At 64.2% G+C, this 52,688-nt stretch carries 61 protein-coding genes (1 of these 61 cut by a window edge); 25 read left to right on the top strand and 36 right to left on the bottom strand.

All coding sequences use genetic code 11. The features are described from left to right. The coding region (locus KM135_RS16140) for an adenosylhomocysteinase (protein ID WP_221713821.1) at positions 1–158 on the top strand (158 nt) is incomplete at its 5' end. 214 nt (positions 159–372) lie between these two features. Further along, complete coding sequence (locus tag KM135_RS16135) at positions 373–1,350, top strand: adenosine kinase (protein ID WP_221715065.1); 978 nt, start codon at positions 373–375, stop codon at positions 1,348–1,350. 57 nt (positions 1,351–1,407) lie between these two features. Here the strand turns inward: KM135_RS16135 and KM135_RS16130 are convergent, their stop codons facing one another. Further along, positions 1,408–1,782 carry a VOC family protein gene (locus KM135_RS16130; RefSeq protein WP_221715064.1) on the bottom strand — a complete coding sequence of 125 codons (375 nt, stop codon included), beginning with the start codon at positions 1,780–1,782 and terminating at the stop codon, positions 1,408–1,410. Between the two features lie 93 nt (positions 1,783–1,875). Between KM135_RS16130 and soxR the strand changes: the two genes are divergently transcribed. After that, complete coding sequence (soxR, locus tag KM135_RS16125; protein WP_221715063.1) at positions 1,876–2,316, top strand: redox-sensitive transcriptional activator SoxR; 441 nt, start codon at positions 1,876–1,878, stop codon at positions 2,314–2,316. A 90-nt stretch (positions 2,317–2,406) separates the two neighbouring features. Here soxR and KM135_RS16120 read toward each other — a convergent pair whose 3' ends face one another. From KM135_RS16120 to KM135_RS16070, 11 genes are all read right to left on the bottom strand, one after another. After that, a complete protein-coding gene (locus KM135_RS16120) occupies positions 2,407–2,667 on the bottom strand; it encodes a hypothetical protein (protein ID WP_221715062.1) in 261 nt (86 codons plus the stop codon). 15 nt (positions 2,668–2,682) lie between these two features. Continuing rightward, positions 2,683–4,062: a hypothetical protein gene (locus KM135_RS16115; RefSeq protein WP_221715061.1), complete on the bottom strand. Its 1,380-nt coding sequence runs from the start codon at positions 4,060–4,062 to the stop codon at positions 2,683–2,685. Then, the gene (locus KM135_RS16110) at positions 4,059–5,000 is read right to left on the bottom strand and encodes an amidohydrolase family protein (protein ID WP_221715060.1); all 942 of its coding nucleotides are present in this window, start codon (positions 4,998–5,000) and stop codon (positions 4,059–4,061) included. The genes KM135_RS16115 and KM135_RS16110 overlap by 4 nt, the downstream gene beginning before the upstream one ends. Positions 5,001–5,037: 37 nt before the next feature. After that, positions 5,038–6,435 (bottom strand): spinster family MFS transporter, encoded by a 1,398-nt coding sequence (locus tag KM135_RS16105; protein WP_221715059.1) that lies wholly within the window; start codon positions 6,433–6,435, stop codon positions 5,038–5,040. A gap of 280 nt (positions 6,436–6,715) precedes the next feature. Continuing rightward, positions 6,716–7,930, bottom strand: coding sequence for a cobalamin-independent methionine synthase II family protein (locus KM135_RS16100; RefSeq protein ID WP_221715058.1), 1,215 nt, complete (start codon positions 7,928–7,930; stop codon positions 6,716–6,718). 143 nt (positions 7,931–8,073) lie between these two features. Next, positions 8,074–9,024, bottom strand: coding sequence for a helix-turn-helix domain-containing protein (locus KM135_RS16095; protein ID WP_221715057.1), 951 nt, complete (start codon positions 9,022–9,024; stop codon positions 8,074–8,076). Between the two features lie 137 nt (positions 9,025–9,161). Further along, on the bottom strand, positions 9,162–10,805 hold the full coding sequence (locus tag KM135_RS16090; RefSeq protein ID WP_221715056.1) for an ABC transporter ATP-binding protein: 1,644 nt from the start codon (positions 10,803–10,805) through the stop codon (positions 9,162–9,164). Next, positions 10,802–11,875, bottom strand: coding sequence for an ABC transporter permease (locus KM135_RS16085; protein WP_221715055.1), 1,074 nt, complete (start codon positions 11,873–11,875; stop codon positions 10,802–10,804). The genes KM135_RS16090 and KM135_RS16085 overlap by 4 nt, the downstream gene beginning before the upstream one ends. After that, positions 11,872–12,951, bottom strand: a complete 1,080-nt coding sequence (locus KM135_RS16080; RefSeq protein WP_221715054.1) for a microcin C ABC transporter permease YejB — start codon at positions 12,949–12,951, stop codon at positions 11,872–11,874. Before KM135_RS16080 ends, KM135_RS16085 begins: the two co-directional genes overlap by 4 nt. Beyond that, positions 12,948–14,840: an extracellular solute-binding protein gene (locus KM135_RS16075; protein WP_221715053.1), complete on the bottom strand. Its 1,893-nt coding sequence runs from the start codon at positions 14,838–14,840 to the stop codon at positions 12,948–12,950. Before KM135_RS16075 ends, KM135_RS16080 begins: the two co-directional genes overlap by 4 nt. A 362-nt stretch (positions 14,841–15,202) precedes the next feature. Continuing rightward, a complete protein-coding gene (locus KM135_RS16070) occupies positions 15,203–16,441 on the bottom strand; it encodes a uroporphyrinogen decarboxylase/cobalamine-independent methonine synthase family protein (protein WP_221715052.1) in 1,239 nt (412 codons plus the stop codon). A 271-nt stretch (positions 16,442–16,712) separates the two neighbouring features. Between KM135_RS16070 and KM135_RS16065 the strand changes: the two genes are divergently transcribed. From KM135_RS16065 to KM135_RS16035, 8 genes are all read left to right on the top strand, one after another. Next, on the top strand, positions 16,713–17,765 hold the full coding sequence (locus tag KM135_RS16065; protein ID WP_221715051.1) for a mandelate racemase/muconate lactonizing enzyme family protein: 1,053 nt from the start codon (positions 16,713–16,715) through the stop codon (positions 17,763–17,765). 158 nt (positions 17,766–17,923) lie between these two features. Then, complete coding sequence (locus KM135_RS16060) at positions 17,924–18,550, top strand: GNAT family N-acetyltransferase (protein WP_221715050.1); 627 nt, start codon at positions 17,924–17,926, stop codon at positions 18,548–18,550. A 413-nt stretch (positions 18,551–18,963) separates the two neighbouring features. Further along, the gene (locus tag KM135_RS16055; protein WP_221715049.1) at positions 18,964–19,359 is read left to right on the top strand and encodes a DoxX family membrane protein; all 396 of its coding nucleotides are present in this window, start codon (positions 18,964–18,966) and stop codon (positions 19,357–19,359) included. A gap of 183 nt (positions 19,360–19,542) precedes the next feature. Next, positions 19,543–19,767: a hypothetical protein gene (locus KM135_RS16050; RefSeq protein ID WP_221715048.1), complete on the top strand. Its 225-nt coding sequence runs from the start codon at positions 19,543–19,545 to the stop codon at positions 19,765–19,767. 69 nt (positions 19,768–19,836) lie between these two features. Continuing rightward, positions 19,837–19,965: a hypothetical protein gene (locus KM135_RS20060; protein WP_281422190.1), complete on the top strand. Its 129-nt coding sequence runs from the start codon at positions 19,837–19,839 to the stop codon at positions 19,963–19,965. Positions 19,966–19,996: 31 nt separating this feature from the next. Further along, on the top strand, positions 19,997–20,179 hold the full coding sequence (locus tag KM135_RS16045) for a hypothetical protein (RefSeq protein WP_221715047.1): 183 nt from the start codon (positions 19,997–19,999) through the stop codon (positions 20,177–20,179). Position 20,180: 1 nt separating this feature from the next. Further along, entirely contained in the window at positions 20,181–20,432 is a 252-nt protein-coding gene (locus KM135_RS16040) for a hypothetical protein (protein WP_221715046.1), read from the top strand. Next, positions 20,429–20,740, top strand: coding sequence for a hypothetical protein (locus tag KM135_RS16035; RefSeq protein WP_221715045.1), 312 nt, complete (start codon positions 20,429–20,431; stop codon positions 20,738–20,740). Before KM135_RS16040 ends, KM135_RS16035 begins: the two co-directional genes overlap by 4 nt. A gap of 371 nt (positions 20,741–21,111) precedes the next feature. Here KM135_RS16035 and KM135_RS16030 read toward each other — a convergent pair whose 3' ends face one another. From KM135_RS16030 to KM135_RS16010, 5 genes are all read right to left on the bottom strand, one after another. Then, entirely contained in the window at positions 21,112–21,831 is a 720-nt protein-coding gene (locus KM135_RS16030) for a ThuA domain-containing protein (RefSeq protein WP_221715044.1), read from the bottom strand. 98 nt (positions 21,832–21,929) lie between these two features. Then, complete coding sequence (locus tag KM135_RS16025) at positions 21,930–22,958, bottom strand: peptidyl-alpha-hydroxyglycine alpha-amidating lyase family protein (RefSeq protein ID WP_221715043.1); 1,029 nt, start codon at positions 22,956–22,958, stop codon at positions 21,930–21,932. Positions 22,959–23,000: 42 nt separating this feature from the next. Continuing rightward, the gene (locus KM135_RS16020) at positions 23,001–23,300 is read right to left on the bottom strand and encodes a putative quinol monooxygenase (protein WP_221715042.1); all 300 of its coding nucleotides are present in this window, start codon (positions 23,298–23,300) and stop codon (positions 23,001–23,003) included. Between the two features lie 38 nt (positions 23,301–23,338). Next, positions 23,339–24,352 (bottom strand): helix-turn-helix domain-containing protein, encoded by a 1,014-nt coding sequence (locus tag KM135_RS16015; protein WP_221715041.1) that lies wholly within the window; start codon positions 24,350–24,352, stop codon positions 23,339–23,341. A gap of 151 nt (positions 24,353–24,503) precedes the next feature. Then, positions 24,504–25,196, bottom strand: coding sequence for a GntR family transcriptional regulator (locus KM135_RS16010; RefSeq protein WP_221715040.1), 693 nt, complete (start codon positions 25,194–25,196; stop codon positions 24,504–24,506). A 31-nt stretch (positions 25,197–25,227) separates the two neighbouring features. On the opposite strand from KM135_RS16010, the gene KM135_RS16005 reads away from it, so the two are divergent. The 4 genes from KM135_RS16005 (at position 25,228) to KM135_RS15995 (ending at position 28,005) form a co-directional block, all read left to right on the top strand. Beyond that, a complete protein-coding gene (locus KM135_RS16005) occupies positions 25,228–25,404 on the top strand; it encodes a hypothetical protein (RefSeq protein ID WP_221715039.1) in 177 nt (58 codons plus the stop codon). Between the two features lie 173 nt (positions 25,405–25,577). Beyond that, positions 25,578–26,354 (top strand): SDR family oxidoreductase, encoded by a 777-nt coding sequence (locus tag KM135_RS16000; RefSeq protein ID WP_221715038.1) that lies wholly within the window; start codon positions 25,578–25,580, stop codon positions 26,352–26,354. Between the two features lie 69 nt (positions 26,355–26,423). Beyond that, positions 26,424–26,555 carry a hypothetical protein gene (locus KM135_RS20055; RefSeq protein ID WP_281422189.1) on the top strand — a complete coding sequence of 44 codons (132 nt, stop codon included), beginning with the start codon at positions 26,424–26,426 and terminating at the stop codon, positions 26,553–26,555. A 151-nt stretch (positions 26,556–26,706) separates the two neighbouring features. Next, a complete protein-coding gene (locus tag KM135_RS15995; protein WP_221715037.1) occupies positions 26,707–28,005 on the top strand; it encodes a spinster family MFS transporter in 1,299 nt (432 codons plus the stop codon). Between the two features lie 112 nt (positions 28,006–28,117). On the opposite strand, the gene KM135_RS15990 is transcribed toward KM135_RS15995, so the two are convergent. Next, positions 28,118–28,909 carry a CmcJ/NvfI family oxidoreductase gene (locus KM135_RS15990; RefSeq protein WP_221715036.1) on the bottom strand — a complete coding sequence of 264 codons (792 nt, stop codon included), beginning with the start codon at positions 28,907–28,909 and terminating at the stop codon, positions 28,118–28,120. Positions 28,910–29,079: 170 nt separating this feature from the next. On the opposite strand from KM135_RS15990, the gene KM135_RS15985 reads away from it, so the two are divergent. The 6 genes from KM135_RS15985 to hglS all read left to right on the top strand — a co-directional run bounded on the left by KM135_RS15985 (position 29,080) and on the right by hglS (position 36,891). Then, the gene (locus KM135_RS15985; RefSeq protein ID WP_221715035.1) at positions 29,080–30,384 is read left to right on the top strand and encodes an MFS transporter; all 1,305 of its coding nucleotides are present in this window, start codon (positions 29,080–29,082) and stop codon (positions 30,382–30,384) included. A 43-nt stretch (positions 30,385–30,427) separates the two neighbouring features. Further along, positions 30,428–31,684 (top strand): hydrolase, encoded by a 1,257-nt coding sequence (locus KM135_RS15980; protein WP_221715034.1) that lies wholly within the window; start codon positions 30,428–30,430, stop codon positions 31,682–31,684. Further along, on the top strand, positions 31,677–32,714 hold the full coding sequence (locus KM135_RS15975) for an arginine N-succinyltransferase (RefSeq protein WP_221715033.1): 1,038 nt from the start codon (positions 31,677–31,679) through the stop codon (positions 32,712–32,714). Before KM135_RS15980 ends, KM135_RS15975 begins: the two co-directional genes overlap by 8 nt. 117 nt (positions 32,715–32,831) lie before the next feature. Continuing rightward, positions 32,832–34,250 (top strand): succinylglutamate-semialdehyde dehydrogenase, encoded by a 1,419-nt coding sequence (gene astD / locus KM135_RS15970; protein ID WP_221715032.1) that lies wholly within the window; start codon positions 32,832–32,834, stop codon positions 34,248–34,250. Further along, positions 34,247–35,527, top strand: coding sequence for an N-succinylarginine dihydrolase (locus KM135_RS15965; protein WP_221715031.1), 1,281 nt, complete (start codon positions 34,247–34,249; stop codon positions 35,525–35,527). The genes astD and KM135_RS15965 overlap by 4 nt, the downstream gene beginning before the upstream one ends. Beyond that, complete coding sequence (gene hglS / locus KM135_RS15960; protein ID WP_221715030.1) at positions 35,524–36,891, top strand: 2-oxoadipate dioxygenase/decarboxylase HglS; 1,368 nt, start codon at positions 35,524–35,526, stop codon at positions 36,889–36,891. Before KM135_RS15965 ends, hglS begins: the two co-directional genes overlap by 4 nt. A 173-nt stretch (positions 36,892–37,064) precedes the next feature. On the opposite strand, the gene KM135_RS15955 is transcribed toward hglS, so the two are convergent. Genes KM135_RS15955 through KM135_RS15945 form a run of 3 tightly spaced genes read right to left on the bottom strand, consistent with a single transcriptional unit; the run spans position 37,065 to position 38,952 of the window. Continuing rightward, positions 37,065–37,442 carry a VOC family protein gene (locus KM135_RS15955; RefSeq protein WP_343228210.1) on the bottom strand — a complete coding sequence of 126 codons (378 nt, stop codon included), beginning with the start codon at positions 37,440–37,442 and terminating at the stop codon, positions 37,065–37,067. Next, positions 37,442–38,134: a nuclear transport factor 2 family protein gene (locus KM135_RS15950; protein ID WP_221715028.1), complete on the bottom strand. Its 693-nt coding sequence runs from the start codon at positions 38,132–38,134 to the stop codon at positions 37,442–37,444. Before KM135_RS15950 ends, KM135_RS15955 begins: the two co-directional genes overlap by 1 nt. Then, positions 38,131–38,952, bottom strand: coding sequence for an SDR family NAD(P)-dependent oxidoreductase (locus tag KM135_RS15945; protein WP_221715027.1), 822 nt, complete (start codon positions 38,950–38,952; stop codon positions 38,131–38,133). The genes KM135_RS15950 and KM135_RS15945 overlap by 4 nt, the downstream gene beginning before the upstream one ends. A 133-nt stretch (positions 38,953–39,085) precedes the next feature. On the opposite strand from KM135_RS15945, the gene KM135_RS15940 reads away from it, so the two are divergent. Next, the gene (locus tag KM135_RS15940; protein ID WP_221715026.1) at positions 39,086–40,327 is read left to right on the top strand and encodes an MFS transporter; all 1,242 of its coding nucleotides are present in this window, start codon (positions 39,086–39,088) and stop codon (positions 40,325–40,327) included. On the opposite strand, the gene KM135_RS15935 is transcribed toward KM135_RS15940, so the two are convergent. Then, entirely contained in the window at positions 40,328–41,122 is a 795-nt protein-coding gene (locus KM135_RS15935) for a hypothetical protein (protein WP_221715025.1), read from the bottom strand. 235 nt (positions 41,123–41,357) lie between these two features. Here KM135_RS15935 and KM135_RS15930 point away from each other — a divergent pair, with 235 nt between their 5' ends. Beyond that, the gene (locus KM135_RS15930; RefSeq protein ID WP_221715024.1) at positions 41,358–41,783 is read left to right on the top strand and encodes a DUF6152 family protein; all 426 of its coding nucleotides are present in this window, start codon (positions 41,358–41,360) and stop codon (positions 41,781–41,783) included. 44 nt (positions 41,784–41,827) lie between these two features. On the opposite strand, the gene KM135_RS15925 is transcribed toward KM135_RS15930, so the two are convergent. The 4 genes from KM135_RS15925 to KM135_RS15910 form a co-directional block, all read right to left on the bottom strand. After that, positions 41,828–42,820, bottom strand: coding sequence for a MarR family winged helix-turn-helix transcriptional regulator (locus KM135_RS15925; RefSeq protein WP_221715023.1), 993 nt, complete (start codon positions 42,818–42,820; stop codon positions 41,828–41,830). 14 nt (positions 42,821–42,834) lie between these two features. After that, positions 42,835–43,329 (bottom strand): DUF6644 family protein, encoded by a 495-nt coding sequence (locus KM135_RS15920; RefSeq protein ID WP_221715022.1) that lies wholly within the window; start codon positions 43,327–43,329, stop codon positions 42,835–42,837. A gap of 13 nt (positions 43,330–43,342) precedes the next feature. Beyond that, positions 43,343–43,819: a DUF6644 family protein gene (locus KM135_RS15915; RefSeq protein ID WP_343228212.1), complete on the bottom strand. Its 477-nt coding sequence runs from the start codon at positions 43,817–43,819 to the stop codon at positions 43,343–43,345. A gap of 206 nt (positions 43,820–44,025) precedes the next feature. Continuing rightward, positions 44,026–44,187: a hypothetical protein gene (locus KM135_RS15910; RefSeq protein WP_221715020.1), complete on the bottom strand. Its 162-nt coding sequence runs from the start codon at positions 44,185–44,187 to the stop codon at positions 44,026–44,028. 111 nt (positions 44,188–44,298) lie between these two features. Between KM135_RS15910 and KM135_RS15905 the strand changes: the two genes are divergently transcribed. Then, on the top strand, positions 44,299–45,225 hold the full coding sequence (locus KM135_RS15905) for a LysR substrate-binding domain-containing protein (RefSeq protein WP_221715019.1): 927 nt from the start codon (positions 44,299–44,301) through the stop codon (positions 45,223–45,225). A gap of 37 nt (positions 45,226–45,262) precedes the next feature. Here KM135_RS15905 and fghA read toward each other — a convergent pair whose 3' ends face one another. Genes fghA through KM135_RS15880 form a run of 5 tightly spaced genes read right to left on the bottom strand, consistent with a single transcriptional unit; the run spans position 45,263 to position 48,450 of the window. Then, a complete protein-coding gene (gene fghA / locus KM135_RS15900) occupies positions 45,263–46,105 on the bottom strand; it encodes an S-formylglutathione hydrolase (RefSeq protein ID WP_221715018.1) in 843 nt (280 codons plus the stop codon). An 11-nt stretch (positions 46,106–46,116) separates the two neighbouring features. Further along, positions 46,117–46,503, bottom strand: coding sequence for a VOC family protein (locus KM135_RS15895; RefSeq protein ID WP_221715017.1), 387 nt, complete (start codon positions 46,501–46,503; stop codon positions 46,117–46,119). 30 nt (positions 46,504–46,533) lie between these two features. Then, entirely contained in the window at positions 46,534–46,917 is a 384-nt protein-coding gene (locus tag KM135_RS15890) for a VOC family protein (protein ID WP_221715016.1), read from the bottom strand. 31 nt (positions 46,918–46,948) lie between these two features. After that, positions 46,949–47,332, bottom strand: coding sequence for a VOC family protein (locus KM135_RS15885; protein ID WP_221715015.1), 384 nt, complete (start codon positions 47,330–47,332; stop codon positions 46,949–46,951). A gap of 5 nt (positions 47,333–47,337) precedes the next feature. After that, positions 47,338–48,450, bottom strand: a complete 1,113-nt coding sequence (locus KM135_RS15880; protein WP_221715014.1) for an S-(hydroxymethyl)glutathione dehydrogenase/class III alcohol dehydrogenase — start codon at positions 48,448–48,450, stop codon at positions 47,338–47,340. A 166-nt stretch (positions 48,451–48,616) separates the two neighbouring features. Here KM135_RS15880 and KM135_RS15875 point away from each other — a divergent pair, with 166 nt between their 5' ends. Beyond that, the gene (locus KM135_RS15875; protein ID WP_221715013.1) at positions 48,617–49,120 is read left to right on the top strand and encodes a nuclear transport factor 2 family protein; all 504 of its coding nucleotides are present in this window, start codon (positions 48,617–48,619) and stop codon (positions 49,118–49,120) included. 49 nt (positions 49,121–49,169) lie between these two features. Here KM135_RS15875 and KM135_RS15870 read toward each other — a convergent pair whose 3' ends face one another. The 5 genes from KM135_RS15870 to KM135_RS15850 form a co-directional block, all read right to left on the bottom strand. Next, on the bottom strand, positions 49,170–49,781 hold the full coding sequence (locus tag KM135_RS15870) for an NAD(P)-dependent oxidoreductase (RefSeq protein WP_221715012.1): 612 nt from the start codon (positions 49,779–49,781) through the stop codon (positions 49,170–49,172). Between the two features lie 214 nt (positions 49,782–49,995). Further along, positions 49,996–51,051 (bottom strand): glycosyltransferase family protein, encoded by a 1,056-nt coding sequence (locus tag KM135_RS15865; protein WP_221715011.1) that lies wholly within the window; start codon positions 51,049–51,051, stop codon positions 49,996–49,998. Positions 51,052–51,114: 63 nt separating this feature from the next. Beyond that, positions 51,115–51,420, bottom strand: coding sequence for a 1-deoxy-D-xylulose-5-phosphate synthase (locus KM135_RS15860; RefSeq protein WP_221715010.1), 306 nt, complete (start codon positions 51,418–51,420; stop codon positions 51,115–51,117). Beyond that, positions 51,420–52,343, bottom strand: coding sequence for a phosphotransferase (locus tag KM135_RS15855; protein WP_221715009.1), 924 nt, complete (start codon positions 52,341–52,343; stop codon positions 51,420–51,422). The genes KM135_RS15860 and KM135_RS15855 overlap by 1 nt, the downstream gene beginning before the upstream one ends. Positions 52,344–52,345: 2 nt before the next feature. Then, a protein-coding gene (locus tag KM135_RS15850) for an HAD family hydrolase (RefSeq protein WP_221715008.1) crosses the window boundary here: on the bottom strand, positions 52,346–52,688 show its 3' portion. It continues 317 nt past the right edge of the window; 343 of the gene's 660 nt are visible here — the last part of the coding sequence; its start codon lies beyond the right edge, outside the window — the gene reads right to left on this strand; the stop codon is at positions 52,346–52,348.

Below are 52,688 nucleotides of genomic sequence, written 5' to 3'. Positions count from 1 at the left end.
ACCAGGTCTACGTCCTGCCCAAGCATCTCGACGAGAAGGTCGCAGCCCTCCACCTCGACAAGCTCGGGGTCAAGCTCTCCACCCTCACCGAAAAGCAGGCCGCTTACATCGGCGTCTCCACAAAGGGACCGTTCAAGCCCGATCACTACAGGTACTGACATTGCGAGCGGGAGGCGCATGATGCGCCTCCTCTCCTCAGCGTCTCGTCGCCCTGGGCTTTTTGGAAGGGTCGTTCTTATCCTCTCTCCAAAGGACGGCCCTTCTAAAAAGCTCAGGGCGATATGTTTTTCGAGGACGGGTGGTTCCCTCCATGCGAACGAACGCCTATCAGCCACTCCTCCATCGCCCGAATTTCAACAGGAAAGAGCCAAGATGAGCGACGCGACCTATGATGTGCTCGGTGTCGGCAACGCGATTGTCGATATCATCGCCCAGGCCGACGAGGCCTTCCTCGCCAAGCACAACATGCCCAAGGGCGGCATGGCGCTCATCGACGAAGCGCAGGCCCATGCCCTTTATGCCGACATGGGCTCTGCCATCGAGGCCTCGGGGGGCTCCGCAGCCAATACGATCGCGGGCATCGCTTCCTTCGGCGGCAAGGCCGCGTTCATCGGCAAGGTGAAGCAGGACACGTTCGGCGAGATCTTCTCGCACGATCTCAAGTCGATCGGCGTGAACTTCTCGACGCCCGCCGCGACCGACGGCCCGGCCACCGCGCGCTGCCTCGTGCTCGTCACCGACGACGCCCAGCGCACCATGGGCACGCATCTTGGCGCCTGCGTCAATCTGACCAGCGACGACATCGATGCCGATCTCGTGGCCGCCAGCGCCATCACTTATCTCGAAGGCTATCTGTTCGATCCGCCGGCCGCCAAGGAAGCCTTCCGCAAGGCATCGGCCATCGCGCGCCAGGCCGGCCGCAAGGTCGCCCTGACCCTGTCGGACAGTTTCTGCGTCCATCGCTACAAGGACGAGTTCAAGGCGCTGATCGCCGACCATATCGACATCCTCTTCGCCAATGAGAGCGAGATCGAGGCGCTCTACGGCAGCAAGGACATCTCCGCCGCCGCCAATGACCTCGCCGGCAAGATCGACATTGCTGCGATCACGCTGAGCGCCAAGGGATCGCTCATCGCCAGCGGCAGCGAGCGCGTCGCCATTCCGGCTGCGCCGATTGACGAACTGGTCGATACGACCGGCGCGGGCGATCTTTATGCGGCGGGCGCGCTCTATGGCTTCAGCCGCCATCTGCCTTTCGCGGAATGCGGGCGCCTCGCGAGCCTCGCCGCGGCGGAAGTCATCCAGCACTACGGCGCCCGCCCCCAGCAGCCGCTGGTCGAGCTGGCCTGATAAGAGCTTCATCGCAAACGGAGCGGCCCCGAACGGTGGTTCGGGGCCGCTTTGCGTTCAGCCATAGCTGACCAGCTCGAACTCGATCCCGTCCCAGTCGAGGAAATAGAAGCGTCGGCCGGGCGCATAGTCACCATGGCTGAACGGAACGAGGCCTTCCTCAATCACGATCTGCTCGGCCGCATCGAGATCATCGACCAGCAGGCCGACATGCTGAAGCGGCACGCCCTTGCGGAAGGGCACCGGTTGCGGCTCGCTCGGGCGATAGAGCGCGAGATAATCGACATCGCCGCCCAGATGGATGGTGAAGCCATTGTTCAGCGCCGGCCCGCGCCAGCGCTCCTCCCAGCCACAGAGCCGCGCGAAGAACGCAGCCGAGCGCTCGGGATCGCTCACGGTGATGTTCACATGTTCGAGGCGGGCTGCGCGCATGATCTGTCCTTTCCTGACGTTGATCCGAATCGATGCGCCGTACCATGCAACCTCAAGCTTACTTTAGATCAAGCTTTAAGTTATGCTGTGGACATGGACCGCAACGACCTCATTCCTATCGGCACGCTGGCGCAGCGCACCGGCCTCGCCGTCTCGGCGATCCGCTATTATGAGCAGCGCGGGCTGATCGCGTCGGTCCGGACCAGCGGCAATCAGCGCCGTTTCCTGCGCGCGGACATTCGCCGGCTGAGCTTCATTCTGGTCGCGCAGAATCTGGGCCTCGGCCTCACCGAGATCGAGCGCGAGTTGGCCGCCCTACCCCATGGCCGCACGCCCAATGCACGCGACTGGGCGCGGATCAGCCGATCGCTGCGCGACGCGATCGACCAGCGCATCGCGCAGCTGGAGCGCACGCGCGAGAAGCTCGACCTGTGCATCGGCTGCGGCTGCCTGAGCCTGACACGGTGCAAGCTCTACAATCGGGATGATCGTGCGGCCGCGCTGGGGCCGGGGCCGAGGTTTGTGCTGGGGTAGAAACCGTCATCCCGGCGAACGCTGAGATCTCGGGAGGTGGCAGCGCACGATCGCCTGAGACCCCAGCTTTCGCTGGGGTGACGAGGAAAGTCAGAGCGACCCAGGCGCCCGGAAGATCGCCTTGCCGCAGCTCTCGCAGCACAGGTCCGCCGTCGGGATCGCCCGCTCGACATGGTCGTGATGATCCTCGCCATGCTGGATCACGCCGGCCGAGCCGCAGCAGGCGCAGCCATTGGGATCGACGAGCGCGTCATATTGATCGAGCATCGCCTCGGTCCAGGGCGCATTGCAGAAGGGACAAAGCGGCCCGGCTTCTTCGCGCTCGCCAGCAATCTTCGTTTCAGCGCTCACGGTCAGGGCCTTTCCTCAATGCGCACCCAGTTCGGCACGCCGGGAGATGATATAGGTCTCGTTATTGAACCACAAACCCTTGTGGAGTTGCAGGATCTCGCGCGTCGCATCGACATAGCGGTTGCGGTTGAGGATCGCGGAAAGGCGCGCGTCCTCGATCTGCGCGACATAGCTTGCCGCGTTCCAGGCCGCGAGCACGGTCGACATGCCGAACTCGCCTTCCGGCGCGATCTCGGTCGCCAGCATGCGGATGGGGTAGCGGAAGATCGCTTCCTCATCGGTCAGCTGATGGAAGCGATAGCTGCGCGATTGTCCGCCCAGTTCCTGCTCGACCGCCTCCATGAGGTCGGCGCGGCCGGTGACGAATGGATTTTCGCCCGGCCAGACCGAGCGCACCAGCTCCAGCCCCGGATCATGCCCATATCCATGGATGCCGAGCAGTCGCCCGTTTGGCCGCAGCGCCCGCACCAGCGGCGCCACTACCTTGCCGGCCTTGAACGATATCGGCGCGCGGGCGCGGTAAGGATGCGAGAGCAGTACGAAATCGAAATCGGCGCGCGCGAGGCCCCGGCGTGGAATGATCGAATCCAGCACGAACTGCTGGTCCTTGCGATAGATCACCAGCACCGCCGGCGTCTGCGTCACCGGGTGCCCGCTTTCCTGACTGACCTTCACTTGCCAGTTTTGGTCGATCACCGGCTGAAGCGCGGCAATCGCTTCCTCGAAATCGCCCGCAGTCGAGCCTTCCAGCGCGATCTCGTGCCAGGCCATGGCGCTCGCCGCGACCGGCGAGCTGGGCTTGAGATAAGGCGCATCGGCATAATTGAGGTTGGTAACGACCAGCACGGTCGCGGGATGCTCCTGGAACCGGTCCGGCATCTTCTCCAGCATCAGCCGGACATTCTCGATGCTGATCTCCTTGGCGACCACATAGAAGGGCAACCACGGATAGCGCCGGTGCGCACCGCGCAGCAGCCGCGCGAAGGCCGTGCCGTCGCCCGATCCGCCATCGAACAGGCGAATGGCCGGCGGCTCGGGCTGGGCAAAGGTGAGCTGCTCCAACGCCTTGTCCGCCACCATCTGCTTTTCCGACGTCGTGTTGACGAACATCAGATATTTCTGACGGTTGTCGTAGAAGCGGAAGCCGTGGACCGGATCGACGCTGTGCTCGATCCCCTTGATCGCAGAGCGCAGGTTCGTGGCCGAGGGGCCACCCTTGTCGGCGATGAACCGGTGGACCCGGTTCACCGTCTCCAATGTGACGCGGCCACCCTGCTGAAGACGACTGACCAGCTTGCCGTCATTCACCGCCTGCCGGCCGAAGGTCGTCTGAGCGATCCTCATGCGCCGACAGGCCTCGTCGATCTGGGCCAGCAGGGTCTCCGCGTCGGTCATGGCGCCTTGGGTTGCGGCGGCGGCATCATCGCCCAGCTCATCGGCGGCGGCCCCCATTCCTGGGAAGCCGGCGGCAGGTTGAACAGCTTGATGGCATTTCCGCCCAGCACCATGCGCTTCTGCTCATAAGTCAGAAGATCGGTATGGAGCAGATAATTGAGATTGTCGCCATAGCTGATGCCGCGGCGACGGACGCGATCGCCCTTGGGCAGGTCGGCGCTGCGCAGGCGCGTATAGTCGCTGCCCCACATCACGCGCTCATAGCCAAAGGCATTGAACAGGCGATTGAGGTTCGGCCAGACGTCCTCATAGGGATAGGTTTGCTGCGAAAGCAGAGGCGCGCCGCAGAGCTTCACATAGACATTGGGATGCTTGGCGAGCTCAAGCAGATCCTCGAACGGACCCCAGCTCATCGCCTCGGGCGGCGAGACCGGATGCTGCGCCACGCCGATATGATCGACGATCAAGGTCAGGTCCGGATAGCGCTCGGCGACCGGGCCGATATGCTTGCAGCCGCCATGCGTCGAGTTGAAGATCGGCAGGCCGACTTCCTGCGCGGTCGCATAGATCGGCTCGAAAATGCCCTGCGCGAATTCCGGGCGCATGACGGCGTTGACGAAATCGCCGACCAGCGCGCGTCCGGCGATCACCGCCGGATTGGCCTTCACGCGGCGCACTTCGGAGGCGAGGTCGGGATGCGTGTGGAAGAAGGTGTGTACGCCCGGGAAGCGGCCCGGATAGCGCTCATGACCGAGATTGTAGAAAGCCTCGCTGGTGACGGCGAGCGCACGATCGACGCCGATCGCGTCCATCGCCTCGCGGGCCAGCTCGACCTGCCAGAGCGCGGTCTGGTCCTTCATGCTCTCGTCCAGCGGCTTGCCAGGCCAGGGCTCATGGATCTGGACGTCGACGATCTCCAGGGCTTCGATACTGCTCATGCAATCCTCTTTCAGCTTGGTGTCTGGTGCGATGGGGTCAGTTTGCGAATTCGCGGACGGCCCGCTGGTAGGAGCGGGCGTAAGGCTTCATGCCCTGCACCACGATCAGGATGGCGAACGTGCCCATGATCGCGGCGTTGAGCATCATCGAATATTTGAGCGCGCCCTCGTCGCGGAACAGATAGTCGGTGAAGAGCGCGACGATGACCGGGCTGAGCGCGAAGGCGATGACGTTGTTGCAGAACTGGGTCAGCGCGCCGACCTGCGCGCGCATGCGATTGGGCGTGATCACCTGGAAGGCCGCGATGCTGGGGCCGAAGCCGACCGTGCCGACGAAGCTCGCCGCCGCGTTCATCGCCAGCACCATCCAGGGATTGGGCATCATCGGCGCGGCGATCATGATCGGCACGGAGATCAAGAGCCCATAGAGGACGATACGCAAATTGGCGTCATTCCGGCCGAGCGTCGTCCAATATTCGGACAGCTTGGCGCCGGTCATCAGCGCGATGGGCGAGATGATCAGCGTGATCGTGCCGGTGATCATGCCGACTTCGGAGAGCGGCCAGCCGAACTCGCGGTGGATGAAGGTCGCGCCCCAGGTGGCCGGCACGGCGAGCAGCATCGCCTTCATGCCCATGCCGCCGACGGTCGCGGCATAGGTCCGCCAGTCGTCCTTGAGCCAGCCGGCGACTTCGCGCACGGGCACCTGCGCCGCCTTCTTGCCGCCGAGACCGCGCCGGGGCGGCTCCTTGGTGGTGAGCACGACCAGCGTCCAGATCAAGCCCGGAGCGCCGACGATGATGAAGGTCCATTGCCAGGAGCGGATGAGGCCGATGCCCGGCAGCTCGACCGGCGGCATGCCGGCCACGAAATGCAACACCGCGCCGCCGAGAAACAGCGCCAGGCCGGTGCCGAGCATAGCGCCCATGCCCATGGTCGCGGTCGCGAAGGCGACCTTTTCGCGCGGCCAGTTGTCGGTCGCGATGGACCAGCTGGCCGGGCCGTATCCGGACTCGCCCGCGCCGATGCCCATGCGAGCGATCATCAGGCTCCAATAGCCCTGCGCCGCGCCGCAAGCGACCGTACAGGCGCTCCAGAAGGCGATGGAACAGGCGACCAGATTGCGGCGATTGTGGAAATCCGCGAGCCGCGCGACCCAGATACCGACGATGCCGTAAGGCAATGAAAAAGCCGCGCCGATGAGCAGAGCGGCCTGCGTGTCGGTGATCCCGAAATCCTGTTTGATCGGTTCGATCAGCAGCGACATCACGCTGCGATCGAGCACCGTGAACATGACCACGATCGTCATGACGAAGAGCGAGTAATAAGCGTCCTTGCGCGGCGGCCAGGGCTGGCCCTCGACAGGCGGGGTCGCGGCCGCTGCTGCCTCGCCTGCATGAGGCGCCGAAACGGGGACATTCACTGCATCAGCCATCACGCTCTCCGGAAGTCGATCGGTTCATTATGATTCTACGTCGCCGTCGGCCTCAGCGCGTAATAGTTAATATGATAAGCGATTCCCCTTAGTGGGCAAGGTTGCACGCCTGCCCACTCCCCGCTTGCTCAATTGGGAAGTCGCATATGCTCTCGTCGGCATTGTCCGCGGCCCGTCCCATCCTGCTCCCTCATGCCTGGCGCGGCGGCGCCTTCTTCCAAGGTCTGTCGCTCTGCCGGGGGCATTCGCGGCGCGGCCAGAAGGCCGCGCCGCAATATTATCATGATTTCATGCGCTTGCCGGCGATGCGGCAACCCTCGGCCATCGCGCTGAGCTTCGCCCAGACGATCTCTTCATGACCCACGCGCGAACCGATGCCGCAGTCGGTGCCGGCGTGGACATTCTCCATGCCGACCAGCCTGGCGAAGTTGACCAGCCGCTCGGCAACCAGCTCGGGATGCTCCACGAGATCGGTATAATGGCCGACCACGCCGGGCACGATGATCTTGCCGTCGGGCAGCTTCAGATCCTCGAAGACACGATATTCGTGGGCGTGGCGCGGGTTCGAGGCCTCGAACGAATATGCCTGCGCGTTCACTTGCATCAGCTTGTCCGCGATGTGCTGGAACTCGATGTCATTGGTGTGCGGGCGGTGACCCGAACCCCAGCACATGTGGAAGCGGATCTGGTCTTCCGGCAGGCCGCGCAGCGCATGGTTGATGATCTCGACGCAGAAATCGAGATATTTGCGATATTCGTCGACGGTGTAGTCGGGGTAGAACATCCAGCTCGTCGCGAACTCCGGTTCGTCGATCTGCACGATCAGGCCCGCGTCGGTGATCGCCTTATATTCCTGCCGCATGCAGTCGGCGACGGCGAACATATATTCCTGCTCGTCCTTGTAGTGCAGGTTCGTGGTGCCCGCGCCCGTGCTCAGCGGGCCGAGCGCGGCGATGAAGCCATCCACGTTCGACTTGCCGGCCAATGCCTTCTTGACCGCATCGATGTCCTTCTGGATCTCGGCCTGACCGGTATAGGTGATGTCGCCGGTGCAGACAGCTTCATACTTGCCGAAGTCCGGCATGCCGCCGCTGCCGCCGGGCGTCATGAAGCCGGGGCGGATAGGACCGCCGGAACCCGCGAACCAGAGGCCCGACTCATAAAAGCCGGGGAAATCGCGCCGGTCGCGCTCGGCGACGAAGGCGCGCTTGGGCTTCGAGCCCTCGGGCCGCAGGCGGCGGTCGAAACCGGTCGTGCGGGCACCGATATAGCTGGTGTAGCCGCCGCCGTTCGCGGCCTTCACATATTCGCCGTCATTGACGATATCGACGCCGCATTCGATCTGCTTGTCGACGACCCACTGGACGGCCTGGGGCAGTTCGACCGCAATCTCGTCCTTATAGTCGTCAAATTTGGCGAGCTTCGCATCGAACGCCGCCGGACGCGGCAGGTTACCGCCATGGCTGCTCAGGAAATATTCGGTTGAACGCCGCATGCTGGCACCCTCTCGTCAGTGGTCATTATCTAGATGCCCGTGCCACGACGAAACGCCCGAAGATTGACTGGCCCGGAACGATTTGTTCCGGGCCAGCGGATTTTTTGAAAAGGCCGTGAGAGCTTGGCGCTGCGCGGCGTGCGTCAGGCTGCTTCGACGTGCAGCTGGCGATAGTCGCGCGGCGAATTCTCGAACCGCGCACGGAAGCTGCGGGCGAAATGCGGGGCACTGTTGAACCCCCAGCTGAACGCGATGTCCGTGATCGAATGGCTGCGCCAGCGCGGATCGCGCAGCTGGCGGGCGCATTCTTCCAGACGGCGCCGCAGGATATAGGCCGAGGGCGATTCATCGCTGACGGCGAAGATCATCCGCAGATAGCGATCGGACAGCTGCAGCTTGCGCGCGATCAGCGAAGGGCTGAGCTCGGGATCGCGGAGATTCTCCTCGATGAAGAGCTTCACCTTCCAGAAGCGGCCCGACATGATCGCCGAGGCGGACATGCGGTCGTCCATCATCGCCGCATAGGAACTTGCCAGCACATCCAGGAGATGCCGCCCTGCCCGCTCGCGCGTTTCCGTGCTCAAGGCGAGATCGTCCTTGCGGGCGATATCGATGGCCATGGCGGCCGCCGTCGAGGCAAGCCCATCATGCCGCGCCAGTCGACGCCCGCACAGATGATCCGGCGACGGAATCGTCTCCTTCACCATCGACATGGGCACGCGGAACATGATCAGCTCGTTCGGCCCGTCCAGCCGCAGCTCATATTGCGTGTTGTTGTCGCAGAGCGTGAAGTCGCCCTCGTCGAGCATGATCTGGTTGCCATAATGCTTGAACGCGCCATGGCCGCGAACCTGCAGGATGAACGTCGACATGCGTTTGGAGCGGCCGGTGATCTCATGCGCATTGCGCCGGATCGCGACCGATCCGCAGCGCATCACGATCATCTCCATCGGCCCCATGTCGATCGTGCGAATCTGTGAGTCCGGGACGCGGGTATAGACCTCGATATGGGTCCGTTCGCCATGGATATTGGCTGTATAGATGGTAGGCGCGACGGCGTATCTGCTCTCCGCCAGCTCTGCGGCTTGCCTCATTCCTAAATACCTCTTCCAGGGAGCCCATCGCTGGATTCCCCAAAATCTCTCCGCCGAGCATGATATGCGAATGAGGGCGCGCGTCAATGTCACTATAACGAATGGCGTTGCACTTTGTGACAGTTATGCAACGTGCTTCAACTGGAAACCGTTGTCATGGCCGGATCGCGGGCGCGTAGATCGAAAGCGGCGCTGATCAATTCCTTGGTGTAGGCGCTGGAGGCTGACTCGAAGATGCCGTCGGCCGGACCATGCTCGACGACATGACCGTCCTTCATCACCACGATATCGTGCGCCAGCGCGCGGACGACCTTCAGATCATGGCTGATGAAGAGATAGGTCAGCCCGTGCTTCTCCTGCAGGTCGCGCAGCAGATCGACGATCTGGCCTTGCACGGACATGTCCAACGCGGACGTCGGCTCGTCCAGCACGACGAAATCGGGCTTGAGGATGATCGCGCGCGCGATGGCGATGCGCTGGCGCTGACCACCCGAGAATTCGTGCGGATAGCGATCGAGGATATTGCCGCGCAGGCCGACCTCGTCGAGCATCTGGCGCACGGCGTCGCGCCGCTCCTGCCGCCCCAGCTCCGGCCGGAAGTTGATCAGCCCCTCCTCGATGATCTGCGCGATGGTGAGACGCGGGCTGAGGGACGCGAACGGGTCCTGGAAGACGATCTGCATGCGGTCGCGAAACCGGCGCATTTCCTTCGTGTTGCGCATGTCGATCGGCTCTTCGCAGAAGCGGATGCCGCCCTGGCTCTTGATGAGGCGCAGCAAGGCGAGGCCCATCGTGCTTTTGCCCGATCCCGACTCACCCACCACGCCCAGAGTCTTGCCGCGCCGGATGCGGATCGAGATGCCATCGACAGCCTTCACATGGCCGCGGGGCTTGCCGAACCAGCCCTTGATCGGAAAATGCACCTTGAGGTCGTCCGCCTCCATGACACAGGCCGGCTCCTGCGCCGTCTCCAGCGGCCGCCCGCGCGGCTCGGCATCGAGCAGCTTCTTCGTGTAGGCATGCCGCGGATTGTCGAAGACTTCGGCCGTGTTACCAGCCTCCACGATCACGCCGTCGGTCATGACGCAGACGCGCTCGGCCATCTTGCGCACGATGCCGAGATCGTGCGTGATGAGCAGCATCGCCATGCCAAGCTGCTTCTGGAGCTTCTGCAGCAGGTCGAGCACCTGCGCCTGGACGGTGACGTCGAGCGCCGTCGTCGGCTCGTCGGCGATCAGCAGGTCCGGCTCATTGGCCAGCGCCATGGCGATCATCACGCGCTGGCGCTGCCCGCCGGACAGCTCGTGCGGATAGGATTTCACCCGATTTTCCGCGTCGCGCAGGCCGACCAGCTTCAGCAGCTCGATCGTGCGGGCAAGCGCCGCCTCCTTCGTGATGTCGGGCTGGTGCTGGCGGATCGACTCGATGATCTGCCGGTCGATCGTGTGCAGCGGATTGAGCGAGGTCAGCGGCTCTTGCGGCACCAGCGCGATCCGGTGGCCGCGCACGCGCTGCATCGTGCGCTCGTCCGCGCCGACCAGCTCCTGCCCGTCGAGCCGGATCGATCCGGTCGGGTGCGAGGCGATCGGATAAGGCAACAACTGCATGATCGACATGGCCGCGGTCGACTTGCCCGATCCGGACTCCCCGACCAGCGACAAGGTCTCGCCCCGCCGCAAGGTGAAGGTCGCGCCTTTCACGGCCTCGATGATCCGGCCTTCGGACCGGAAATTGACGCCGAGATTCTCGACCTCAAGCAATGGCGTGCCAGCCTCGCTCATGCAGCCCTCCGCGGATCGAAGGCATCACGGACCGCTTCGCCAATGAAGATCAACAGCGAGAGCATGATCGCCATGACCATGAAGCCCGAAACCCCGAGCCAGGGCGCGTTGAGATTGTTGCGCGCCTGGCTGAGCAGTTCGCCGAGCGAGGGAGAGCCGCGCGGGAGGCCGAAGCCGAGGAAATCGAGCGACGTCAGCGTCGTGATCGACGCATTGAGCACGAACGGCAGGAAAGTGAGCGTCGCGACCATCGCATTGGGCAGGATATGCTTGAACATGATCTTGCCGTTCTTGAGCCCCAGCGCCCGCGCCGCGCGCACATATTCGAGATTGCGCGCGCGCAGGAACTCGGCGCGTACGACGCGGACCAGCGCCATCCAGCTGAACAGCAGCAGCACGCCCAGCAAGGTGAAGAACCCCGGCTGCACCATCGTGCTGACGATGATGAGCAGGTAGAGCAAAGGCAGGCTCTGGAAAATCTCGATCGCGCGCTGGAGCAGCAGGTCGGTCCAGCCGCCAAAGAAGCCCTGCACGGCGCCCGCCGCCACGCCGATCATCGAACTGAACACCGTCAGCAGCAGGCCGAAGCTCACGGAAAGTCGGAAACCGTAAATCAGCCGCGCCAGCACGTCGCGGCCCTGATCGTCCGTGCCGAGCCAGTGCCGCGCGGACGGGCCGTCAGGCAGCTCGGCGCCGATGTCATAGTCGATCGTCTTGTAGCTGTAGGGGATGATCGGCCAGATCGCCCAGCCATTGTCGGCGATCATCTTCTGCACGGCCGGGTCGCTATAGTCCGCCTCGGTCTCGAACTGCCCGCCGAAGGCTGTCTCCGGATAGGCGACCAGCGCCGGCACATAAGCCCCGCCCTTGTGCCAGACGAAAAGCGGCTTGTCGTTCGCCACCAGTTCCGCGCAGAGCGAGACGAGGTAGAGCGCGAGGAATATCCACAGGCTGTAGTAGCCGCGCTTGTGCGCCCTGAATGTGGCCCAGCGCCGCCGTGTGAGCGGCGTGAACCGGAAGCGGCGGACCGGCTCGACTGGCGGCTCGAGCGCTTGCGCCTCGACGTTCATACGTCCCGCCTTTCGAAGTCGATGCGCGGATCGACCAGCACGTAGCAGATGTCGCCCAGCAGATTGGCGATGAGGCCGAGCAGCGAGAACATGAAGAGCGAGCCGAGCATGACCGGATAGTCGCGGTTCATCGCCGCCTCGAAGCTGAGCAGGCCGATGCCGTCCAGCGAGAAGATCACCTCGATCAGCAGCGAGGAGGCGAACAATATGGTGATGAAGGCATGCGGGAAGCCCGCGACCACGATCATCATCGCGTTGCGGAACACATGGCCATAGAGGACGCGGTTCTCGCTCAGGCCCTTGGCCCGCGCCGTCGTCACATATTGCTTGTTGATCTCGTCGAGCGTCGAGTTCTTGCAGAGCATGGTGAGATTGGCGAAGGCGCCGATCGAGATGGCGAGGATCGGCAAGGTGATGTGCCAGAAATAGTCGCCGATCTTGCCGAGCGCGGAGAGCTCTTCCCAATTGTCCGATGTCAGCCCGCGCGAGGGGAAGAGGTTCCAGAAATTGCCGCCCGCGAAGAAGACGATCAGCAGGATCGCGAAAAGGAAGGCCGGGATTGCATAGCCCACAATGATGAGGAAGCTGGTCCAGTTGTCGAACGCCGTGCCGACACGCACAGCCTTGCGGATGCCGAGCGGGATCGAGACCAGATAGGTCAGCAGGATCGTCCAGAAGCCGAGCGAGACCGAGACCGGCATCTTGGACAGGATGAGATCGATGACCTTCTCGTCCTTGTAATAGCTCGTCCCGAGATCGAAGGTCGCGAAGTCCTTCAGCATCTTGAAGTAGCGCTCGTGGACCGGCCGGTCGAAGCCGTAGAGTTGCTCCAGCTCTTTCACGACCTCGGGCGGCAGGCCGCTCGTCGTCGCGCCGCTGTCGACCGGACCCGAGGGCGCCGATCCGTCGAAATTCGCCGTTGCGCTCGTCGCCTCGCCGGACATGCGCGCGGCGATCTGGTCGATCGGCCCGCCGGGCACGAACTGGATGATGACGAAGGCGATCGTCACGATACCGAGCAGGGTGGGCAGCATGAACAGGATGCGGCGCAGGATATAGCCGATGAGACCGCTCATATGGCCTTCCCCAGCCGCTTGCGCAGCGCATCCTGCTTCGCCTTGTCGATCCACCAATGGTCGAGCATGAAGAAGGGGAAGGTATTGACCGGCTCGACCTTCGGCCGGCCAAACTTGTTCCAGTAGGTGAAGGACTGCGTGCCCGTCGGCGCGGGATAAATATGCTGCATCGGCACCGAATAGACGCCCGCCACCAGCACGCGATTCATTGCCCGCCCGGCAGCCACCGCCACATCGCGCTCCGGCGCCGTCACCATGGTATTGAGCAGGCTATCGACCGCAGGATCGGCGACGCCGGACAGGTTGCGCGAGTCGATCCGCGTGCGCCCGTCCGATTGCCATTCATTGCGCATCTCATTGCCCGGCGCGATCAGCGTGGGCAGGTTCGGCACCGAGATGCGCAGATCATAGTCGTAGCGCGCGGTGAACTGGCGAACGGTCGAATTGTCGTAGAGCTTGATGTTCACCGTGATCCCGAGCCGGTCGAGATTGCGGACGAACTGGGTGATATATTTCTCCTGCGAGACGCCATAACCTAGCATCAGGTCGAGCGTGATGGGCTGGCGCGTCTTCGGATCGACCAGCCGCAGATTCTCGATTGGGTAGCCGGCCTCCTTGATGAGCCGGGCCGCCTCCAGCAGGTTCGTCCGCTGGCGATCGCGCGTACCGAGTACCGGCAGGGGCTTGGGCGCCGCGAACACTTCCGGCGGCAATCGGTCGCGCCACGGCTCCAGCAGCTTCAGTTCCGCAGCCGAGGGCGCCGTGCCCTTGATGTCGAAATCGCTGTTCTCGAAATAGTTCGAGACCCGGCCGTGATAGCCGTGAAGGATATGCTTCTGGAACCACTCATAGTCGAAGGCGTGGAGCATCGCTCGTCGCACCCGCACATCCGCGAAGAAGGGGTTGCGCGTGTTGATGGTGAGGCCCTGATACGAGATCGGCGTCCTGTAGGGGATGAAGGAGCGGACGAGATCGCCCCGCTTGAACGTCGCCAATTGCTCCTCGCGCTTCCAGCGCAAGGCAGACTGATCCATGCGGAAATCATAGTCACCGGCGAGAAACGCCTCGGCATAGACCGCGAGATCGCGATACCAGTCGTAGCGTATGTCCATATTGTAGCGGCCGCGCGCCGTGGGCATATCCTTGCCCCAATAGTCGTCGCGCCGCTCCATGTAGACCGATCGGCCGGGCGAGAAGCTCTTGATCCGGTAAGGCCCGCTGCCCACCGGTATCTGCATCGTCGCCTTGGTGAAGTCGGTCTTCTCGTAGAAATGCTTGGGCAGTACGGTCAACTCGTTGGCCGAGGCGACCAGGGTCGGCGTATTCTTCTCGGCCAGGATCAGTCGCACGCTGCGCGGCCCGGTCTTCAAGGCCTCCCTGACCGCCACGCCCGAACGCCGGATCAGCGGCCGACCTGACTTCTGCGCGACCTTGACCGAGAAGATTACGTCCTCCGGCGTCACGGGCTTGCCGTCGCTGAACCGCGCTCTGGGGTTCAGCCGATATTCGACCCAGGAAAGGTCCTTTGGATAAGTGATGCTTTCGGCGAGCCGGCCATATTGCGAGGCCGGCTCGTCCAGGCTGCGCACCATCAGCTTCTCGAACACCAGCGGCTCCAGGCCGAACGGCGGGAAGCCCATCACCGAGATGATGTTGAAGCTGTCGTAATAGCCCTGCGTCGCGGAGCGGAAGACCCCGCCCTTGGGCGCGTCGGGATTGGTGTAATCGAAATGCTTGAAGCCGGCGGGATATTTGAGGGTGCCGAAGGCCGCGAAGCCGTGGCTGGTGACGATGCCCGTGTCGGCGGCGGGACCGGATGTACTCAGCGAGATGAGGACTGCAGCGCCCAAAAGGCCGCGCAAAGCGTTGATGCCGATCACGCGGATCATCGATGCGCCCCGCGCCGCGCCTTGCGGGACAGCTCTTTCTCCGGCGCAATGCGTTTGACGATCATCGGCGACGCGCTTCCCTCCATCCCCGGCTTCTGTTTTTGGCCAGGCTCCTCTCGACTCTTATCAGGTTAACTGTTCCGCGTCGAAAAAATTGCCTCGCCCGGAAAATTTCGCATTATTTCGCGTCCGCCGAGCGGGTCGAGAGAGCACTTTCAAGCAATTGATTACACGCTGGACTTTTGTCGCTCCGGCAGCTCAGCCCTGCAGCCATATCCTGCGCCGCACAGGCACCGGAACGAATGAGGCGCCGGAACCGTCAACCGGTCCCGACGCCTCATCAATGCAATCGTGCCTGTCGGTCAGGCGTAGACCTTCGTCTCGCCCTTCACGCGCTTGCCGGCAATGCGGCAGCCCTCGGCCATCGCGGCGAGCTTGGCCCACACGATCTCCTCATGACCGACGCGCGAGCCAATCCCGCAGTCGGTACCTGCATGGACATTCTCCATGCCGACGCGCTTGGCGAAATTGACCAGACGCTCCGCGACCAGTTCGGGATGCTCGACGAGGTCGGTATAATGACCCACCACGCCCGGGACGATGATCTTGCCGTCGGGCAGCTTCACATCGTCGAACACGACATATTCGTGGGCGTGACGCGGGTTCGATGCCTCGAAGCTGTAGGCCTGCGCATTGATCTGGAACAGCTTGTCCGCAATGTGCTTGAATTCGATGTCATGGACATGCGGGCGATGGCCCGAACCCCAGCACATATGGAAGCGGATCTGCTCTTCCGGCAGGCCGCGCAGCGCGTGGTTGATGACCTCGACCGCGAAGTCGAGATAAGCGCGATACTGCTCCACCGTGTCGTCGGGATAGAACATCCAGCTCGTCGCGAATTCCGGCTCGTCGACCTGCACGATGAGGCCGGCGTCGGTGATCGCCTTATATTCCTCGCGCACCGTGTCGGCGACCGCGAACATATAGTCGCGCTCGTCCTTGTAGTGGACGTTGGTGACGTTCGCGCCGAGGCTGAGCGGGCCGAGCGCGGCGATGAAGCCGTCCACGTCCGACTTGCCCTTGAGCGCGACGTTCAGTGCGTCGATGTCCTTCTTGATCGCGTCATAGCCGGTATATTGCATCGCCTCGGTGCAGAGACGCACCTTGGTCGGCAGTTCGCCGGTCTCGCCGCGCCAGCCGCCGCCGGGCTGCACATAACCGGGACGGACCGGACCGCCCGAGCCCGAGAGCCACAGGCCGGACTTGTAGAAGCCGGGGAAATCGCGGCGGTCGCGCTCGCCGACGCTGGCGCGCTTGGGCTTCCAGTCGGCCGGGCGGTCGACCATGTTATAGCCCTTGATGCGGCCATGGATGTAGCCGCCATAATTGCCGCCGTCGGCCGCCTTCACATATTCGCCGTCGTTGATGATATCGACGCCACATTCCATCTGCTTGTCGACTACCCACTGGACCGCGACGGGCAGCTCGACTGCAATCTCGTCCTTATATTTGTCGAAGTTGGAGAGCTTCGCGTCGAACTCCGCCGGGCGCGGCAGATTGCCGCCATGGCTGCTGAGAAAATAATCGGTTGAACGCCGCATGTGCCATCCCCTTCCGTGTGGCGGTTGTCGTCGCCAGTCCGCCGAAGGGCAAGAAAGGCTGCGGCCCGAGGAGAGAGTCGGACCGCAGCCATGCTGACAACATCGTTGCAGGGAGGAAGCTAGCCCATCGTCCCAGCCGAAAATTGCTCGCAGCGGAACATTGTGTTGAACCCGTCCCCTGCCCTTTCTTGCCTTTTGCCGGGCAGGCAATATCGCCGTCGCACCGGCCCGGAACGACCGGGAACCGGGCTTTCAGAAAGGCAGGAGAGGCATGAAGATCACCGGCTGCGAGACCCATGCCGTCACCGTGAATTTCGAGGGTGTGATGTCCGGCACGCATGTCGTGCTGCGGCTCAAGACGGATCAGGGGATCGAGGGCATCGCCTATGTGAGCCGCGTCGGCCCGCGCAACATCCGTGCCATGGCGCTGGTTATGGAAGCGATGGTCGAGAGCCTCGCCGGACTCGACCCCACCAACACCGAGGAAATCTACCGCAAGATATTCGGCTCGTCGCTCGGCGCGCCGGTCTCCGGCCTGGAGCTGCGCGCCGCGAGCGCGATCGACGTCGCCTGCTGGGACTTGAAGGGCAAGGCCGTCGGCCAGCCGGTCTGGAAGCTCATGGGCGGCTTCCGCGATCGCCTGCCCATCTCGGCCAACTGGGCGCTGATGCCAGGCCCGCCCAAGGACAAGCTGCAGGCGCATCTCGAAAATCTGGTGTCACGCGGCTTCAAGGCGGTCAAATGCCCGCTCGGCTTCGCGACCATGGACGCGGCGATCGACCATGTGAAATTCGTCCGCGCCGTCGTCGGGCCGGACGTGAAGATCATCGTCGATCTCAATTTCCAGCACACGGTCAAGAGCGCGCTGCACTTCGCGCGCGAGACCGAAGAGGTCGATCTCTACTGGATCGAGGACCCGGTCGCCTTCCACGATTATGACGGCATGGCGGAGGTCCGCGCCAACACGAAGCAGACCATCACCTGCGGCGAGGTCTTCCAGTTCCAGCACGAGTTCAAATGGCTGCTGGAAAAGCGCGGCTGCGACAATGTCATGATCGATCAGGATCTCGGCCTCACCGGCTTCCTCAAGGTCGCGCATATGGCGCAGGCCTATGGCTGCCCGGTCGTCAACCACCTCGCGCCCGAAGCGCTCTCGCACCCCATCGCCGCCGTACCCAACGGCCTCATCGTCGGCCTCGTCCCCTGGGGCCAGCCGCTCTTCACCGAACAGATGCAGGTCGAGGACGGCAACCTGGTGATGTCGCATGCGCCGGGCCTCGGCCTCACGCTGGACGAGGATATGCTGAAGAAATGCGCGATCTGACGGGCGCGCACCTTCACCCCCGCGTGAGCGACACACAAATTGCGCATTCCCCATATTTCTCGACATTAACGGTCGAAATTCGACCCGCTCAGCCACCTGGAATAACGCGCGTCCCTTGACGAACGCCTCGCAGACCCTGACATTGACGAACGGTGCCCATGCGGGCCCGTGAGGAGGTCGCGCTGCTCACTTTGGAAACCGAACGGCTGATCCTGCGCCGCTGGCGGAACGAGGATCTGGGACCGGCTGCCGCCATCAACGGCGATCCCGAGGTCATGGCCTGGATCGGCGCGGGTCCGATGTCTGTTCAGGATTCGGGGATTTATCTCACGCGCAACGACGCAGGCTTCGATTCGCACGGCTTCGGTATCTGGGCCGTCGAGCGCAAGGAAGATCGCGGCATGATCGGCTTTTGCGGCTTACGCCGGTTCGAGCGGCCGCATCATCCGCTCGGCTCCTGCATCGAGGCCGCCTGGCGCTTCGCGCGCGACAGCTGGGGCAGCGGCTATGCGACCGAGGCCGCCCGCGCCGCCTTCCTCGACGGGTTCAACCGCTGCGGCATTGCCACGATCACCAGCTGGGCGCCCGCCGGAAACGTGCGCTCGCAAGGCGTGATGCAACGCATCGGCATGCGGCGTCGGCCCGAGCGTGATTTCAATGCCCCAGCCCTCCCCGCCGGCCATCCGCTCCGCCCCCATATCGTCTTCACCGCCGATCGGGCGACCTGGCCCGAAGTGCCGGTTGAGGCCACGAGCGAATTGGATCGCCAGGAAGCGGCGGGATAATTCGTACCCAAGTCGAGCACTTGCGCGGCAGCTACAAGCGTGCATTGGACGGCGGCTGGGCCACCCGGCTGTCGGACGAGCTGAGGCGCGATCGAACCACCACTGATCCCTCTCCCCTTGCGGGAGAGGGCTGCGGAGACTTGGCAGCGTGCTGTCTAGTCGGAGCTGGGTGAGGGGTAGGCGATCCACAGGATCGCGCGGATCGTCGATCCGCTCCCCCTCATCCAACTGCGCCTAACCGCTTGGCAGCGGCAAGGCTTCGTATCCTTCTCCCACAAGGGGAGAAGGTGTGACGGCTTGCACCGTCGAACATTTCCCGTCTCACCCGGCCATTGAACGTTGCCCCCTCCCCATGCTCTAAGGACACCGGATCGCGCCCGAGAAGCCCGACCGGCCATGAAGGAGAGGGGCAGATGACAATAGCCTATATGATCGTGCGCGTGATCTTCGGCCTGTGGTTCACTTATGCGGGCATCGAATATTTCATCCCCGGCCTCCAGCCGTTCGGCACGACCGCCATCGCCCAGCAATTCACCCATGCGCTCGTCGACAGCGGCCTCATGCTGATCGTGAAGATCATGGAATTGATCGGCGGCGTGCTGATCCTGCTCAATCGCGCCGTCCTGCCCTCCGCCCTCGCCATGCTGCCGCTCTCGGTCGTCATCGCCTTCTGGAACATCGTCCTCGATCCGGTCCCACCGGTCGGCTACGCCTTCGGGGTGGTCACGCCGCTCTTCAACCTTATCCTGATTTGGCCGTACCGCGAGCGCTTGATGCCGCTGATGGTGTGGAAGCCGGCGAGCGCCTGAGACCGCCTGTCGCGGCGGCGCGGCCGACGGGTTCGCGCGACCCGTTCGCACTATTTGCGCCGCGCCCCTTATAAGTGACCGCGCCGATCCCCATATGGCGACTATCGCGCACCACTGACTCCCCGTAGGCGTTCGCGACTGAGAGACGATCTGGCGCTCCCGCTTACGCAGTGGAGCAGAGCCGTGGACCTCAACCAGCTTTATCATGATCATCAGATGTCGCTCATGCGGGCCATTGCCACGCGCTGCGATCGGGGCCGTGCGCTGCATCGCGGCAACGCATCGCGGATCGCCCGCACGATAGAGCGCATCCACCGCGCTTCGGGCGCGACTGCGCTCCGCAACTGGGAGGCGCCCTATACCAGCCAGGATGATCCGCCCGGCAACCATCGTGCAACAACGCATTGAACCTTCGCTCGGCCCCTGCCCGGGCCCTCGCCGGTTCTCGAACCCACCACCGGAATACAGGGACCAGTCATGGCGAAGAGTCAGAAAAAATCGAACCGCGAGATTCGCAAACCTAAGGCTGAAAAACCCAAGAAGCAAAACGCTTCCGCGCCATCGCAGAAGCTCGCGCCGGGGCAACTTCTCGCGCCCAAGCAGTGAGCATCAGCGTCCTCATTGAGCAGGAGCAGGCATGACAGACCTCGCATCGAAATCCGAGCACGACCTCTCCGATGAAGAGGTAATGCAGAAATATGGCATTACCTGCGTCCCCACGGACAGGTTTCATTACAAGTCCTTCCGCTATTCCCGCTTATCCGATGCGCTCGCGCAAGCGGAGCGGGATCACGCCAAAACGCTGAAAAAGGGGAACTAGATTGGCTCAGAGCGCAGCTTTCTGCCGCATCCAGCAGGCCCTCCAGCGCGATCGGGCCGTTACAGCCGAACTGGCAAACACCAGGATCGTCGCCACGCGGGCCGCGGACGCATGGGGGCGCGAAGCGCTGCTGGCCGAGCGGCTCGAAACGAAGCGTGCGGTTCACCTCACGCTGCTTCAGGCGAATGCATCCCGCCAGGAAGAGCGCGACCGCCAATTCAGCGAAAACCCTGATCGCGGCTACACGACATGACCGGCTCACGCACGACCAGATCATCCGTCAGCTTCAAGGCGCCGTTCCGTATCCCGCCGCTGGATCGCAGTCTTCCAGCCGGCATCTATGCCGTCGATACCGAGGAAGAGATCGTCGAAGGCAACGAGCGCAACGTCTATATCCGCGTAGCAACTTTGCTGCGTGTCCAGACCGCGAGCGCGATCGAAATCTGGCCCGTCGATCCGGCGGCACTACAAGCTGCGCTATCCCGGGATCATGTTTCGAACGATGATCCCCGACCCCGACCCTCCTCCTCGTTGGACCATCACGCGACCAGCGCGGATTGAGGTAGACGGTCTCGGCGATGTGGGATTGCCGAGGCCGTCTTGGCGGCGGCTCAGCCCTGTCAGGCGCGTATCGTCAGTGCAGAAGAGCCTGTCCTACAGACGCGACCCTATGTCATAACTTTCCCCACAGGCGCCCACCGCCCGCCGCTCTTTGACCCCGTGAAAATCCCGGAAAATCGCCGCCTCCGCTCGATCCGAGCCGGACTTTGCGTGTCCACCATGCGTCACACGAGGGAAGTTTGCGAAGTCAGGCCAGAAAATCCGCGGAAATCTGGGTTCTATGCGGCCTCATCGGCGAACGAAGGCGTGCAATCAGCAGCCATTCCTTGAATTTTGCGGTCTCGGCCCATCTTCAGACCGCCCAATCCCGCTCAATATGGCCGCCGATGCGCCGCCCATTCGATGCCGCGATTCACCAGCGTCTTGAACAGATCCATGTCCCACGGGCCGCGATAGTCGGGCTGGTCGGGTAGATGCGGGAAAGGCTTGTCGAACGGCCGGTTGGCATGGCCGAGCGCGAGATAGAGGATGCCGCCGCCCTGATCGCCGACCTTGCGCTTGTAGAGCATCGGGTGGTCCTGCTCCTCGAAGCTGATGCCGCCGAACCCCTCGCCGCCCCAGCGCGTGTGGAGCAGCACCTCATAGTCGTTGGTGACGTTCTCGATGCAGTAGAGCTCGTCCGGCACGTCAAAATCGCCGATGCCTTCCAGCAGCGGATCCTGCGGCGCGGTCACCTGCACGCGGAACGTGGCATATTTAGGGTGCGTGATGAAGCGCGAACCAAGGATACGCGACATCGCGACATTGCCCGCAACCGAGTTGGAGGCGTGCAGTGCGAACCAGCGGCCGCCCTTCTCCAGCCAGCGGCGCAAATTGGTGCTCGCGCGGTCGGTGACCGGCACTTGCGAGGTATAGCTCACCAGCAGGTCGCCATTGGCGATGCCGCCGCTGTCCTCATAATCCTGGTGGCAATCCACGCGGATGCCGTCGAGATCGTAGATCGCCTGCCCCAGCCGCAGCCGGGCGAAGTCGAAGTCGTGATTGCGCCACGGGCTTCCGCAGACGAGATTGGCGACGAGCGGTTGCGGCATTGGTTCTCTCCCCCTCTATGACAACCGTGCTCCTGCGAAGGCAGGAGCCCACGAGCAACGTTGCAATGGGCTCCTGCCTTCGCAGGAGCACGGCCCTCTCACCTCACGCGCCGGAACTTCTGGATCTGATGGTCCAGCGTATCCTCCATCGGCATGCGCTTGAAGCCGCCACCGAAGGAGCAGCAGACCTCGGCCACGTAGAGATTGCCCTTGCTGTCCACGGCGAGGCCATGCGGCGCGATGAAGTTGCCGGGCTTGGCGCGCTCCTCGCTGCTGTCGCCCCAGCGCGCCGCGATCGTCCCATCCGGATAGAAGACGGTCATGCGCCCCGGCAGGTCATGATCGGCATAGCCATGCACGAAGCTCCCCTGGCCCGCCTCCAGCGGCCGCCACAGCTCGGAGACATAGATCAGGCCGTCCTTGTCGACAGTCACGTCGGTCGGGCGGCGAATGTCCGTCCAGATGTGCAGCAACTCGCCCTCGCGGGTGAAGATCTGGATGCGGTCATTCTCGCGGTCGCAGACGATGACATTCTCGTCATTGTCGAGCGCGATGCCGTGCGGCAGGTGGAACTGGCCCGGCCCGGTGCCGATATCGCCCCAGCTGTTGAGCAGCGTCCCCTCGGCATCGAAATGGTGGATGCGGGCATTGCCATACCCGTCCGCCACGAAGATGTCCCCGTTTCTGGCGACCGCGACGTTGCAGCATGTGTTGAACGGCCCCGCGATCCGCTCGATGAACTCGTTGTGATGGATCTCCGGCTTGCCGCGAAAGCCATAGCCGGTGTCGCTCTTTACGCCTGGCTCGCCCAGCATCCACTGGAAATTGCCGTCCAGATCGAACACGCGGATGCAACTGTCCCGGTCGTCCGTGCAATAGACGATGTCCTCGTGGATCGCGATGCCATGCGCGCGGCCGAATACGCCGTCGCCCCATTTCTTGATGAAGGTGCCGTCTTCCTCATAGACCATCACCCGGTCGCCGTTGCGGGTGTGGAGATAGACGCGGTCCTGGCTGTCGCAGGCGACATCGGCCACATCGCGATGCTGATATTCCTCGCCGTCCGGGCACTTCTCCCAGTTCGGGACGAGCTCGAACGCCACTTTCACCTTGTCCGTCGTCGCCATCCCGCTGCTTCCCTTATTCTCTGCTACCTGGATGCCGGAGCGTCAGAAAAACCGCCCGACGGTCTCGGTGTGTTCGACCACCGGCGGCGCAGCGAAATAGGGTCCGGCGAGTGCGCGCCACTGCTTGAACCCCTCGGACTCGCGGAAGGTGACCATGTGATGATCGACGCTATCCCACTGGACCATCAGCCGATATTGCGCCGGGTCCTCGATCACGCGCTCCAGCGCCATGTGATGGCAGCCCTCGGCCGCGCGCAACACGGCGGACGCTTCCTTCACGGCCGCCTCGAAGATATCGGCATTGGCCGGGTCGATCGTCAGTTTTGCAATCTCGGTGATCATTTGCAGGTCCGCTGTGGTGAGAGGTTTAGCCGCGCGGCTCAGGCTGCGGCGGGCACCAGCACCTTGTCCTGCGCCCTCCGATTGGCAAGCTGCGCACCGGAAGAATTCGTTGATCGCCGTGCCCGGTAGTCGCGCGGGCTCAATTGGAACTGCTCGCGGAAGCTGCGCGTGAAATGCGGCGCGCTGTTGAAGCCCCAGGAGAAGGCGATCTCGGTGATGCTGTGGCCGGACCAGCGCGCGTCGATCAGGCGGGCGGCGCATTCCTCCAGCCGCCGGCGCAGCACATAGGCCGAGATGGACTCGTTGTTGGCCGCGAAGATCATCCGCAGATAACGCGAGGAAAGCTTGAGATGCGTGGCGATCATCGCCGGGCTGAGTTCGGGATCGCGCAGATTCTGCTCGATGAAGAGGCGCACCCGCCAGTGCCGCCCGGTCATGACGGAGGAGCGCCCGCCGAGCCGATCGAACGAGGCCACATAGCAGCTCGAGATCATCGAGAGCAGATGCTGCGCCCCGCGCCGCCGGCATTCCTCGCTGAGGCCAGCGCCGAGCTGCTCCATCAGGCTGCGCGCCATGGCGCCCGCGGTCGAGACCAGATCCTGCCCATGGCCCAGCCGACGGCCGCAGCATTCATGCGGGCTCGGCAGATTCTCGCGCAGCACATTCACCGGCACGCGCAGCATGATGACCTTGCTCGCCTCGTCGCTGCCATAGCTGTAGGGAGCGCAATTGTCGCACAGCGTCAGGTCGCCCGCGCGCAGCTGGGTCTGGTTGCCATATTGCTGGAAATTGGCCGACCCCTCGATCTGGATGATGAAGGTGAAGCAGCGCTCGTCAGTGCGCTCGATGTCGGTTTCGGTGCGGCGGATCGTGATAGGCCCGCTGGTCAGTTGCAGGACGCGGATCGGGCCCAGCGTCTCGGCAACGATCTCGGGTTCGGCGGCACGGCAACCCGTCGGACTCACGTCCGCGCGTTCGATTTTCAGCGAATAGAGATTGCTCCAGCTTCCGCCGCGATCCCTGAACGCCGCCAGCCCGCTCTCCCTCGACATAAGTCTCCTCCCGACCGACATGTCAGTCATGTCGTATTTCCTATATGATATTTGACATAGGAAGCGGGTCAATGCGGCTGCCGAATTGGCAGGGTTATTCTTCCGCGAGAGGCACATGCTGGGGAGAGACGCACGACCGGCGCCCGCAAAGTCAGTCCTGCGCGAAGGGCAGGAGCCGGTCGTATGACTTCTGGATATGGGCGCGCATTGCCTCTTCGGCACCATCGGCATCGCCATTGGCCAGCGCCCGCACGAGCGTCTCGTGCTCCAGATAGGCTTCCTTGGTCACTTCGCTGTGGAAGCGAAGTCGGAAGATGTGGAAGTGCGAATGGAGTCGCGAGAGCGAATCCTGGATGATCTCGTTACCGCTGCCGTTGGCGATCGAATCGTGCAGCCCGGCATCGAGCTGCGCGAACTGATCGTAGGATTCGATCGGGTTGCTCGGACCCATCGCATCCGAGATCTGACGCAAATGGGCCGCGAGCTCCGGCGTCATGCGCTGGGCCGCGCGACGGGCGGCATAGGGTTCGAGCAGCAGCCGCATCTCGTAGAGTTCGTCGAGCTGCTTGCGCGTCCGCTGTGGCGCGCTGCAATAGCCCACATAGTGCCGCTTGGTGACGAGGCCCATCGCTTCCAGCTGCGAGAGCGCCTCGCGGATCGGTGTCTGAGAGACGCCCAGTTCCCGCGCGAGCTGATCGATGGAGATGCGCGTGTCGGGCGGAATGCGCAGAGACATGATGTCCGACCGGATGACCTTCAGGACTTCCTCGACAAAGCCTTGCGAGCGCTGCAGCCGCCGGCTGCCCGCATCATCACCATCCCCCCCCAAGACCCGGCTTGCCATAATCGTCCGTTCACTAGCCCCTTGGGGCAAAATGATGGTCCCCCGCCGCCGCGCGCGCAAGACCTATGCTTCGGTGCAGGAGTCCGAAACGGCAATTAAAATTGCCATAGCGACAACATCCCCTCACGGCGAGCGGATCGACCGCTCTTCCGTTCATGGGGATGATGCGCGCGGATCGGGAAAACCGCCCGTCATCTCGAAAAGGTGACAATCCGGCGTGATGATGATGCCGTGCCGGGAGCGGCGTCGCTTGATCCAGACGGCATCGCAATTTGCACGAAGCGGGATATTTTCAGGCGGAGCCAATCCGGCTTGCAAAGCCCGGATTTCCGCCACAAGAGCCCGCCATAGAGCGACCGAGGCGCACCGGGAGACAAGGCCATGGCTGACCAATTGTTCGACGTTTCAGGCAAGACCGCGCTGGTGACGGGCGGCACGACGGGCATCGGCGCGATGATTGCGAAGGGCCTCGTCGAGCGAGGCGTGAAGACCTACATCAGCGGCCGCAACCAGGCCCGGACCGACGCTGCGGCAGTCGAACTGGCGGCAGCGGGGGGCACCTGCATCGGCCTCGCCGCCGATTTCGCCGATCCGGCGTCGCCCGCCGCGCTCGCGGCAGCCCTGGCCGAGCGCGAGAGCAAGCTGCACATTCTCGTCAACAATGCCGGGGCGATGGCGCCCGGCGCGCTCACGACCTCGACGCTCGACGACTGGGACACGGTGCTGAACGTCAATCTGCGCTCGGTCTTCTTCCTGACGCGCGAGCTGCTGCCGCTGCTGCGCGCCGGCGCCAGCGCGGAAGACCCGGCCCGCATCGTCAACACCGGCTCGATCGGCGGGCTGCACGTGCCGAACTGGGAAGCGCACAGCTATGGCGCGTCCAAGGCCGCGATCCATCATCTCACCCGCTCGCTCGCCAAGGCGCTGGGCAAGGACCACATCACCGCCAATGCCATCGCGCCCGGCCCCTTCCCGTCCAACATGCACGACGTGACCTCGGAAGGGACGCAGAAGGCGATCGACACCTATATTCCGCTCAAGCGATCCGGCACGGCCGAGGATGCGCAAGGCGCCGTCCTCTTCCTCTGCTCGCGCGCGGGTTCCTATGTGAACGGCCACACCGTCCCGCTTGACGGCGGCTATATCGCTGCATTGTGAAGACGCTCGGGGTCGCCTCACGGCGTTCCGCATTGCCTCTCGGCGCCCTTGTCCCTTATCCCCGTATGGATGAGTGAGGATCGGGACGAAAAACCGGGCATTGTTGGCTGGCTACGCGAGCGGATGCATATCGCCATCGGCATCGCCGGCCTGTTCGCCTGGTTCGCGATGCTCTGGCTGATGTTCGGCGACGTGCTGTAGGGCCTCAGCGCCGCTCCGTTCGACACGGGCACGCGCTCTCGCACGGAATTCCTATGCTGATCGGCATCGTGCGTGGACGGACGCGATCATCCTGATATGACGGGCTGAATCGGGCGCCCCAAATGCCCGGCGCACGAGAGAGGTATCGACCTTGGCCCAGGCCGCCCCGACTGACGAACCCGCAGCTTCCCCGACACAGAGCGACAGCTGGACCCCGCGCCTCGGCTGGATGGTCGGCTTCCTGACCTTGATCTCGACGTTCAATTATCTCGACCGCTCGCTCCTCGGCCTGCTGCTGCCGCTGGTGAAGGCCGACCTGCAATTGAGCGACACCGCGCTCGGCCTCATCTCCGGCCTCGCCTTCGCCCTGTTCTATTCGACCCTCGCCATCCCCATCGCCGGCCTCGCCGACCGCTACAGCCGCCGCAATATCATCGCGATCGGATTCAGCTTCTGGAGCCTGATGACGGCGCTCACCAGCTATGTGACCAGCGGGCTGCAAATGGCCTTCTGCCGCTTCCTGATGGGCGCGGGCGAGGCGGCCGGACTCGCGCCGTCGCAATCGATGATCGCGGACAGCTTCACCAAGGCGCGGCGGCCGCTGGCGTTGGCGATCCTGACCACGGCAAGTGCGGTCGACGCGCTGCTCTTCCTGCCGCTCGCTGCCTATCTCGCCGATCTCTATGGCTGGCGCTTTGCGTTTCAGGTGGCCGGCATTTCCGGCATTGTGCTCGCCGCGCTGTTCTACTTCACCGTGCGCGAGCCGGTTCGCGCCCAGCCGGTCAACCCCGCGGACAAGGTGCCGCTCTGGCATGCGATCAGGACCCTGTGGCGCTCGCCGGCCTTCCGCGCGATCATGATCGGCGTCTCTTTCATGGGCGGCGCCCTCTACGCGACCGGCACATGGACGACGGCGTTGCTGACCCGCGTGCATGAGCTCAGCATCACCGAGATCGGGGTCATCGTGACGCCCGCGCGCGGCGTCGCCGGGATCGTCGGCGTGCTGTTCACCGGCTGGCTGACCGACCGGCTCGGTCGGAGGGATCCGCGCTGGCGCTTCCGGATACCGGCAGCGGCCTCGATCATCCTGGCGCCGGGCTATGTCATGATGCTGCTCAGCGACACGCCGGCCATCTGGATCGCCGGCCTCGGCATCACCGCCGCATTCTACGCCTCCTTTCAGGGACCGATCTTCGCCGCGACCATGGCGCTTGCGCCGGACCGGATGAAGACAGTGGCCGCCGCGATCGGCATCTTCTTCACGGGACTCGTCGGGCAGATCATCGGGCCGTTGATGGTCGGCGCGCTCAACGACTATCTGGCCCCGACCTTCGGCGATCACGCCATCCGCTACTCGATGCTCTCGGTCGCGGTCTGCTCGGTGGCCGGCGGCCTGTGCTTCCTGTGGGCTGGCCGGCTGGCGCTCAAGGAAGGAGACAGGTCGAGCTGAAGCTTTCCAGCATTCGCGAAGGCGAGGATCCAAATCCCATCATCGCGCATGAGGCAGATTCACGAGCTGGATTCCCGCCTTCGCGGGAATGATGGTGTGAGGGACTTCTCCCTCAGCTCAAATAAGCGATCGTTCTGATCTCGATGCTCTGGCGCGGCTCCGCATCGGGCGCGGCGGTCGGGTCTTCGAACGCGCTATGGCCAGTGAATTGCACCGCATCCGGATCGCTGTCGAACAGCCGGAAAACATAGGCCTCGTCCGGCTGCATGTGCGGCGCATAATACCAGCGATGATCGGGGTTGTAGGCGAGGTTGAAGCCCCAGAGCGACCGCCGCCGCGCGTCGCCCAGCCCGCCACGGACCTCGCTCTGGAAGAGATCGCTGCGCAGCACTGTGCTGGCATCGCATAGCGCCAGCGGCGTGCGCTCGACGGGTTTGAGCGGGCGCCAGATATTGATGAGCATGTGTCGACCCGCGAGGCGCCGCTCGGCTTCCTCCTCCGGCATCATGTCGAGCGTGAAATCGCGCACCGTGCGCGCGCCATAATCGACATGGGCGCCGAATGCCGGGAGATTGCCGTCGCCCGCGCCGGGCGCATCAGTGCGCAGCATCGTGCCGAAGGTGACGACCTTCTTCGCGCCGGTCAGCCGCGTGATGAGATCGACCGCTTCCTGCGCGTAGACGCGCTTCTTCTCCTCGTCGGTCGGCGCGTCGACGACGCCGGACGCGCCCTTGACCAGCACGAAGCCGTTGCGATCGAACGAGAGCTCGCCGATCGCGCGCACATCGTGGATCGGCACGACATGCTCCTCGATGGGCCAGTAGCTTTCCGCGCGATTGGCCGCATTGAACACGGCGCTCTCGCCGCGCACCACATAGTTGAGCTTGGCCATGACCGGGTCCATGCGCTCGCTCTCCTCTCCGCGCCTGTTGCCAAGTCATTCTAGGGCCAGTCGAACCTCCCCTGCAAGCGAAGGCATGCGCCAGTTCGCTCAGCGTCAACAGGATGCGGCCCTTGCCGATTGACTTCGCCCCGCGCGCCCATAGCGTGTCGGCAAAACCCGAGGGGACGAGGATGGCCAGCCACTATGATCCGCGCAGGGCGCTGGGCGAACGGCCCATGCTGCTGGTGCAATGGCTGATGATTCTCATCCCGGTCTCCATCAACATGGTGGACGGCTATGACCTGCTGGCGCTGGCGCAGGCCGCACCCGTACTCACCAGGGAATGGAATCTTCGCCCGGACGAACTGGGCGAGCTCTTGAGCTACAGTCTCGCCGGCATGGCCATCGGCGCGCTCGGCGTCTCGCCCATCGCGGACACCAAGGGCCGGCGGCCGGCGATCCTCTTCTGCCTCATCCTCATGAGCCTCGGCATGTTCGGCGGCGCGATGAGCCAGGGCTATTGGGGCATGGCGGCCGCGCGGCTGCTGACCGGCATCGGCATCGGCGGCATGACCAGCACGGCGGGCGCCGTCGCGATGGAATATGCGTCCGACAAGCGCCGCGAATTTGCGCCGAGCTTCGTCGCTTCCGCTTATCCGGTGGGCACGATCCTAGGCGGCTTCGTGGCGATCGCGGTGCTCGACGAGTTCGGCTGGCGCGGCATCTTCTGGGTCGGCGGCTGCCTTTCTGCCCTGCTCTTCCCGATCGCCTGGCTCTGGCTGCCGGAATCGCTCGAGTTCCTGCTCTCGCGCCAGCCCAGGGGCGCGCTGGAGAAGACCAACAAGGTGCTGCGCCGCCTCCAATTGCCGCCGCTCGAAGCGCTGCCGCCGATGACGGTGAGCGCCAATGACGGCATGGCCTCGATCCGCGAGATTTTCGCGAGGGAGCATCGCTGGGAAATGCTGCGGCTGTGCATCGCCCACCCGTTCAACATGTTCTCCTTCTACTTCATCATCAACTGGGCGGTGAAATGGGTGACGGAGCTGGGCCTCTCGACCGCGGCGGGCATTGGCTATTCCATCTACGTCTCGATCGGCGGCATTTTCGGCGGGCTGTTCGCCGGCTGGATCGCCGGGCGCGTCGGCGTGAAGCGGCTGACCGTCATCACCCTGTTCGGCATGGCGGCGATGATCATCCTCTTCGGTCTACTGCCCGCCAATCTGCCCCTGCTGGTCGGCAATGCCGTGCTGCTTGGCGCGATGCTGTTCGCTTCGGCCTGCGGCTGCTGGCTGAGCATCGCCTATGCCTTCCCGCCGCAATTGCGCGCGACCGGCCTCGGCATCGCGACCACGGTCGGCCGCATCGGATCGATCTTCGGGCCGCTGACCGCGGGCTATCTGCTGGTGGCGGGCTTCGACAAGACGATCATCTGCGTGCTGCTCGCTATTCCCGCGATGCTCGCGGCGGTGATCTTCGCGACGGCGCGGCGCGCCTAGCGATGGCCTAGCCCCTCTCGGGAAGTTCGTCTAAAGAGCGTGGATGAGAGGACTCTCCCCGTCGGAAAACCGGATCGTCGACCATCTGAAGGGCCGCCAGAGTGCCATGGCGGCCGATGTCGTCGACTGGGCACAGGTCAACAGCGGCAGCCGGAACCTTGCCGGGCTGGCGGCGATGCATGGCCTGATCGCAGACCGTCTGGCGCCGATCGCGGACACCGTAACGTCGCGCAAGCCGGATGCGGTGACGACACTGAGCGACAAGGGCGAGGAGATCGCCGTGCCGCATGGCGCCAACCTGCTCGCCCGCAAGCGCGAGGGGGCCAATCGCCGGCTGATCCTGACCGGTCATATGGACACGGTCTTCCCGCCCGAGCACCCCTTTCAGTCCTCGCGACTGACCGATTCGAACACGCTCAACGGCCCCGGCACCGCGGACATGAAGGGCGGGCTGCTCGTGATGATCGAGGCGCTCGACGCGCTGGAGCAGGCGGGCACCATCCCCGGCCTCGGCTGGGACGTGGTGGTCAATGCCGATGAGGAAGTCTCCTCGCTCGGATCGGCCTCGCTGCTGCGCGAGATCGCGCGACAGGCGCAGATCGGCATCACCTTTGAGCCCTCGGTCACGCCGCAAGGCACGCTGGCGAGCGCGCGGCGGGGCAGCGGCAATTTCATCGCAGCCATCGCCGGCCGCGCCGCCCATGCCGGGCGGGCACCGCAGGACGGGCGCAATGCCGTCGTGGCGGCTGCCGATCTCGCTATCCGGCTCGACGCGATGAAGCGCGAGATTCCCGGGCTGTCCGTAAATGTCGCGCGCGTGTCGGGCGGCGGGGCGAACAATGTCGTGCCGGACAAGGCGGCACTCGGCTGGAACATGCGTCCGCTCGATCCTGAAGCCCAGCACAAGGCGCAGCACGGCATTGCCGCCGCCATCGCCGCCGTGGAGACCTCCCACGAGGTCTCGATCCGCATGTCCGGCCATTTCGCACGGCCGCCAAAGCCCTTCGACGCGCCGCACGAGGCTCTGTTCGGCCTGGTGCGCGACACGGGCGCCGATCTCGGCCTGCATATCGACTGGCAGCCCTCAGGCGGGGTCTGCGACGGCAACAATATCGCGGCGGAGAATGTCGTGGTGGTCGACACGATGGGCGTGCGCGGCGGCGCCATCCATACCGCAGACGAATTTCTGCTGATCGACAGCCTCTCCGAGCGGGCCGCGCTCGCAGCGCTCACAATCTTGCGCATCGCCGAGGGGCGGCTCGACCCCATCTTCGCACAAAAGGGAGCAACGCATGTCTGAAGGCTGGTTCGTCCGACCGGCAACCGTGGCCGATCTGGACGCGGTCTATGAGCTGGCCGGCCAGACCGGGCCGGGCTTCACCAACCTGCCGCATGACCGCGACGCGCTGAAGCTGCGGTTGGAGCGCAGCCAGCGCAGCTTCGAGGCGGACCTCACCAGGCCGGACGACGAGCTTTACATGTTCGTGCTTCAGGAGAGCGGGAGCGGCCGCATTGCGGGCACGGCGCTGATCTTCTCCAGCGTCGGCACCAAGAAACCCTTCTACAGCTACAAGATCACGCGCCTCTCGCAGCACAGCCGTCAGCTTGAGCGGATCGTCACGACCAATGTGCTAAACCTCGTCAACGACTTTGCCGGCGCGAGCGAAGTGGGCGGCCTGTTCCTGATGCCGGACCTGCGCCGCTCGGGCCTCGGTGTCCTGCTGTCGCGCAGCCGCTATCTGTTCATGGCGCTCCATCGCGAGCGGTTCAGCGAGCAGGTGCTGACCGAACTGCGCGGCTATCAGGAGCCCGAGGGCGTCTCACCCTTTTGGGAAGGATTGACGCGGCGCTTCTTCGATCTGGAATTCGCCGAGGCCGACCGCTTCCATGCGCTGAACGGCAACCAGTTCATCGCCGATCTCATGCCTAAATATCCGATCTACACCAATCTGCTCTCGCCCGAGGCGCAGAGCGCGATCGGCAAGCCGCATCCGGCGGGCAAGGCGGCGATGAAGCTGCTGGAGGCCGAGGGCTTCGCCTATCAGGGCTATGTCGATCTGTTCGATGCCGGCCCGACCTTGCAGGCCAATGTCGCTGACCTGCGCACGGTCAAGGACAGCAACAGCGCGATCGTGAGTGCCGACGGCAACAGCGACGAGGCGGCGCGGGAACGCATGCTGCTCGCGGCCGGACGCTTGCTCGATTTCCGTGCCTGGCAGGGACAAGGCCGCATTGCGGATGAAGGGGAGACACTCCATCTCGCACCGGCGAGCCTGTCCCTCGGTCGCCTCGCCGAGGGCGACTTCGCGCTTTATGTGCCGACTCCGTGAGGAAGGATTGCAGCGAGGCCAAACCATTTCCGTGTTTCTGCGAAGGCAGGAACCCAGGGCCCAGCAGCGGTTCATAGCCGGCCTGGGCTCCTGCCTTCGCAGGAGCACTATGTTAGAATGCGTGACCTGATTTCCACCGACCCCTGCACCGGCAACGAGGTCTGGCGCGGCGCGGTTGCCGACGAAGCGGCGGTCGATGCCGCCGTCGCGCGCGCGCGCGCGGCCCAGCCGGGCTGGGAAGCGACGCCGATCGAGGAGCGCGCCCAGGTCCTGAGGGCCTATGCCGACGGCGTGAAGGCGCGCGCCGAGGATGTCGCACGGATCATCTCGCGGGAGACCGGCAAGCCCTTCTGGGAGACGAAGACCGAAGCCGCGAGCGTCGCGGCCAAGGTGGACATCTCGATCAAGGCGCAAGCGGAGCGGACCGGCGAGACGCTGGTCGACGCAAACGGCCTGACGCAGGCGCTGCGCCACCGGCCACACGGCGTGCTGGCCGTGCTCGGCCCGTATAATTTCCCCGCGCACTTGCCCAATGGTCATATCGTGCCCGCGCTGCTCGCCGGGAACACGATCGTCTTCAAGCCGAGCGAACTTGCGCCCGGCGTCGCGCAGCTCACCGGCGAGCTGTGGCGCGAGGCCGGGCTTCCGGAGGGTGTGCTGGAAATCGTGCAGGGCGACGGCGAGACCGGCAAAGCGCTCGCCGGCCATCAGGGCACGGACGGCCTGCTCTTCACCGGCAGCTCGACCACCGGCAAGGCGCTCGCCCGGCAATTCGCAGAGACGCCGGGCCGCATCCTCGCGCTGGAAATGGGCGGCAACAACCCGCTGCTGGTCTGGGATCTGGCGGAGGGCGACATCGACGCCGCGGTCGCGATTATCGTCCAGTCCGCCTATCTCTCGGCCGGGCAGCGCTGCACCTGCGCACGGCGGCTGATCCTGCAGGACAGCCTTGCTGACGCGCTCATCCCGCGGATCGAGGCGACACTGGACAGCCTGATCGTTGGCGCGCCGTTCGACGATCCGGAGCCGTTCATGGGACCGGTGGTCGACAATCGCGCCGCCGACAAGGTGCAGGCGCAGGTCGCCGATCTGCTCGGCCTCGGCGGGAGGCCACTCCGCGCCCTGCAACGCCCGCAAGCGGACCGCCCCTATTTGACCCCTGCGCTCATCGACATGACCGGCATCGAAGGCGCGCCGGACGAGGAGATTTTCGGGCCCGTGCTGCAGATCTGGCGGGAAAGCGATTTCGACGCCGCGATTGCGCGCGCCAATGCGACGCGCTTCGGCCTCTCGGCCGCGATGCTCGGCGGCACCCGCGCGCAATTCGACCAGTTCCGCAGCCGCACGCGCGCCGGCGTCATCAACTGGAACCGGCCGACAAATGGCGCCAGCTCCGCTTTGCCCTTTGGCGGCACCGGCAACAGCGGCAATCACCGCCCGAGCGCTTATTATGCCGCCGACTATTGCGCCTTCCCGGTCGCCGGGATGGAAGCGCCGGCCATCGAGGGCGCCCTGGGCGTGGGGATTAGAGCGTGACCCGCTTTCGCGAAGTCAATTTCGACGGGCTGATCGGCCCCAGCCACAATTATGCCGGCCTCAGCCACGGCAATCTCGCCGCGACCTTGCATGCCGGCGAGACCGCTTATCCGCGCCAGGCCGCGTTGCAGGGCCTCGGCAAGATGCGGCTGATGCTCTCGCTCGGCCTGGGACAGGGCTTCTTCCTCCCGCACGAGCGGCCCAATATCGGCTGGCTGCGCGCGCTCGGCTTCTCCGGGACGGATGATGCGGTCTGCGCCCAGGCCTGGGCCGAGGAACCGAGCTTGCTGGCGCAGGCGATCAGCGCCTCGCCGATGTGGGCCGCCAATGCCGCGACCGTCTCGCCCGCGCCGGACACCGCCGACGGCCGTGTCCATTTCACGCCGGCCAATCTCTCGACCATGGCGCATCGCAGCCACGAATGGCCGGGCACGCTGGCGCAGTTGCGGCGCATCTTCGCCGACGAGCGGCATTTCGCCGTGCATGAGCCGGTGCCGGCACGGTTCGGCGACGAAGGCGCGGCCAATTTCATGCGTCTCGCTTCGCCGGTCGGTGAGCGCGGCATCGAGATCATGGTTTATGGCGAGCCGGGAGGGCCTTTCCCCGCGCGGCAATCGGCGCAGGCCAGCCGCGCCATCTTCCGCAGCCATGGCGTGAGCGATGCGCTCATCGTCCAGCAATCGCCGGAAGCGATCGCGGCCGGCGCGTTCCACAACGATGTGGTGGCGGTTGCGCACGAGAATATCCTCTTCGCCCATGAGCAGGCCTTTGCTGACAAGGACGCACTCTATGCGGCGATCGAGGCGCGCTGCCCCGATCTGGTGGTCGTCGAGGTGCCGGCGAGCGAGGTGCCGCTCAGGGACGCCATTGCCTCCTATCTGTTCAACTCGCAGCTCGTGACTCTGCCGGACGGCAGCCGCGCGCTCATCCTGCCGATCGAATGCGCCGAGACGGCCACGGTCAAGGCGTGGATCGACGCCAATGTCGGCGCCAACGGGCCGATCCACGCCGCGCATTTCGTGGATGTGCGCGAGTCCATGCACAATGGCGGCGGGCCAGCTTGCCTGCGCCTGCGCGTGCTCCTGTCCGAAGAAGCCGAGCGCGCCATCCATCCCGCCCATCTGCTGAACGATCGGGCCGCAGACCGGCTCGAAGCGCTGATCACGGCGCATTGGCCCGAGCGAATGGCACCCTCCGACATCGGTCTCCCCGAAAGCTGGGAGGCCATGCGGCAAGCCCGCGCCGCCCTCATCGCAGCACTGGAGCAACCCCTATGAGCAGCTTCGTTTCGACCGACGCGACCCGCCTCGCCTTTTCCGAGGCGATGTCGCTCATGTATCGCGAGGAAGTGCCGCTCTACGGCGACCTGCTGGACATCGTCGCGACGACCAATGCCCGCGCGCTCGAGGCCGACCCTGCCTTGCGCGCGCAGCTTGCCGCGAACGGCGAACTGGAGCGGCTGAATGCCGAGCGACATGGCGCAATCCGCGTGGGCACGGCGGAGGAACTGAGCCTGATGCGGCGTTTGTTCGCAGTGATGGGCATGGCGCCGGTCGGCTATTATGATCTCGGCGTCGCAGGCCTGCCGGTCCACTCGACCGCGTTCCGGCCGATCGACAACAGCGCGCTCTCGGCCTGCGCCTTTCGCATCTTCTGTTCGCTGCTGCGCATAGACCTGATCGCCGATGCAGACCTGCGCACACGCGCAACGGAAATCCTTGCTGAGCGCCGGATCGTGTCGGACAAAGCAATCAATTTTATCGAGAAATTCGAGAATGATGGCGGCCTAAGCTCGGATGACATGACAGCATTCGTTGCCGCCGCGCTGGAGACGTTTCGCTGGCATGGCGAAGCGCTGGTCGACAGCGAGACTTACGCCGCCTTCAATGCCGCGCACCGGCTCGTGGCGGACATCGTCTGCTTCCGCGGGCCGCATATCAATCACCTGACCCCCCGCACGCTCGACATCGACGCCGCGCAGGCCGAGATGATCGCGCGCGGCATCAAGGCCAAGACCGTGATCGAAGGGCCGCCGCGTCGCGATGCGCCGATCCTGCTGCGCCAGACCAGCTTCCAGGCGCTGGAAGAAGCCATCCATTTCCGCGACGGCGACAGGGTGGTCGCAGGCGCGCACACTGCACGCTTCGGCGAGATCGAGCAGCGCGGAATCGCGCTGACGCCACGCGGCCGCGCACTGTACGACGAGATTCTTGCCGAGGCCGAGGCCGCGCGCACGACCGGCGGCGCCAACTATCAGGCGCAGCTGGCGGCCGCGTTCGCGCGCTTCCCCGACGATGTCGAGGCGATGCGGGACGAGGGCCTCGCCTATTTCAGCTACACGCCCACTCCGGAGGCAAGCCGCCTGATCGCAGCGGGCAAGCTCCCTGCCGGATCGGTGGACGAGTTGGTCGATGCCGGGCTGCTGATCGCGACACCGATCACCTACGAGGATTTTCTGCCGGTGAGCGCGGCGGGCATTTTCCGCTCGAACCTCAGCGACGGCGATCAGGGCGGCTTTGGCGGGCAAAGCTCGCAGGCCGAGTTCGAGGCCGCGCTGGGCATGCCCTGCCTCGATCCGTTCGGACTGTATCTGGATCAGGAGCAGGATTCGATCGACGCGCTGGAGCGGGCGACAGCCTGACTCTCTTCCTCGCCCCTCATGGGGAGCGGAGGGAAGCTTGCCGACGCATGTCGGCTAGCGGACCTTGGAGAGGGGTTTTATGGCGCAGCGTCGCAGCCCCCTCTCCAACTGCGCCTAATCGCCTTCCGGCGAAAAGGCTTCGTATCCTCTCCCCATGAGGGGCGAGGAAAAAGTTACGGCATTTGGCAAAGTTCCAGTTCATGCCCGTCCGGATCATCGAGCAGCGCGATCCTGATATTATCGCCTACGTCGATGATGCCGCTCTTCTGCGTCGCGCCCTCGGCAAGCAGCTTCGCATGTGCCGCGTCGATATCGTCGGTGAAGAAGCCGGTCGGCCCGTGGTGGATTGCGTCCGAGATGTCGCGGCCATCCTTGTAGGCGAGCAGCATCATGGTCACATCCGTGCCGGGCTGCTGCATGATCGACTCCAGAAAGTCCGGCGTGTCGAAGTACCCGACCTGCTCGAAGCCGAGGCTGCGCTCATAAAAGCTCCGTGCAATCTCAAGATCGCGCACGATTACCTTGAAAAACGATAGTTTTGCGATGGGCACTATCCGATCCCCTCACCCAGTTTCCGACCCGTTACGGGGTGGTCATAATGAAATGGCTGAAAACTGGCTTTGGGCCATTGCGGCGGCGCGTCGCGCAGTTCGTCCGGCCCGTTCGGCACTTCGGGAAAAGTCCCTGTCCAGGGTGTGATCATGATCGGGCGATCTGGAGAGACCGCCCAGCCGCCCTCATAAGGCGCCTGAAAAGCCAGCTTGTAATTGAACAGGGCGATCTTCCACACGCCGTCTTCCAGCACATATTCATTCTCGTGTATGCCCGCTTCCCAGAAGCTGTCTCCGAAACTCGGCGGGAAATCCTGCCGGTAGTGCTCGTGCGCGCCGATCTGCAGGAAGGCGCGAAATCGCCCCCAGGCCCGGCTGCGGTCCGGCGCGACATGGACCACATCCTGCGCGATGACATGCTCCGCGAGCATCCCGTCGCGCGGCCCGTAAGCCCCCTCGGTCCACGAATAGAGCCGTTGCGCTCCCTCCTTGCCCCGCCAGATGCCATTCAGGAACCGCAGCTCGCAATCCTGCGCGAAGAGATCGACAATGTCCCTGAACAGCCATTTGTCCATGCAGTAGCCGTATGTGAAGTGCAGCCTGCGGATCGCCTGGACATCGCGCATCAGCGTGACCTCCTGGGCAAGCGTCGCAACCTGCCGCTCCAGCTCCGCGATGCGTGGATCGCTCATGCGACGACCTCCTTCGCCGCCAGCTCGGCCTCCCGTTTCCAGCCGTCGATCGGATCGGGCAGTTCCATATAACGCCCCGAGAGAATGTCATAATCGCCTGCCGCGAGTACCGCGCAGCGCTCGGCGGTGCGCTCGAGATCGCCTTCCGCATCTTCCCGGCCGCGGCCCTGATCGAGATAATCCAGCATATGCGGCATCCATTTGCGCGCATCGGGATCGTTATAGGTGTCTTCGGCAAGCTGCGTGACGACGAAGCCCGGCTCCACGGCGAAGACCTGCACATTGTGCGACCGCGCTTCTTCCGCGGCCATTTCGACGAGCTTGTTGAGCGCCGCCTTGCCCACCGAATAGGCCGAGAGGAACGGCAGGGTCAGCTTCGTCGCGATTGCCGAGATGCAAATCACCCGCCCGCGGCGCGCAGCGATCATATCCGGCATCAGTTCATGCATGAAGAGATAGGGCGCGCGAATATGCACCCCCTGCGCCGCCCACCATTTCTCGATGTCGGTCTCCCAGACCGGGCCGAACGGCCAGGGTACGCCGGCATTGCTGACCAGGAGCGACGGCGCGCCATGCGCCGCGCGGGCCGCATCGCAGGCCGCCCTGACCTGCATCGGATCGGTCACGTCTGTCGCCACCGCGATTGCCTGGCCACCCGCAGCGCGGATTTCCTCCGCGACCGCTTCGAGCTGCCCGGCGCTGCGCGACACCAAAGTCACCGCCGCTCCTTCCGCAGCCAGCCTGAGCGCAATCGAGCGGCCAAAGCCGCGCCCCGCCCCGGTCACAAGTGCCGATTGACCGGCCAATCGTCCCGCCATTTCTCTCTCCCAAGTCTGTTATCTCGCCGCGAGTTTAGGCGTGACGTCGCCAGCCTTGCAACCTCGCTTGCTTCGCCTCGCCATCCCCTTATGCTCCCAGGCAAATCAACGCTTCGGGAGGGGCAGGCAGTCCATGCCAAGGGAACATCGTGTCGGATATGAGTTGCGCGTCGTGCTGCTGCTCGGCCTCGCTTACGGCTTCGCTTTCTACGACCGGATGACCATGGCCTTCCTCTCGCCCTTCGTGGTGGAGGATCTGAAGCTCAATAATACCCAAGTCGGCGCGCTTGGCTCGGGCCTCTCACTCACCTGGGCGCTGGGCGCCTATTTCATCGGCCGCTGGTCGGACAAGACCGGCAAGCGCAAGCCCTTCCTGCTCGGCGCGCTGCTGATCTTCTCGCTCTCCTCGATCCTCTCCGGCCTCTCGACCGACTTCTGGACCCTGCTCGCCTCGCGCGTGATCATGGGCGCTGCGGAAGGCCCGTTCCTGCCGATCTGCCTTGCCATCATCGCCGCCGCCTCGGCCCCGCAACGGCGCGGGCTCAACAGTGGCATCGTGCAGAACGGCTTCGGCTCGCTGCTCGGCAATGCGCTCGCGCCTTTGCTGGTGGTGGCGATCGCGGTGCAATGGGGCTGGCGCACCAGCTTCTTCACGGCCGGCCTGCCCGGCCTGATCCTGCTGTTCATCATCTGGCGCTTCATCGACGAGCCGCCCGCCACGCCCGCCGACCAGCAGCCGGCAGCGACCGGCGCGAAAAGCTCGGACGGCTTCGTCGCGATGCTCCGACACTCGAACATACTGATCTGCGCGATCATCTCCTGCCTCGCGGTCGGGTCGATCGTGCTCGGCTCGATCTTCCTGCCGCTCTTCCTGACGCAAGTGCGCGGCTATTCGCCCACGACCATGTCCACGATCATGGCCATTCTCGGCATCTGCCCGGTCGTCGGCGGCGTGCTGGTCACCTGGATCTCGGACCGGATCGGCCGCCGCACGCCGATGATCGTCTTCAGCCTGCTCATGACGCTCTGCCCGCTCGCGGCGTTGCTCGTGAAAGACTCGGTCGTGCTGATGACCAGCCTCATGTTCATCGGCTGGATCGGCATCGGCATCTTCCCGCTGTTCATGGGCGTGATCCCGGCCGAAACCCTCTCCTTCCGCAACACCGCCGCGGCGATGGGCATCGTCGTCGCGATCGGCGAGATTTTCGGCGGCGTGGCGGCGCCGGTGATGGCGGGCTGGATCGCGGACCAGAGCAGCCTGTTCCTGCCGCTCGCCATTCAGGCCGGCATGTCTTTCGCCGGCGGCCTTGCAGCGTTCCTGCTCAGGGAGACCAACCCCGCCGTGCTGGCGCAGCGGGAGGCGGTGGCGGCCTGATCAGTTGGTCGCCGGCCCGAAGGGGTCGGTCGGCTTGGTGATGTCCATCGTCGGGCGCCCTTGCTCGTCCGCACCGTCCTTGTTGTTTTCCTCGCAGACATATTCGCGGATCTGCCAGTCGCGGCGGCGCATATAATTCGTCTTCAGCTGATAGCTGCCGACGAAGATGGTCGGGTCGGTGATTTCCGTTTCGACCGTCAGCACGTCCGGCGCGGTGATACGCATGCGCTCCCTGATGCGCGTCTGATCCGTCGCATGGATGCCTTCAAGCAACACATTCTGCACGTTGAGACCGATCGTCTCGACGACGAGCGTATCCCCTTCCCAATGGCCGACGGACCAGCCGTTGAACGCCGGATCGGGATCTTCGGGCAGCGGACGGCCATCGGTGTAGATGCGGCGGGCCTGGCTGTAGGTCTCGTGCAGCAAGGTCACGCGGCCGGGAGAGTAGATGAACTCGATCGGATAGGGCTGGCGCATGATATTCGGCATGCCCGAGGGCCGGCAATTGGCGGCCTCGGTCTGGAGGTTCTCGCCATGCGTTTTGCGGGCCTCGAACTGGTCTTTCACCTTCTGGGCGGCGGGCGTGAACACCGGCGCCGGCAGGGGCGAGCGGCCGAAGAGACCGCCCCAGTCGGGCTGCCACACGCCGGTCCAGTCGGGCAGCTTGGCGATCGCCGCATAGTCGGCTTCGGTCGCCGGCTTGGTCTCCGGCGGATCCTGCGCAAGCGCCGGCGCGATGAGCGCGGACACCGCACCCGCAGCCAGCAAAGTGACAAAACAGGCCCGTTTCATGCGCTCATCCCCTCCCGGTCATCTCTGCCGAATATTTGCTCCGACGTCTCATAGTGGATTCACTCAACATCGAGTCAAGCGCTATGTCGGGAGGCGTGAGTGCCTGCGCGCAGGGGCGTGATTTCAAGCCGGTCTCGCATGACAGTTGATCTTGTCAATAATGCCCGGCTCGTGGCATGGAGGCATCATAGTAGCCGGGTTGAATCGGCACATAAGTCTGGAATGAGGATCGCCGATGCTCGACACGCCCGTTCATAGCCGCCGCGTGGGCAAGGCCCTGATGGCAGCGACCGGCCTCGCGCTCGTCGCGATTCCCGCGCCCGCGCATCATTCCACAGCGATGTTCAACTGGGGCAAGGCCGTCGAGATGAAGGGCGCCACCGTCGAGCGCTGGGACTGGACCAATCCGCACACCTTCCTCTACGTCGAGGTGAAGGGCGCCAACGGCCAGGCCGAGCACTGGGCCTTCGAAGGCATGAGTCCCAACCATCTCGGCCGCAACGGCTGGAGCAAGCGAACGCTGAAGCCCGGCGACAAGATCGACCTCACTTATTATTCGCTGAAGGACGGCCGCAAGGGCGGGTTCAACGTGACGATCAAGCTCGCCGACGGATCGGTGAAGAAACAGCTCGAAAGCCCGACCGTCCGCCCGGATCGGTGATCGCGCGGGAGAAACCCGCGACATCGTCCCCCGAACGCCGGATATCAGGCCGTAGCCTCGGCCTTCTCCAGCATGTCGCGCGCATTGTCCGTCAGCGTGCCGATCAAGGTTGTGTAGAAGGCGCGATCGTCGGCGTCGAAGTCGGAAAAGAGCGCTTCCTCGCGACGCAGAGCGAGATCGTACATCGATTCGAACGCGGCTGCCCCTTTTGCCGTCGGCTCCAGCAGGATGTCGCGGCGGCGCGTCGGGCGCGAGCGGGTGATCAGGCCCGCCTGCTCCAGCGCGCCGACCGTGCGGCCGACCTGGCTCTTGTCGCGGCTCATGGTGAGGATGAGGCGCGCCAACGGCACGGGTGGCGCCTCGCCGATCATCGAGAGCACTTGCCACTGGAAATGCGAGAGGCCGTGCGTGCGCTGATAGGCCAGCATGGCGCTGCGCTTGAGATAGGCGACGAGGCTGATGATCTTCGGCGTTATCATGGTGCTGGGCGGCTTCGAGGTGCCCGGCCAGTTCGGCGGACCTGATGATGCGCAGGCGATCACCCCGGCCTCGGTGCTGAGTCGCCGTTCATCGGCATATAGCTGCGCGGCCTTCGCTGTCAGCTGCTCGGTCATGGCAGCGAAGCGCTTGAGATCGGCGGACGAAATTCCGGCCGTCAGCGTCGCATCCCGCCCGCGCATGATCGCGGTCATCCGGTCGAAGATACGGCGCCCGGCAGGCAACAGGGTCAGCTTGGCACGCAGCCGCTCGCGCCCGATCAGCCCTTCTTCCTCGAGCGGCTTGATCGCGCGGCTCACTTGCGCCTTTTCGTGGCCGGTGAGCGTCACGATCTCGTGCGAGCTAAGGCCGCCCGAGACGCCGATCATGATGATCAGCTGGCGATGAATTTCCTTGTAGCCAAGCTCGCGCTCGTAGATCGGCAGGCCGCTCTCGCGAATGAGGCGCAGCAGGTGAAACAGGCGTGCGCCGACAAGCCGTTGATGCATCGGCTCGCGCGCCTGCGGCTTGGTTGTCTCGTCGATAAGCTCCGTCTGCATTTCGTCATACCATTTCAGAATGGCGACATTGTAAAGCCTATCCAGCGCCCGCAGGCAATGATTCCGATCCAAAGCATTGCCGAGAGCAGCCCGGCCAGCCTCGCACCGCCCGGAACGAGGCCCGGCCCATCCAGATTTCCGCGCCGCTGCGTGACAAAATGGAACACCAGCATGTTCAGCCCCGCCAGCACGAGCAGCAAGAGCTTGATGCGGAAGGCGGTGTTGCCGAAATAGCCATAGGCATTGGACGCGAACAAAAGTCCGCCGGTAATCGCCGCGACGAGGAACGCGACCCAGGTGATCGGCAGGATCGTGCGCGACAGGCCGCTGATCGAGTAATCGCGCGAGGCGAGGCCCATGAGGCGCAGATCGACGAGCAGGATCGAGCCGAAGACGATCACCAGGCTGATGACGTGAAACGTCTCGACCGTCGGAAAGGCGAAGGGATCCTCGGCCATATAGATGGCCATGGGGCTGTTGCTGATGGTCTCCAGCAGGGAGTCGATCATGGTTCTGTCTCCCTCAGCCTGCGTAGGCGATCCAGCGGCCGGCCGCTGCGATCCCCATCCATGACAGCAATACCAGCACCGCGACGAGGCGGACGCCCGCGCCGATCGGCCGGTCCGACGTTGCCGCACGCAGCGACCGGCTCAAGAAATGCGCGACGATGAGCGTCACGATGACCGCCAGCATCTTGGCGCGGAAGATGATGTTGAGCAGCTCGCGCTCCGGCTCGGCAATGGTCATGACGATGCCCGTCGCCAGCAGCACCCAAAGCGCCGCCACGGTGGCCCCGTGAAAGCGGGCCTGCCAGCGCGCAAGGCTCCATTCCTTGCCGACCAGACCCATGCCGCGCAGCGCGATGACCAGCGCACCGGTCATGACGATCGCGACGCAGAGGATGTGGATGGTCTGAGCGGTCGGGACGATCCAGAAGGTTCCGGCAAAGGTCTGCTGAAACGGCTGGGCATGAAGCCAATCGATCAGCGGTTGCAGCATCTCGTCCAAGAAAAGCTCTCCCTCTCCCGTTTCGCCGCGCCCGCCGGGCTGCAGTGGACGGCCTCCGCAAGCGAACTTAACGCACCGGTTGACCTTGTCCACCGCCTTGTCAGCTTGCCTGCTGCGTCAACGGTGAGGAAATTTCGGGGAGGGCGGAAAGACGAAAACCCCTCCGTTCTCACGGAGGGGTCAAGCCTTTCGGGAGCTCAGCATCCGGTGCAGCGCTCCTCTCCCTGCCACGGCGCCCGCCAGTTGATGTCGTGCAGCACCTCGATGGGGTCGCCGACATTCAGGCGGACATCCTTGAACAAGCGCTGCAGCATCTTGCCGATCTGCCGGCCGAACGTCAGTAGAAGCACAGTCGTCATGGTAAATCCTCCTTGTCTAAAATCACCGGGACGACAGATCATCTACCTCCAAAACCTGCACATGACCAACAAAGTCTCGACGAGATACATAAATTAGCCTTATGATAAGACATGGCCGACACACTGCCCCCGCTCGCCTCCGTCCGCGCCTTCGAGGCGGCGGCGCGGCTTATGAACTTCACCGAGGCGGCACAGGCGCTCGGCATGACGCAGGCAGCGGTGAGTTATCAGATCAGATCGCTGGAGGAGCGGCTCGGCATATCGCTGTTCCACCGGGCCGGGCGCCGGGTCGAGCTGACCGCGCAGGGCCACGCGCTGGCGCCAGCGATCATCGGCGCGTTCGATCAGATGCGGGCAGGCTTCGCGAGCCTTGGTTCCGAGAGCGCTTCTGTGTTGACGATCAGTTGCACCCTCAGCTTTGCCCATCTCTGGCTGGCGCCGCGGATCGGGCAGTTTCAGATGCTGCAACCGGATCTGGCGGTGCGCATCCAGACTTCGAATGAGATCACCGACTTCACGCGCGAGTCGATCGATCTTGCCATCCGGGGCGGCCAGGGCAGCTGGCCGGGTCTCGACGCGGAGCTGCTGACGCGCAACCGCATCGCCCCGATGTGCAGCCCGGATTTCCTTGCGCGCCATGGCCCGATCGAGAGCGCCGCCGATCTCCTGTCCGTGCCCCGCCTCACACCGCACGACATCTGGTGGGACCACTGGTTCACGACGATGGGTGTCGCCTTCGAAGATGAGCGTCAGACCGCCGCTCTCGCCCTCGATTCCCAGGTGCTGGAAGGCCGCGCCGCCATGGCCGGCCAGGGCCTCGCCACGCTCATTCCCTTTTTCTGGCGACGCGAGATCGAGGCCGGGCTGCTTGTCGAGCCCGTCCCGTCACAGGTGAGCGAGATCATGGACTATTGGGTGGTCTATCCGCACGCCAACCGCAACCGGCCGAAGATCAAGCTGTTCCGCGACTGGATCAAGGCGGAATTCGCCGCGGAGCGCGCGGGCGATCCGGAAGAGCGCTACTTCCCGGCACTCTAACTCAGCCCCTCTCTTTAGAGGAGGGGCTTTTCATTCCCTACTTCAGCCGTTCCGCGTGCCAGCGGACATGCTCGGCCATGAAGGTCGAGATGAAATAATAGCTGTGATCATAGCCCGGCTGCATGCGGATCGTGGCCTTCTGGCCGGCGCGCAGGCACGCTTCCTCCAGCAGATGTGTCTTGAGCTGCTCTTCCAGAAACTGGTCGGCATCGCCCTGATCGACCAGCAGATCGGGAACGCGCGCGCCCTGTTCGATGAGCGAGACCGCGTCATGCTCGGCCCAGGCCGCCTTGTCGTCGCCCAGATAGCCGCCGAGCGCCTTATGGCCCCAGGGGACCTGACTCGGCGCGACGATCGGCGAGAAGGCCGAGACCGACCGGAACCGGTCTGCATTGCGCAGGCCGATGGTCAGCGCGCCATGGCCGCCCATGCTGTGGCCGGTAATGCCCTGCCGGCGCATATCGACCGGGAACTCCGCCGCAACGAGCGTCGGCAGTTCTCGCTCTATATAGCTACGCATGCGGTAATGCTGCGCGAAGGGCGCCTGCGTCGCATCGACATAGAAGCCGGCGCCGAGGCCGAAATCATATCTGCCCTCGGCATCATCCGGCACGCCCTCGCCGCGCGGACTGGTATCCGGCGCCACGAAGATGATCCGCGAGGCCGCGCAGGCCGCGCGATACTCGCCTTTCTCCATGACGTTGGCATGCGTGCAGGTGAGACCCGAGAGATACCAGAGCACCGGCAGCCGCTCGCCCGGCGCATGATCGGGCACATAGACGGCAAAGGTCATCACCGTGCCCGTTTCGCGCGATTCATGCCGATAGACGCCCTGGACGCCGCCGAATGCCTTGTTGGTCGAGAGTGTTGCAAGTATCATGCTGCGGCCCTTCAGGATTCGATGCGGTGCAGGCCGCAGAGCTTGTTGCCGTCCGGATCGCGCAGATAGGCGAGATAGAGGGTGCGGCCTTCCGTCGCCTGGCGGATGCCGGGCGGGTCTTCGCACGTGGTGCCGCCATTGGCGACGCCCGCCGCATGCCAGGCGTCAGCCTGCTCCGGGCTTTCCATGATGAAGCCGATGGTCCCGCCATTGGAATGGGTCGCGGCCTCGCCGTTGATTGGCCGCGTCACGAGGAAGCGGCCGCCATTATGTGCATAGACGATCCGCCCCTTGGCATCGATCACGCCGGGCGTGCCGCCGAGCGCGGCGAAGAGCGCATCATAGAAGATTTTCGATCGTGCGATATCGTTCGATCCGACCATCTGATGACTGTACATGGCGCTCTCCTCTGCGATCGGCTGTGTCAGTTACGCGCCTTCGGGCAGCTGGCAGAATGCGCAGATCTTGTTGCCGGTCGGGTCGCGCAGATAGGCGCCATAGGCATTGCCCGGAGCCTGCGGGCGCTTGCCCGGCTCACCGGCGCAGGTACCACCATTGGCGAGGCCGGCTGCGTGCCATGCATCGACCTGATCCTTGTCCGCTGCGGCAAAGCCGATCGTGCCGCCATTGGCATGCGTGGCTGCTTCGCCATTGATCGGCGTGATGACGCCGAAGGTGCCGCCATTGTGCTGATAGAAAGCGCGGTCGCCGATATTGTGGCCGGCTGCGCCACCGAGTGCGGCGAAGGTGGCGTCATAAAACTTCTGGCTCTCCGCGAGGTTCTTCGAGCCAACCATGATGTGCGTATACATAACTCTCTCCGTTTTGGTGGTTGAGGAAAAATCAGCGTTCGAGGGGGCAGATACCGCACAGCTTGTGGCCGTCCGGATCGCGCAGATAAGCCGAGAAGACCTGGCCCGTCGGGTAGCTTCTCTCGCCCGGCGGATCTTCGATCGCGGTGCCGCCCGACACCGAGCCGGCCTGATGCCAGGCGAGCACCTGATCGGGGCTATCGAGCGTGATCGCGACCGTATTGCCGTTCGCCGCCGTCGCCGCATTGCCGTCGAGCGGGCGCGTGATCATCAGCCCGGCACCCTTGTGCCGGTAAATCAGCGCGCCGCGAAAGTTCGGCTCGGCCGGGGGACAGCCGAGCACGCCCATGACGGCATCGTAGAAGGTCTTGGAACGATCGAGGTCGTTCGATCCAAGGACGACGCTGCGGAACATGCCTGTCAGTAGACCACGACGGAGCGGATGCTCTTGCCGGCGTGCATGAGATCGAAGGCGGTGTTGATCTCCTCGAGGCCCATGAAGTGCGTGATCATCGGGTCGATCTCGATCTTGCCGGTCATGTACATGTCGACGATCTTGGGGACGTCGGTGCGGCCCTTGGCGCCGCCGAACGCGGTGCCGCGCCAGTTGCGGCCGGTGACCAGCTGGAACGGGCGCGTCGCAATCTCCTTGCCCGCCTCGGCCACGCCGATGATGATCGAGGTGCCCCAGCCGCGGTGGCAGGCTTCGAGCGCCGTGCGCATCACCTCGGTATTGCCGGTGGCGTCGAAGGTGTAGTCCGCGCCGCCGTCGGTCATCGCAACGATCTTCGCGACCACATCCTCGCGGCTCATGCCCTTGGAGTTGAGGAAGTCGGTCATGCCGAACTTGCGGCCCCATTCCTCACGGTCGGGATTGATGTCCACGCCGATGATCTTGTTGGCGCCGGCAAGGCGCGCGCCCTGCAGCACATTGAGGCCGATGCCGCCGAGGCCGAAGATCACGACATTGTCGCCGACCTGCACCTTGGCGGTGTTGATCACCGCGCCCACGCCGGTCGTCACGCCGCAGCCGATATAACAGCTGGTCTTGAACGGCGCGTCCTCGCGGATCTTGGCGAGCGCGATCTCGGGCAGCACGGTGAAGTTCGAGAAGGTCGAGCAGCCCATATAATGGAAGACCGTCTGGCCCTTGTAGCTGAACCGGCTCGTGCCATCGGGCATCAGACCCTTGCCCTGGGTCGCGCGGATCGCGGTGCAGAGATTGGTCTTGCCCGAGAGGCAGGACTTACACTGGCGGCATTCCGGCGTGTAGAGCGGGATGACATGGTCGCCCGGCACGACCGAGGTCACGCCCGCGCCCACTTCGCGCACGATGCCCGCGCCCTCATGGCCCAGCACGCTCGGGAAGATGCCCTCGCTGTCCAGCCCGTCCAGCGTATAGGCGTCCGTGTGGCAGATGCCCGTCGCCATGATCTCGACCAGAACCTCGCCAGCCTTCGGCCCCTCAAGGTCCAGCTCCACGATCTCAAGCGGCTTCTTCGCCTCAAAGGCGACGGCTGCGCGCGTCTTCATCTCTTCTCTCTCCCGCTCTCTCGGCGCCCAGCGCCCGGAACTGAGTGCTTGTTGGTCGCTCGCGTCGATTCGGGCAACCCCAAAGGCCGGGCGCCCGCATCGTCGGCCTTGCCTGCGCGCGCGGGCCGGCTACACTAGAAACTAAACATGATAAGGAGTTGGAGTGATGAGCGAGGCAAACAAGGATCTGGCCGCCCGCGTGCAGGCACTGGAAGACCGCATCGAGATCGAGGAACTGTTCCACGCCTATTTCGGCTATGGGCGAACGCCCAGCCACGGCAGCTTCGCCGACTTCTTCGCCCACGAGTTCCATCTCGACATCAACGGCTGGGTCTGCACGACGCGCGATGAAGTCACCGACCTCTACAAGAAGGTCTCCGCCGACAAGCCACGCCTCACCGGCAAGTTCCACATGCAGCTCTCCAATTTCATCATCAAGGTGCATGGCGACACGGCGACCTGCCAGCTGCTCTGGACCCAGCAGCTCAACGACACGATCAAGGGTCCGCCCCGCTATATCGAGCAGGGCCGCGAATATGACTGGCTGAAGCGTATCGATGGGCGGTGGAAGATCACCAAGCGCGTCGTGATCGCCGATTCCGGCTGCCCGGACATTTTCGACCAGACCTGGACGCCGCGCCTCGACTTCTCGTTCGACAAGGCGGCCTGAGGCATCTTGCCGCTCTCGCCCTTGCGGGCGAGAGCGAGCGACATTGCAATCAGTAACCGACAGTGAAGCGCTGGTTCTTGTGCTCGGGGTTTTCGATCTCGTCGAGCAGGGCGATGGCGAAATCCTCATAGCTGATCGAGCTCTTGCCGTCCGCTGCCGTCAGCAGGTCGTCCTTGCCGAGGCGGAACTCGCCGGTGCGCTCGCCGGGGCCGAAGAACATCGAGGGCGAGAGGAACGTCCAGTCGAAGCCCTGCCCTGCCTTGAGCTGATCGAGGAAGTCGCGCGCGGGACTTGCTTCGACCGCGATGAAGTCCGGGAAGCCCGGCGTGTCGAGCAACACGACGCCCTCGTCATTCTTCAGGCTCGCGGCGCCGCCGACCACATAGAGGTTCGCGCCGGCCTTCTTGGCAACGTCGAACAGATTCTGGAAATTCAGCGACTTGAACGGCATCGAGAGGATGACCGCATCATGGCCGGCGATCTTGGCGGCCGTGGCATCGACATCATCGACATCCGCCTTCACCCAGGTGACGCCATCGCGCGGCGCTTCGCTGTCGGCACTGCGCGACAGGCCGGTGACCGTGTGGCCGCGGCTGGTGGCTTCATCGACAAGGCGCTTGCCGGCATTGCCCGTGGCGCCAAGGATCGCGATCTTCGACATAAATATTTCCCTCTCCAATGGGACGCGCCAAGGGGGAAGGCGCCATCCAAGTTGACTTTACCATCTTGAAGCCAATCAATCGAAAGACAAGAGCCGCACCGACGGCCTGCCTCTCGACCAAGGGGCTTCGACAGACCGCAGCCTTCTATCGTCCGGCCGGTCCGGCTCGAAGCGCTGTTCTTCTTTCCGCCACAGGAGGAAAAGTTCGGCCGATTCAGCGCTCGAGTTCAAGCTTCTCAGCCATATTCGGATCGTCCGCCGCCATCTCGATGGCATGCGAGGTGCGGAACGGCTGGTTGGGATGCGGCGCGGTCAGCAAGGTCCACTGCGCCAGATCGCAGCCGAACTGGATCGGCCGCTCGGGCAGGCCGGTGTCGGCGATCTGCTTCTTCGTGATCGCCTCCAGCGACGGCGGACGGATCGAGAGATAGAAGATCGTCTGCCCTTCCTCGGCAAGCTTCTGCACCGTCTCGATCGCGACGGGATTGGGCTTCACTGCGTCGAAGCCCGGCTTGAAGAACAGCGAGCCCTGCTCGAACAGGAAGCCGTCCACGCTGATGAAGAAGACGCGGCGCCCCTGCAGATAGTCGCGCCATTCATGGACCGTGCCCCAGTCCTGATATTGCTTGATGCGCTGGATCCGGAACACCGATCCCTTCAGCGCGAGATAGCCGATGATCTCCGAGAGATAGAGCTCGTTCGCCGAGAGGCGCGGCTCGCTCATCAGCTCGTCATAGGCGCCGAGAAACTCCTTGGGGCTGCTGAAATAATAGCCGCCCACGCTGAACAGGTCCGAGATGACCTGCTTCTCGCGGAAATTGACGATCACGTCTTCCTGATCGACCTGGACGTAGCTCTTGTTCTGCGGATTGACCTGGGTGAAGCTGGAGAGCGAGGCGACGCAGACATAATTATAGGCTTGGTAGAGGTGCGGCACCTCGAAATAATTGTCGCTGTCCTTGACCATGAAGGGCTCGTCGATCCCGCTCTTGAGCAGGGTCTGCTGCACCGTCTCGGACTGGCTGCGCGTCGGCTCGTCGAGAATGACGGTGTTGACCTCCTGCCCGAAGGCGGCGCGCAGGCCGGCCCGCGCCTGAAAACGCTCCTCATGTTCGGCGAGGATCGTGAAGATGAAATCGTCGACCTTCGCGCCCAGCCCCTGCACGGCCTTGTAGACCATCGGCAGCCCGTCATTGTCCGGCAGCATCCACTTGGGCGCCATATTCGGAAAGCGCGAGGAACGGCCGGCACAGGGAACGATAATCTTCATCGGGTCACCTTCGCTATGAGCTGGGACATTTGATTGCGGTCGGGCGGACTGCCAGGCGGATCGTTACTGTCCCCTGATGACAGTCCAATATTCATCGGCAACGTCGTGATCGACTTCTATCGGCAATCTGCTTTCATAGAGGCGGTCGCAGCCGTCCTTACGCGGTCCCGAAATCCAGAAATGCTTGCCGGTTTCAACATCGAAATAGTTGGCCTTGAAGCCATATCCTCCAAGCCTCTGTAACGTCTTGCCCGCATAGGTCACAGACCGCCCCGACTTCGAAAACGATACCAGACCGATGCGAGCCGGCCCGTTCAAGCCCTCGCTCTTGTCCTCGATGTACATGATGCGTGTTTTGACCGCGCTCATCACAAATGCTCCAGCGCCGCCAGCCCGCATTCGGTCACGCGCTTGCTGACGAAGGCGCGGTCTTCCTCGGTCTTCGCGTAAGGCAGGATGCGCGCAAAGGTAAGGCCGAGCAGGATGTAATGGCGGGCAGGATAGGCAGGGTCGAGCCGCGTCGCCGCGCCATGGAAATATTGCCGCAGCCACCAGGTGACGCCCCTTGCAAGAGGCCGTCCGCGATGCGCGTGCCAGAGGCCCTCGCATTCCTGAAACAGCTTGGACCAGTCGACCATATAGTGATCGAAGGGCGACGGGATCGTGTCGATCAGCCAGAGCGCGCCGCGCCGGTCGACCAGGATATTCTCGAAGGTGAGGTCGCCATGCACCGCCGTCGGCGTCTCGTCGGCAACGATCACATCCAGCTTCGCCACGGCCGCCAGCAGCGGCGCCAGCGCCTCCTCGTGCCGCGCGCCCGTGCGCTCGGCGATCTGCGCCATCTTCTCGACCAGCAATTGCTTGCGCGGCGGCAGCGGCGCGTCGCCCACCGGCGGCGAGGCCGCCAGCCGCTCCATCAGCCGCTCGACCCGCTCGGCGAACTCGGCGACCCCGTCGAACGTCCCGTTGGAGAGGAAATTGATCGCGTCGCGCGACGGGATGAACGCCATGTCGAAATAGAAGAAGCCCTCGCTCTCGCCCATGTCGAGCACTTCGGGCATGGCCGCGCAGCCCTCGACCAGACCCGCCAGCGCCTTCTGCCGCACTGCCTGATCGCGCAGCGACGCATTGGCGTCCGCCCGGTTCGAGACCTTGCGCACGAAGGGCTGCGCACGATCGCGCACCAGCGCCACGGTCGCGCCGGAAAAGCCGGAGAGCGGGATCACTTCCTTGAATGCCCGCAGCGCCGGATGATCGGCGCCGCTGAGATCGAGAGGGACGTGATTGGCCATGGTCATGCTGCGTTCGGCGCGTGAATGACGCCGGCTTGCGTCACGTCGATGACGCTCATGCCCGCCGCCGTGCCGGAGAGGATGCCGGCCTGCGTATCCTCGAACACGATGCAGCGCTCCGGCGCCACGCCCAGCGCGGCCGCGCCCATGAGATAGGGCTCCGGATGCGGCTTGCCCTGCGTCACGTCATCCCCACTGATCACCGCGCCGAAATACTCCCGCCAGCCCATCGTCGCCAGGATCGCCTCGACACCATCGCGGTTGCCGGAGGAAACGAGCGCGATGGCCTTGTTTCCGGCATGCCGGGCGAGCAGTGCGGACGCCGCAAGCGACGGCGCTTTCTGC

Source organism: Sphingobium xanthum (assembly GCF_019737615.1).
In the GTDB taxonomy this organism is placed as follows: Bacteria; Pseudomonadota; Alphaproteobacteria; order Sphingomonadales; family Sphingomonadaceae; genus Sphingobium; species Sphingobium xanthum.
This window is presented reverse-complemented; position numbering and strand designations above follow the sequence as displayed.

Coding starts and splice junctions, on each gene's coding strand:
- KM135_RS16135 (WP_221715065.1), top strand. CDS start 373: ATGAGCGACGCGACCTATGATGTGCTCGGTGTCGGCAACGCGATTGTC.
- KM135_RS16130 (WP_221715064.1), bottom strand. CDS start 1,782: ATGCGCGCAGCCCGCCTCGAACATGTGAACATCACCGTGAGCGATCCC.
- soxR (WP_221715063.1), top strand. CDS start 1,876: ATGGACCGCAACGACCTCATTCCTATCGGCACGCTGGCGCAGCGCACC.
- KM135_RS16115 (WP_221715061.1), bottom strand. CDS start 4,062: ATGACCGACGCGGAGACCCTGCTGGCCCAGATCGACGAGGCCTGTCGG.
- KM135_RS16110 (WP_221715060.1), bottom strand. CDS start 5,000: ATGAGCAGTATCGAAGCCCTGGAGATCGTCGACGTCCAGATCCATGAG.
- KM135_RS16105 (WP_221715059.1), bottom strand. CDS start 6,435: ATGGCTGATGCAGTGAATGTCCCCGTTTCGGCGCCTCATGCAGGCGAG.
- KM135_RS16100 (WP_221715058.1), bottom strand. CDS start 7,930: ATGCGGCGTTCAACCGAATATTTCCTGAGCAGCCATGGCGGTAACCTG.
- KM135_RS16095 (WP_221715057.1), bottom strand. CDS start 9,024: ATGAGGCAAGCCGCAGAGCTGGCGGAGAGCAGATACGCCGTCGCGCCT.
- KM135_RS16090 (WP_221715056.1), bottom strand. CDS start 10,805: ATGAGCGAGGCTGGCACGCCATTGCTTGAGGTCGAGAATCTCGGCGTC.
- KM135_RS16085 (WP_221715055.1), bottom strand. CDS start 11,875: ATGAACGTCGAGGCGCAAGCGCTCGAGCCGCCAGTCGAGCCGGTCCGC.
- KM135_RS16080 (WP_221715054.1), bottom strand. CDS start 12,951: ATGAGCGGTCTCATCGGCTATATCCTGCGCCGCATCCTGTTCATGCTG.
- KM135_RS16075 (WP_221715053.1), bottom strand. CDS start 14,840: ATGATCCGCGTGATCGGCATCAACGCTTTGCGCGGCCTTTTGGGCGCT.
- KM135_RS16070 (WP_221715052.1), bottom strand. CDS start 16,441: ATGCGGCGTTCAACCGATTATTTTCTCAGCAGCCATGGCGGCAATCTG.
- KM135_RS16065 (WP_221715051.1), top strand. CDS start 16,713: ATGAAGATCACCGGCTGCGAGACCCATGCCGTCACCGTGAATTTCGAG.
- KM135_RS16060 (WP_221715050.1), top strand. CDS start 17,924: ATGCGGGCCCGTGAGGAGGTCGCGCTGCTCACTTTGGAAACCGAACGG.
- KM135_RS16055 (WP_221715049.1), top strand. CDS start 18,964: ATGACAATAGCCTATATGATCGTGCGCGTGATCTTCGGCCTGTGGTTC.
- KM135_RS20060 (WP_281422190.1), top strand. CDS start 19,837: ATGGCGAAGAGTCAGAAAAAATCGAACCGCGAGATTCGCAAACCTAAG.
- KM135_RS16045 (WP_221715047.1), top strand. CDS start 19,997: ATGACAGACCTCGCATCGAAATCCGAGCACGACCTCTCCGATGAAGAG.
- KM135_RS16035 (WP_221715045.1), top strand. CDS start 20,429: ATGACCGGCTCACGCACGACCAGATCATCCGTCAGCTTCAAGGCGCCG.
- KM135_RS16030 (WP_221715044.1), bottom strand. CDS start 21,831: ATGCCGCAACCGCTCGTCGCCAATCTCGTCTGCGGAAGCCCGTGGCGC.
- KM135_RS16025 (WP_221715043.1), bottom strand. CDS start 22,958: ATGGCGACGACGGACAAGGTGAAAGTGGCGTTCGAGCTCGTCCCGAAC.
- KM135_RS16020 (WP_221715042.1), bottom strand. CDS start 23,300: ATGATCACCGAGATTGCAAAACTGACGATCGACCCGGCCAATGCCGAT.
- KM135_RS16015 (WP_221715041.1), bottom strand. CDS start 24,352: ATGTCGAGGGAGAGCGGGCTGGCGGCGTTCAGGGATCGCGGCGGAAGC.
- KM135_RS16010 (WP_221715040.1), bottom strand. CDS start 25,196: ATGGCAAGCCGGGTCTTGGGGGGGGATGGTGATGATGCGGGCAGCCGG.
- KM135_RS16005 (WP_221715039.1), top strand. CDS start 25,228: ATGATGGTCCCCCGCCGCCGCGCGCGCAAGACCTATGCTTCGGTGCAG.
- KM135_RS16000 (WP_221715038.1), top strand. CDS start 25,578: ATGGCTGACCAATTGTTCGACGTTTCAGGCAAGACCGCGCTGGTGACG.
- KM135_RS20055 (WP_281422189.1), top strand. CDS start 26,424: ATGAGTGAGGATCGGGACGAAAAACCGGGCATTGTTGGCTGGCTACGC.
- KM135_RS15990 (WP_221715036.1), bottom strand. CDS start 28,909: ATGGACCCGGTCATGGCCAAGCTCAACTATGTGGTGCGCGGCGAGAGC.
- KM135_RS15985 (WP_221715035.1), top strand. CDS start 29,080: ATGGCCAGCCACTATGATCCGCGCAGGGCGCTGGGCGAACGGCCCATG.
- KM135_RS15980 (WP_221715034.1), top strand. CDS start 30,428: ATGAGAGGACTCTCCCCGTCGGAAAACCGGATCGTCGACCATCTGAAG.
- KM135_RS15975 (WP_221715033.1), top strand. CDS start 31,677: ATGTCTGAAGGCTGGTTCGTCCGACCGGCAACCGTGGCCGATCTGGAC.
- astD (WP_221715032.1), top strand. CDS start 32,832: ATGCGTGACCTGATTTCCACCGACCCCTGCACCGGCAACGAGGTCTGG.
- hglS (WP_221715030.1), top strand. CDS start 35,524: ATGAGCAGCTTCGTTTCGACCGACGCGACCCGCCTCGCCTTTTCCGAG.
- KM135_RS15950 (WP_221715028.1), bottom strand. CDS start 38,134: ATGAGCGATCCACGCATCGCGGAGCTGGAGCGGCAGGTTGCGACGCTT.
- KM135_RS15945 (WP_221715027.1), bottom strand. CDS start 38,952: ATGGCGGGACGATTGGCCGGTCAATCGGCACTTGTGACCGGGGCGGGG.
- KM135_RS15940 (WP_221715026.1), top strand. CDS start 39,086: ATGCCAAGGGAACATCGTGTCGGATATGAGTTGCGCGTCGTGCTGCTG.
- KM135_RS15935 (WP_221715025.1), bottom strand. CDS start 41,122: ATGAAACGGGCCTGTTTTGTCACTTTGCTGGCTGCGGGTGCGGTGTCC.
- KM135_RS15930 (WP_221715024.1), top strand. CDS start 41,358: ATGCTCGACACGCCCGTTCATAGCCGCCGCGTGGGCAAGGCCCTGATG.
- KM135_RS15925 (WP_221715023.1), bottom strand. CDS start 42,820: ATGCAGACGGAGCTTATCGACGAGACAACCAAGCCGCAGGCGCGCGAG.
- KM135_RS15920 (WP_221715022.1), bottom strand. CDS start 43,329: ATGATCGACTCCCTGCTGGAGACCATCAGCAACAGCCCCATGGCCATC.
- KM135_RS15915 (WP_343228212.1), bottom strand. CDS start 43,819: ATGCTGCAACCGCTGATCGATTGGCTTCATGCCCAGCCGTTTCAGCAG.
- KM135_RS15910 (WP_221715020.1), bottom strand. CDS start 44,187: ATGACGACTGTGCTTCTACTGACGTTCGGCCGGCAGATCGGCAAGATG.
- KM135_RS15905 (WP_221715019.1), top strand. CDS start 44,299: ATGGCCGACACACTGCCCCCGCTCGCCTCCGTCCGCGCCTTCGAGGCG.
- fghA (WP_221715018.1), bottom strand. CDS start 46,105: ATGATACTTGCAACACTCTCGACCAACAAGGCATTCGGCGGCGTCCAG.
- KM135_RS15895 (WP_221715017.1), bottom strand. CDS start 46,503: ATGTACAGTCATCAGATGGTCGGATCGAACGATATCGCACGATCGAAA.
- KM135_RS15890 (WP_221715016.1), bottom strand. CDS start 46,917: ATGTATACGCACATCATGGTTGGCTCGAAGAACCTCGCGGAGAGCCAG.
- KM135_RS15885 (WP_221715015.1), bottom strand. CDS start 47,332: ATGTTCCGCAGCGTCGTCCTTGGATCGAACGACCTCGATCGTTCCAAG.
- KM135_RS15880 (WP_221715014.1), bottom strand. CDS start 48,450: ATGAAGACGCGCGCAGCCGTCGCCTTTGAGGCGAAGAAGCCGCTTGAG.
- KM135_RS15875 (WP_221715013.1), top strand. CDS start 48,617: ATGAGCGAGGCAAACAAGGATCTGGCCGCCCGCGTGCAGGCACTGGAA.
- KM135_RS15870 (WP_221715012.1), bottom strand. CDS start 49,781: ATGTCGAAGATCGCGATCCTTGGCGCCACGGGCAATGCCGGCAAGCGC.
- KM135_RS15865 (WP_221715011.1), bottom strand. CDS start 51,051: ATGAAGATTATCGTTCCCTGTGCCGGCCGTTCCTCGCGCTTTCCGAAT.
- KM135_RS15860 (WP_221715010.1), bottom strand. CDS start 51,420: ATGAGCGCGGTCAAAACACGCATCATGTACATCGAGGACAAGAGCGAG.
- KM135_RS15855 (WP_221715009.1), bottom strand. CDS start 52,343: ATGGCCAATCACGTCCCTCTCGATCTCAGCGGCGCCGATCATCCGGCG.